Genomic DNA, 46,092 nt, shown 5'->3' with positions numbered 1-46,092 from the left:
AGCGCCTCCAGTTCCTTTTGTCGGGCGTCCAACTCCCACATGCGATCCTTGACCTGAACGGCAGGTACACCATTGCACAGGGCGTCCACCAACTTGGTGTTTTCCCTTTCGATGCGGACCAATTCCTTCTTGGTGGCCTCGATGGTCGCGTTCTTGTTGATGCGGATTTGGTTTATGTGGCGGGTGTATTCCTCGGCGAAGATTTCGCACAAGGCCGGGTCCATCAAATGGTGCTGAAGGCCGCTCAAAACGAGCTCTTCCAAGGCTTCGCGTTTGATCGATCGGCGATTGTCGCAAGTGCCTTTATTGCGTGCTGTCGAGCAGCCCATATGGGTTTGTGAGATTGTCGCAAAACCTCCGCCGCAATGGCCGCATTTGATGAGCCCGGAGAGCAGGTACTTAGGGCGGCGACGATCCCATATGCCGGTGTCATTCGTCTTCTTGATCTTGAGAGCGCCCTGGCGGGCTTTCGCCTTGTCCCAAAGGTCCTGATCGATAATGCGCAGGTCCGGAACGTCCTGAACGATCCAGTCGGCTTTATCATTCAGGCGTGAGACGCGCTTGCCAGTCTCAGGGTCCTTGATGTAGCGCAGCCGATTCCAGACCAGACGGCCAATGTAGAGTTCGTTATTGAGGATGCCGGTGCCGCGATCGCGATTGCCATTGATCGTGCTCTGCCCCCAGCCTTTGCCGGAGGGACCGGCGACGCCTTCTTCGTTCAGTTGCGCCGCGATAGCCTTGGGCGACTTGCCGGCGGCATAGTCGTTGAAGATGCGGCGGACGACACCGGCTTCGAATTCGTTGATCTTCCGATCACCGCGTTTGGCTTCGCCGTCCTCATTGAAGCTCTTCACCACGTCATAGCCATAGGCATTGCCGCCGCCAGACTTGCCGGCCTCCACACGGCCACGCAGGCCGCGCCGGGTCTTGGTCGGCCAGGTCCTTGAGGAAGAGGGCATTCATTGTGCCCTTGAGACCGATATGCAGATGATTCACGTCACCTTCGGAGAGGGTGACGATTTTGATGCCGGCAAAGCTCAGGCGCTTGTAGATGCCGGCAATGTCTTCCTGATCGCGGGAAAGACGGTCGAGGGCTTCGGAAAGGATGATATCGAACTTGCCGGCCATGGCGTCGGTTAAGAGCATTTGCACGCCGGGGCGCATCAGGGTCGCGCCCGAGGTTCCGTGGTCCGTATAGCAATTATGGACCAGCCAGCCTTCCTTGCCCGCGCGTTCCTGACAGAGGCGGATTTGGTCCTCAATCGAGGCGTCCCGCTGCATATCCGTAGAATAACGCGCGTAGATAGCGACTTTGGCAATGCCGGCGATCATAGATCGTCTCCCTGATCCGGCGGGTTTATCCCGTCTTTCTGAAGACGTTCATAATCCCTCTCAGCCGCCGCGCGCGCAAGTATTTTGACCAATTCGACCAGTCTGGGGTCGAGATCGGCCTTATTCTTCGGGGCCTTGCGCCGATTCAAATTGTCGTTTTGCCGTTCCATGGTGATGAGAATGACGGAATCGCAGGTCAGAAAACCTCGCGTGAACCTTGCGATCCTTTGCCAAATGGAAACCGGCCCCGTGAGATACGGGACCGGTTATATGGCTAACCGAGACTTAGAAGCCGGGTGGTTTCGGTCGTTGAATGTGACGGCTGTTCATTGCCCGGCGAATGTTTTCGATGCTGGCGAGTGCGTTCCTTCGCTCCGGCGAGTTTGGCTCGCTCTTGGTCAAGTCTTGTTGAGCCTTGTTGAACGCTACCTTCAGTTCTTCCAGGGGGCTGTTTTGCAGGTCCGATGTTGTGATGATCTTCTTCATTTTTTTCTCCGTTTAGTCCGAGACCCCGGTCATCAGGGCCTTTCTTGCTTTCCCCAGAGTCACGGCACGGAAAGGCCCGCCATGGACGGCGGTTGAAGAACGACGAAATGGTGAAAAAAGGGAGAGGTCAGCGCACAAAGGCGCAAAGCCGCAATCCTGAAGACGGTTGCGGATATTCAGGGAACAAAGATTGATCTGGAGAAACAAAGGGTGGGGGGAGATCGCATTAAGTAACAAAAATTCGATGCGAAGATGTTCGGAACTAAAAAGCGACAATAAGTCAGTGCAATAGAATAAAAACTTAATAATACAACTTTAAGTATTAATGTAGTATAATGGAGTTATACGAAAAAATTGATTTTATAAAAAAGTAATATTTATAGTTATTTGAAGACTGAGAGGCACTATGGGTAAGAAGCGCGACAATCAGCGCCAAGATGCCCTGTTTATCGACTACAGGGAGCTGGGTACGATTTCGATCGATGAGCTTGCTCAAGCAATTTATACCGATATCCAGGCGCTCAAGGATATCTATAACGTCAAGTACGTGACGGCTCCCCGGCTCAAACTGCCGATCACCAACGAATATGGTGATATCCGACTTACACGGCATCCCGAGGGCCATCTTATCAATCGGATGGACACGCACCATTACAGGCCCGCCTGTAAAGACTACGACTTGTAAGCGGGGTGCAGCATGAAACAGCCCTGTTACATCAATCTTGAACAAGCCCGCCAAGTCCTCGCCGATATGGGCGTCGAGTTGAATCAACGTCAGATGAAGCGTGCGGCGGATATGGATGCACAGGGGCGGCGCAAGCTGCCCTTTTTTGTCGATCCAATCGACAAGAAGCTGAAGACCGAAAAAGGCACTCTGGTTAATATTTACCGGCAATGTCAGATCGACGCCGAAAACAATGCACAGGTTTTTAGGCCCAAATAACAGGAATTATTTGATGGATGAACTTTAAAATGAACACTGATTCTATATGGCTGATATTAGGAAAAGAACCGGATTAAAAGGAACCACTTATCAAGTCCGATACCCCAGTTCGAAAACAAAATCGGGATACGCCTTTGCCACCTTCAAAACACTGAAGGCGGCGCGCGAGTTCACTCAAAATCTCGGTAGCCTTAATGAAGAGATATCAACCCACATCAAAACAGTCCCCCAATCCGTCAAGCTCTGGCTCGATATCTGCGAAAAGATCGGTCGTGATGGTCGGGAAACGGTAGAGCCAGCAACGCTTGAGGAGTATCGCCGGCGCGGGCGCGTGATTGATGAATACCCTTGGCCAAAAAATCTACAAGAACTCGAACCATCAGACATCGTACATTTTCGGAACTGGCTCTTGAAAAACAAGAGCAGGGACCTTGCCCGGCGTACATTGTCTTCGTTCCACTCGATATTGATCGAGATGAAACATCAGGGCCATGTCAGGAATGATCCAGCGGCAGGCATTAGCATCAAAAGCGGCGGACGTTACGAGGAAGAGGCATCCGAAGTTGCCATTCCGTCCGACCAAGAGATGCGGGATGTTCTTGGTGCCGCCGATATTTTAGGAAACAAGAATGCTTTTGCGGAGAAATCCTGGGCTCGTTATCGTCCCATGATCTATTTGGCCAGCTTCTCTGGAATGCGCCCCTCAGAGTATCGGGGTTTGCCGTGGGCTTGTGTTCATCCGGACAGGGTTGAAGTCACCCAGCGCGCTGATAAATGCGGCATTATTGGCCCGGTAAAATCAAGGGCGGGAAAACGGACGATCTATCTGCCGGATTTGATTACGGAGATGATTTTTGAATGGAAGGAAAGGTGTCCGGAATCGGATGCTGATCTTGTATTTCCAACGGCAACGGGGCGACCGCAATTGCTCGGTAAGTTTAGGAAGGGGGCATGGTTGCCGCTGATGCGGGAGGCTGATTTGATGGTCACGGAAACCATCAAGGGCAAGCAGGTGGAGCGCCCGAAATACACGCTTTATTCGCTGCGTCACTATTTTGCTTCAAAGCTAATCGAACAGAAGGTGGACCTTAAATTCATTCAAGATACGATGGGGCATTCACAGATCGAGATCACTTTGAATGTCTATGGCCATTTGTTGAAGGAACGCGAAAAAGCGAAAAAAGATACCGCCGAAGCTCTTGCAACGGCAATCCTCAAAAAACCATGTGGCAAATCTGTGGCGAGCAATGTGTAAACCGCAGAAAACAAGTAGTTTTTATCAGCTTCCCAAGCTGAGGGCCGAGGGTTCGATCCCCTTCACCCGCTCCATAATTAAATCAATCACTTAGCAGCGTATTGCGGCAAGCAATCAGACTTTTGGGGCCATTTTTGCCACAAATGCCCATCTCCTGTAAGCCGCAGAAATCCGGCATTGTCCGTTTCGGTCCGTTTCGGCTTGTGGCAAATTTGTGGCAAATTTTGTGGCGATATTTTTCTTTTTCCGAGATTTTCTTTTTCGTTGTGTGGCGCGACCGGGTTCTGACGAACTATTCCTTGCCGGGCACTTTTGGTGCCGGCTTGCCTTTCAGGTTCGAATCGACAAGGCGCGCAAGGAATTCCGCAAACGGAACGATGTTCTGCCGCACGCTGGCTTCTTCCAGAGCCGCCATATATGTGTCCCGCTCTTGCACCGGGACCACGGTCCACGGATAGCCGCCAGCCGCCAGCATAGCGTTCATCAGGAATCTGCCCATACGTCCGTTGCCATCCACATAGGGGTGGATGTAGACAAACATGAAATGCCCGAGAACAACCCTAACCGTGGCATCCGTTTCCTCTTGAAGTAATTCAAAGAAAGCTGGCACGAGATCGCGCACCGCCTCGCGGCTTGGCGGGACGTGCATGGATTGTCGAATAAAGACCGGTCCATTGCGATAGCCTGCCAGATCAGCCGCCTTGATGACGCCGGCAACTACACTGGGCGCGAACAACTCGCGATACCATGTCCCATGGTCTTCATCGACAACTGTTCCGGAGTTCTCGCCGCCCAAGATGCGACCAACACTCGCTTTGACCGCCTGAAAAGCCTGGTAGTAGCCTCGAGCGGCAAGAGCATCGCGGTGCGTTCGGTCCGCTTCGTCATTGTCTGGATTCCAGTTGCCACTTCGGACCCTCTCGATTAATTCAGGAGTGACGCGATAGCCCTCAATCGATAGGGAGTGGTAAGCGTCGGTGACGTAGACCTCATCGACACGCGCCATGTAGGCTTCAATGTCTTCCGGCAAGCCTGAGGCTTTGGGGAAACGTCCGATCACGCCTTCGCGCATATCTGCCCACATGAGGCGGATGCGATTGACGTAGGGGGATGTTTCACGGGAGCCCAAGAGGGCAAGCGGCTTGGTCTCGAAAGGATCAATTTCGCGCACGTCATAATCGGCGGCTCGCATTGTCTTCACAATGTCATTAGCGATTCGGTCACGGCCAATATTCCGGAATGCGCCGGCAAGGCGGCTGGCAATCGTGGTATGTCCGCCTTCAAGCAGTTGGGCCAAAATATCGGACGCGTCACGTACCATGGATAAAACGGCGCGAACGTCTGTCGGGTTCTGATTGAAGTATCCCGGCGGACAACCGACCAGCGCTGAAGTCGGAGAGTACAAGCGCAGCCCGTCCTTCTCTTCAACATTTTCCGATTCTGGCATGGCGGAGCGAACGTCCAGCAATGACGTATTGTGAGGAAACGCTGTTACCTTGTTACCGCCCTTCGGTGCACGCACAAGGAGTTGGCCTGGCACCGTCCAGTTTCCGGCATGCAGGGACAGTGACTGTTCGGGCGACAGGCACCAACCCTTGCCGAAGCGTTCGTTAAGATATGCGGCACAGAAACTCCAGTAGGACGCATACCAAGCGGTGCTTTCCCCGGCAGCTTCGTCCGGTCGAGACGGGATGTACCAACCCTTCATGACTTCGTGCAGGAAGCCATTCGCGAGTAGGCGCTCTCTATGAACGCGCAGCAGGTCCCCTGAACGGATGGCGATTACGTTCCGGTTCTGAAGCCCTTGAAGGACTTCCAGCGATTGCGCCAGTTTCTCGGCTGGGGTTGCCATTTGTTTCGTGCTTCCTTTAGGTTATCGTGACGTACAAATCATCGGTTATTATGTTGTATCATATTTAGGTTATTGTGTCGAACGATTTATAGGTTATTCTGCTAACATATTGTGGTGTATAGGTTTATAGCCTTGTGAGCCGGTGCGTAGACAGCTCTGTTGTTGTGGCTGCGGAATAGCCCACCAAGGGGGATTTGTGGTTCATTTCCACCGTCTCCTTCGCGGTTCTTCTCAACTTTCACGCTGCATCTAGCCGGACGCGTCGTCCGGTCAACGGCCTGCCCGCACCACCTCATTGCATGAGCCGTGTTGGCCGTGCTCCTTCGGTGACCATCCGTCTATTTCGTCCGTCTTCTGTTTTCGCGTGTTGAGAAAAACCGCAAATAAGGAGACGGAACATGACCAGCAAAGACAAACCCCGGCAGGACGTTTACCAGCCGCGTCACAAATAAAATCATCGCTGATCTTGAACAAGGCGTCAGAACATGGATGAAACCCTGGAACGCAGAACATGCCGCAGGACGCATTACAAAGCCACTACGCCACAACGGCGAGCCCTATAACGGCATCAACATTCTGATGCTTTGGTCCGCCGCCATGGAAAAAGGCCACGCTGCTCCGATCTGGATGACATTCCGCCAAGCCAAGGAACTTGATGCCACTGTCCGCAAAGGCGAGAAGGGCGAACTGGTCGTCTACGCCAATACCATCACCCGCACCGAGGAAAACGCCGACGGCGAGGAATCCGAACACGCCATCCCCTTCATGAAAGGCTATACCGTCTTTAACGTCGAGCAGATCGAAGGCTTGCCTTCTGATTATTACCAACTCGCCGAGCCGGTTCTTGATCCTGTCCAGCGCATAGATCACGCCGAAGAATACTTCGCCGCCACCGAGGCCAATATCAGCCATAGCGGTAATCAGGCCTACTACGCCATCGGATCAGACCGTATCCAGCTTCCGCCCTTCGAAAGCTTCCGCGACGCGGAAAGCTATTACGCCACACTGGCGCATGAGACCACGCATTGGACTCGTCATCCGAACCGGCTGGATCGTAGCTTCGGTCGAAAACGCTGGGGCGACGAAGGCTATGCACAGGAAGAACTGGTTGCCGAGCTAGGATCAGCATTCCTCTCCGCTGATCTTGGGATTACGCTGGAGGTCCGGGACGACCACGCTGCCTATATCGAAAGCTGGCTTGAAGTTCTCAAGAAAGACAAACGGGCCATCTTCACCGCAGCCGCTCACGCACAGCGCGCCGTTGATTACCTGAACAGCCTTCAGGCCGCCACCTCCGAACAGGTGACGTGAGACCCAAGTTTCCCCCACCTATGAGGAGAGCCCGATTTCAAAACATTGCCCTTTGCGGGCTCTTTGATCAAGCTGATATGGGGCATGCCCCATATCAGCTTGATCGGCAAATTCCACTGGCGTGGCTCCGCCGTGAGCGGAATGTGGGCGGATGTGATTGTAGTCATACTTCCAAGCCGTCAGCACGGCCCTCGCGTGCCTCACCGTGGAGAACAGCGTCTCGTTCAAGCACTCATCTCGCAGTCGTCCATTGAAGCTTTCCACGAAGGCGTTCTGCGTTGGCTTGCCCGGCTGAGTGTAATGCCACTCGATCCGCCGCTCCTGTGACCATTTGAGGATTGCGATACTGGTCAGCTCCGTGCCGTTGTCGCTGACCACCATACGCGGCTTGCCACGTTGTTTGATGATATCATCCAGTTCCCGAGCCACTCGCAGACCCGACAAGGACGTATCGGCGACAAGCCCAATACATTCGCGCGTGAAGTCATCAACGATACACAGAATGCGAAACCGCCTTCCGTCGTCCAAGGCGTCTGAGACAAAGTCCAGCGACCAACGCTGATTCGGCCCCTGAGGCAGCAGCATCGGTGCCCGTGTGCCCAAAGCACGTTTGCGCCCGCCGCGTTTACGCACCTGAAGGCCTTCTTCTCGATATAAGCGCCTCAGCTTCTTCTGGTTCATGTGTACGCCTTCCCTGGACAGCATAATGTGCAAACGACGATAGCCAAATCCCCGACGTTCCGCAGACAACGCACGAAGACGCCCCCGGATCGGTGCATCGTCCGGTTTGATGGACCGGTAACGAACCGAGCTACGGTCCGTTCCTGTGGTGCGGCACGCCCGCCGCTCGCTCACCTCATAGGTTTTTCGAAGATGAGCGACAGCCTCTCGCCTGGCGGCGGGCGTCACCACTTTTTTGAATTGATGTCTTTAAGCATGGCGTTGTCGAGCATGGTCTCGGCCAATAGCTTTTTGAGCCGGTTGTTCTCCGCCTCCAGCGCTTTTAAGCGCTTGGCGTCTGACACGTCCATGCCGCCAAATTTCGACTTCCATTTGTAAAACGTGCCTTCGCTGATGCCGTGGCGACGACAAACATCAGCCGTCTTCTGGCCAGACTCTTGCTCCCGCAAAATCCCGATGATCTGTTCTTCCGTGAAACGTGAACGCTTCATATCCATCTCCTTCTTCGGTGATGGACTCTACTTTAAAATGGAGGAAATTTCGGGTCTCACGTCAACCTTTAGGGTCTGGGTTTTTGTGGTGGGCGCGACAGGGATTGAACCTGTGACCCCTGCCGTGTGAAGGCGAAAATAATGCAATCCCTGCCGGGGTTTTACCTATCAACCCTTTGTTATAGAACAATTTAACTTATACGACCTTATTGGTTCTTATTTAATGTATTTGCATTTAGTGTCCCATTTGTGTCCCACGCTATGGGATGTTGATCGTGTCGAAAATTGATGCGTAAGTTAAAAAATATATCTTTATAACAATCTGAAATTACTTACTAAAATCAATGTATTCGTCACTCTACGGACGCTTGGCTTGTAGACAAGCTACTAAATATGCCCATAATCGGTAGTCATCAGAACATACAAGATTAGATGGCAAAAATATAAAGCCGAAAAAAGTTGCTTCGTAACGTATTGATTTTACGGGTAAAAAACTGACCTTCGGTATATCACGGACGCTTTGCTTGTAGACAGCACAGAAACCGTGCCCATACTGGGTAGCCATCGAACACAAGAGTAGATGGCAGATGGCACACACCAGTAAAAACGTACAAAGCATTCCTGCAAGTCGCGTTACTATTTCACGCAGTGAATTTAGCCGCATTAGCGGAATAGCGGTTCCAACATTACATGCGATGGCACGAGAACACCGTGGGCCTGTGTGCATTAGGCCCGAGGGCTTCAGCTATGATCTTTACCAGCTTCAAGATGTGAATGACTGGCTTTTAGGGAAGGAAATTCCAACTTGGAATGATGCTCCATGCCGTAAATCAAAGCGTGGTGAGAACCTGCGCAAAAAACGCTCTCCAGGACGACAAAGAAAACGCCCTAAATTGACAATCACCTCTAAAAAAGGAGGTGAGTAATGGGACGGCAGAGTTCTCAAAAAGAATACCCTTTTTTTAACGCCACGTGGTCGAGATTAATGAATGACTTCATTTTGTCTGGCGGCTTACGAGACATGAATGAAGGGGTAATAAAAACATGGCTGATCGTGAGAGCTCACACAAATTTATATTCGGGACTCAGCTTTCCATCCGCTGATGAAATCGCCAAAATAGCTGGTCATTGCGAAAAAACGAGTCGGCGTGCCTTAAAGGATTTGCGTGAACGTGAGTTACCTTTGTTAAAGGCAACACCACGTGGTCGCGGGTACGAATATACAATTGTTGATTATCTCCGAGTCGAAACCGAGCCGGGAAAATATGAATTAATTGAGTTCGACTATATCCCCTCTCTAATGGAAAAAATGATTAAGAAGCTTTCACAAGAGCTAGGTGCACATCGAAGCGGAAACATAATCAATATTGGCGATATCAACATCAATATTGACGTACACAAGGGTGACATAAACATACAAATGTCTCCGGACACCAATGTCTGGAGTGAGGGCCAAATAGCGGACACCAGTGGGGGGGATTCGTCATGATCCCGGACATTGGTGTCCTGCTAACAAGAACCTTAAGAATTCTCGGCCTGGTGTGGTGCTGTGGGAGGGAGCGCGCCTCACATAGCGCCGTAGCGACCGGAGCAGCACCACACCGGGCCTGGGCCTATCGAACAAGATGGAATTGCGTCGCCTGCGGGCGACAACCTGGCGTCTCGGCCTTTGGCCTCAACAGGTGCCATATGCGCCCAAGGGCGCGCACCTTACGCCTGTGGCGCTGTCTGCAGAGTGGGGTTTTGTGATGAACCCATTTCTGTTGCGAACGTTATGCACATCCTTGAGGTCCGCGCCAGCGTGCCCGAAAGCAAGCGTCAATTCAGGTCATTCGCTCTGGCGAATGTATGACATTGGCATCGCTTGCACCTCCCAAGCACCTCCCAAGCACCTCCCAAGCACCTCCCAAGTTCCACCTCCCAAGTTCTGAATTCGCGGAGGTCTTATGCCTGATATTGATGATCGTACCCAAAAAGAAAAACGCACACTTGTACTGTCGGTGCGCGTATCAAAATCCGAGCTTGAAAAACTTAAAGAGTTGGCTGCCCAGGCCGGAATTAAGAGTGTCTCAACGTATACCCGCAGACGTGGTTTGAGCCAGATTTTGGCTAGTTCTGACCGTGCGACGATTAGGCAGTTAACTTTGATCGGTAATAACCTGAATCAGATTGTCAGGCGAGCACACCAAGATGGCCTTACGCACCTTGAGGACGAAGTGTATCGGCTTGTATTTGATACCTTAGCCCCCGCGATCAGGAGGGTTGGTCATGATCACTAAGAAGATCATGCGCCGTGATGATGATCATAATCGTGTAGGGAGGGGCTGTTCAAAAGACGAGGAAGCAGCCCTACGTGAATTGACTCGTACTCGGCCAAACAGCCAGTTCAAAATTGGCGCTGGTTCGCGATCTGGATCACGCACTAAAACGAAAAGACGCCAAGTTAATCGTACACTTGAACCTCGAATGCGTGCTCAGCACAAGCGCGATTTCCGGCAACTCACAGCGTATCTAGTGGAGGGGAGAGAGAGCAAAAATGGAGAGCGCGCCGCACCTAGCGGAGAAGGACGTGTTGAGTTTGCGGCTGCATTTAACACAAACTTTTTTGATGGAGAGAGATTGACTGCAGAACAGATAAGCCAAGTCGCGGAGCAGATGGGTGAAACGGCGGCGCTGAATACCAGGATGCAACAATCTGCATCATTGCATTATGTCGTCTCTCTCCCCGCATCTGATCGTAAAAAGGCAACCTCTGAATTTTGGAATGAATATACGCGTGAGGCACTTAATGCGCTCGGGATGACTGAGCACCAGGCCTTGTTGGTCGTACATTGCGATACGGGCTCTCCTCACATGCACCTCGCAATCAACAAGGTTCACCCAACGTCTGCTCGGGTTAATGATCCGTCATTCGATTTGGTGAAGCTCCAGGCCCTGAATCGTAATTTTGAGAAGCGCTATGGCTTGAAGGTTACGCCGGGGCGCTGGATAGACCCTAAGACTGGGAATGCTTACGACTGGGAAAAAGTGAGGACGGGTGAAATCATTTTGCCGCGAAAGCGTAGAAATAAAAGTCCGGCCTCAATGAAAAAGTTTGCTCGTGAGGTAGCTGAAAATCTTGGCCAGACAAAACCATTCAGCACCGCCAAGAGTTGGGATGAGCTAGAAAACGCACTGCAAAAACATCGCTACTATTTGCGGGCCGAAGGGCGCGGCATGGTCATTGAAAACAGTGCTGGTGATGAATGCAAACTTACGCAGGTTTCCGGAAAAGGTCTTGGGCGTGAAAAACTGCAACAGCGGTTTCGTATGACATGGGAGCGCTATCGGTCAGAAAAATATGACCGTGTTCCCGCGATCACACCGGAGCAAAGAAAAATGGAATTTTTTGAGAAACGCCGTCATGAGCGCGTGAAAGCTAAAACAAAACTACGTGCGACGGAGCCAATTCAAAAGGAAGGCCTTGTTGATGGAAGGGAGACGCAAGTCACAACGCAACATTTTAAGCCTTCACCTTCACCCAGAATTTTAGGAGATAGAGACATGTCGAAGCCAGCAAAAGAAAAGCCAAACCCGTCTAAACCATACCCAATCTCGATAGGCACGCATTCAATCGACTTTGACAATACGCTTCGAATAAAGGGTCTTAGCGATCTCAAAATTGTTCACCTGAGTTTGTTGGATGGACGAAAGAAAATTGATGCCATGTCAGACCGCATGAACGCAGCTTGTTTAACAATGACGAGCAAGGCACACGGTGCTTTGCTCAAGGCACTTGAAAGTGACCCCTTTGATGTTGATGTACGCATTCTGATTGAAGGCTTGGAAAGGGCCAAAACCATTCTTCGGCCCTATGGAGAACAAGCTGAAATTATACTTGAGCTAGAGGCTTATGAAAAACCTGCTCCTTCTACTATAGAACCCATTCGTTTCGATGATGAAGGATTGGCAAACTACGAGATAAACTATGAGAGGAAACAAGCAGCGCAAAGGCGGCTTCAAGCCATGCACGACAAGTTTGCAAAAATGTGCGAGGCGGAGTTGGAGGCTACTCTTAAGGTCACCCGTCAGTGGGCATTTAATGCAAAAAAGATAGAGGGTCCTGCGGGGCCAAAGGAAAGACGATTGTTTGACGCTGGCGAAAGAATATTGAAAGCCTTCATGAGGGAGCATGGTCTGAAAATACCGGCTAATCATCTAAAGAAACAACGGACAAAAACTAGAGGGGTAGAGTTTTAAAAAAGGGTATGTGCTAGAGGGGTAGAGTTTTAAAAAAGGGTATGTGCAAGCGATGCCAATGTCATACATCCGCTAGGGCGGGGGCATGAATTGGCGCTTGCTTTCGAGCACCGCTTCGCGGGCCCTCAAGTTAGGAAACAACAATGATAATAAATTATTCTGAAAAGGCTGCGTTAACCGAGATCGCAACTGACTATTCAGTGGCGATAGGTTCCTCGTACAGAGGACCTAACCCAGACTGGGCATGCAAAGATGGCTTCGATATATTTTTTGCAAACGTGGACAGTTTAATAGGGGAGCTTTCAGTTGAGCTCGACCAGAGTGTTTTAATGGTGGCTCTGGACCACGAATGGCGGGCTACTTGCTTTAGAACTGGTACGGGTTGGCGCAAATTAACAGGTGAACCAATTATGGAACAGGAAGTTTTTAGAATGGTTCAGAGCGGAGTGTGGATGGCATTGTCAAATTGAATACGGACGATTTCTGACTCCAATGTCCATGATCAATCGTTTGGGCATGATCAGGAATCTTACGCCGGTACTAATGCATAAGGTTCTCCTCCAATGCGGATATTAAACCGCAGTTGGTTCATGTGTTCGCAAGTGCAGCTTCGGATGCAGGTGTAGTGCCTGGAAGTAAGTCGTTGATGATCGTGGCTTGTTCTGATTTTGCTTCTTCTAACATTGGGTCAAGCCCATGAATGTCGTTTTTTAAGCGGATTTCATGTGGCAAGCTTGTGAGGAGATACTTATCAATGAAGTCCATACCGTTCCCCCTCATGAGCTTCGCCTGAGCCTTGATTTCATTAATGAGAACGGATTTTTTGACGCGACCATTTTGATATTTTTCGATAAGGCTCTGACCATTTTCCAGAAGCTCTGAAATTCCATATTCATCTGCTACGTTTAGGACTTGCTCTAGCCCTTTTTTACGGAGTTTTTTTGCACCTCCAAAAAAGCTTGAACGTACGTGATCTAAGGATGAAACCAAGAAAATCATGTATGACAGCTGCTTAATGATCTCTCCAAGTTCTTCACTTCTGTCAATTTTAATGAGAGCAACTTGACCAAGTGTGCGCTCTAGGTTTGCATTGATAGAGTTCGCATATTTGCTGACCTTGTGGAGGTATTCTTTGTCGCTAATTTCAGGCAGCATTTCAGGGGAAATGTTTTGTAAAAGGTTATTCGTTGAGCGTGAAAATACATACGCTTGAATTGGGTCCGTTGTGGCGATGTTTTCAATCTCCTCCCACTGGACACGCGCATCAAATATCAGTTGTCTAACTTGCTCAACTTGTAACTGTCGTTGAGCTTGAGAGAAAGCCTGTTGAGCCTGATATGCCAGATCGTTTTGCATTCGCGAAAGTTTCGAATTCGCATTGGCAAGCTGAATAGTATTTACGATCCCTAATGCAGTCTGAACACGCACTCTATCTATCCCCCCTGGTAAATGGTGAACGAATATTACTTTCGAATTCATGTTCTTGCAATGGTAGCACAAGTCTAGCCTTGTCAGCTAGATGGATGCTGGCGGTGCAACACGGCTCATAGCGGGCAAATTGGGCGTTATGGCTTATCCAAGAATTCGTACTCCTTGCAGACAAGTTCTGAAGCCGTATTTTACAGTATCAAACGGAATGAGGGAGGCTAGGCTGATTGTTTTGCAATCCGTAGGTCCGTGGCAGTATTTGAGAGCGTATGCTTGACGGCTTTTAGGACTGATTCAGCTAATTTGCATGGTACAGCGTTTCCAATTTGGCTAAAAATTCTAGACTGAGGCCCCTCGAAACAATAGCTCTCAGGGAAGGACTGCAAGACTGCAGCTTCACGAATAGTTAGCCGCCTTAGTCTGCTAGGGGCTTCTTTGTACTCACTCTGTATTGCTCCAGATAGTATTTTTCTATGGTGCTCCTCAACCCAACTTTGAGCGCCACCATAGAGGTGTTCTTCATCAATTATAGGCGTTCTATTCCCCCCCATGCTTGCAGGCAAGGTGCTAGACCAAGCATCAGGGTTAAGTGGGCGGCCCTGACCATTAAACAGCATGCCAGCGTATGGAGATTTTCTAAGTACTGGTTTTTTAGCTAAGGTAATTTTAGCCTTTGTTATTGGTGAATTGTTTAGTGATCCTGCTCTTCCTAGGTGAGCAATGGCGTGGCGGAGGGAAATTGCCTCTTGTTTGAACTTTTCAAAATCGTTTGTTTCAAGGACGGTTGAGCAGGCTCTTGTTCCGATAAAAAAAACACGCTCACGAGATTGTGGGACTCCAAAATCTTTTGCGTTTAAAATATGAACTGTCGTTTGATAACCTGCGTTACGCATTCTACGAATTATTTCTCGACGGACGTCCTCGAATTTAGCCAACTTTCCAAGAGCCTTAACATTCTCCATAACGAATGCTCTTGGGAGTAATTTCTCTACAACTGAACAAAATGAGAAAACTAATTTTGACCTGGGGTCAGAAGGGTCCATTTTTCCAGCAACTGAGAAGCCCTGACAAGGAGGGCCACCAATGACTAAATCAACGCCCTTAAAACTCATTATCTCGGACATGCGTTTGTCAATATCGCCTTCAATCAGAACTGTTCCCGGGTGGTTTCGCCGGTAAGTGGAGCAAGCGTGAGCATCTATCTCTGAGGCTGCAACAACTTCAAACCCTGCTCTGATAGCCCCGACATCCATACCGCCAGCGCCCGAAAAAAGTGAAACAGCTTTCATTCTTAACAGTCCCCATTTTATTCTATTTTCGAATATTTTGACTTATAGAAGATATTTGCAGGCATGAAAAGAGCAAAATCAATTCATATTGAGCAGTACGCGAAGTTTATCGAGGAACTGTGCGCAGAACGCAAACGCTTGGGCCTCTCGCAAGATGAGGTAGCGCAAGCACTCGGGAGGACACAGTCAGAAGTTTCTAAAATAGAAACTTGTGAACAGCGTTTGGATGTATGGGAGTTCAAACAACTTTTGGATTTTTATCGCATTCGCGAAAATGCCAAATTGAACCAACTCGTTAAAGAATTCTTCGGGTTGAATGACAAATGAGTACAGATGTGCGAAACAAAAAAGCTCAAGAATTTATCGAACGAAAACTAGAGCATGTGGCTAGCCTATCAGAAGCTGATTTCAGTGCACTGACAGATTACGAACAACTGAAAACAACTTTACAAAATCTGATATTTACAAAAGCCATGGGCTTTAGGGGAGTCGTTGCTACGGCAATAACTGGTCAATTTATAGATGCGCAATATGACCCCCTGAACAGATTTTATGATTGCAACCCACGTGCGATATTCGAGCAAGGCATATTTTATGCCTATCAAGGCCGTATCCCTTGTGGGAAATCAGACCCGCTAAACGTAGCTAAAAATACTAATGTTTTAGATGAAAATTGGGCGCAGGGTAAACGTCCACAGGTAGCAGCTCAAGCAGCTGTAGATTATCTCCGGTATATCCAGTCAGCACCCGCCGAGGAACGAGAAAGCTTAGTTGACTTCTTCTTTTTTAAGCTAGTGGAGTATGCAGCTACAGTTGCAGCTATAGCTGTTTGCGCACCAGATGAGCGGGGCTTGTCTAATCAAAAATTTGCTCACAAGTGTTCAACATTTTTGCTTGAATATCCAGAAAGCGGAACTGTTCCTCAGTTCGTTGTCTCAAGGCTGCTACAGAAGCTATATGATGGTTCATGTAATAAAATTGAGGGTGGTGATGAAAGCGTCTTTGGCACGAATACAACATCAAAAAAGCCTGCAGATATTTGGCTCGAGCTAGATGGTAACCCGGTTAATTTATTTGAAATTACTGTAAAGAAGATTGATAAAAAGCGGTTGGATGACTGCATTGAGGCGCTGGATTCCTTAAGCTTGCTTGATCGGCCAGTGCAATTTATTTGCAGAATTCCTGAAGACATCCAGGAGCTGGATGGGGTTCAAAATAACGCACTAAACTTTAAAGGTAAGACTATAAATTTTGTCGACATTAGGCAGTTCATATACTCAATTTCTTCCTTGCTTACGGCATCTCAAATTGAAGAAATATTATTGGAATTGAGGGGATTCATAGAAGATATAGGTAGGCCAATCAAAACGAAGACCGGCTGGAATGAAATATTCAAAACTGAATAATCCCCGGTCAATTTTAGATATTAGTGTGATGTGCTAGAGCAATCACACATGGGTGTTGATGGCTGGCTTTCCAGAATCCGCCCATCTCCATAGTGCCAAGCATGCGATGCTTTTATATGGAGACCATTTGTCAGACATACGACAGATATCATCCGTGTTTGACTTCGACACACCATACAGTTCGCTAATTACTGAGTTTAACGTGGCATCCCCTTCGGGGAATATGTTGGGGCGCTTCAAGTGAAATAACAAAAATATATAGGCGCTCCAATCACCAAAGCCCTTGTTCTCACGAATGCGAGCAAAGGCCGCTTCGTCAGTCATGCTTATGAATGAAGTTAAATAGCTTTGATCATGCTGACATTTTTCTGCAAGCGCTTTGATATATTGAATCTTCGCACGGGATAATCCGCAATTTCTAAGTTTGTCCGTAGGCGTCTCGATAATTGATGAAGGGGTGAACTCTTCTACTACATTTAATATTCGGGAAAAAATTGTGTTAGCGGCTTTCCCTGAAAGCTGCTGATTAATTACAATTCTTGCCGTGTTTTCAAAGCAAAGGTCTTTCGAGGGCGGCGATATTGGTTCAATGGACCTTAATACCTCACGCATCACGGCGTCTTGGGCAGAGAGTACGATGACTGCGTCATCAATGAATTGCATATCCATGCCTTAACCCAACTCCTTCGCTAAATCCTCAGCCCTGAAATTGGCGTAACGCTTCAACGACTGCATGTTTCGGTGTCCGCTGATAGCAGCAACCTTGATGGCGTCCCAATCTCTCTCAAATAGCCGCGAGATGGCTTCGTGGCGTAGATCGTGGAAAGTGAAGTCCTCTTTCCCCGCGCGCTTGCGCCCGCGCTCCCAGGCGCATTTGAGGCTTTGGTCTGATATGGGGAATACCCGGAGGTCGCGCTTAATGCCGACGACTTTCTTTTTGTCGCGTGCATCCTGGAGATTTTGAAATACGCCAACGGCGCGTGTGGTCAAGGGCACGTCCCGCGCTTCTCCATTTTTGGTGTCGTGAAGCGTTGCTGTTCGCTTGGTCAGGTCTACATCGTCCCATTTTAGCGAAAGCAGTTCACCGCGTCGCATGGCCGTTTCCAGGGCCAAAATTACGGCGGGCTTGATAAATTCATTTCTGCAGTCATCCATGGCAGTCAGAAGTTTTTCTTCGTCACCGTCTTCAAGGCGTGAAAAGCGGGCGTCTCTAACCTTTGGTCGTTTGACATGAGAAATTGGGTTTTCAAGTAGGGATAGGCGGCGGCGGCAGTGCTGGATCACGCTATGGAGAAGATTGAGCTCACGTGCAACTGTGCCAGGTTTGACGTGTTCTAGCCGCCGGTCGCGGTAGTCTTCAAAATGTTCGGTGCGTAGGTTGGCCATCGCATAAGCGCACAGCTCATTTTCATCACGCATGAATTTATCCAAGCGCATTTTCTCCGATTCAGCACCCTTGTGCGTCGGCGTTATGTTCTTGAGGTGGGCTTTGATCACCTCTTCGAAGGTTTCGCGTTCAGAGAGGGAGCGATCAACAAAAGCGCTCCTGTCCATCTGCCCTTCGATGTCACGCGCCCAGGCCTCTGCTTCGGCTTTGTAATCACAGGTCTTGGTTTGGACTGGGTAGCCTTTGCGCCGCACCTTGGCACGCCACTGATAAGGGCCGCGCTGCTCAATTGTTGCCATGGTTGTTACCCTCCAGCCCTGAGACGTGAGTGTCCCATTTGTGTCCCAAAAATTATAAAACAGGGAGGTTGGGAAGGCCAGAAAAAACGAAAAGCCCCGGTTTCCCGAGGCTTTTCGATGGTGGGCGCGACAGGGATTGAACCTGTGACCCCTGCCGTGTGAAGGCAGTGCTCTCCCGCTGAGCTACGCGCCCGATATGTGCCGAAGCGCCGATATACGGTGAAGCGGTGTGCCTGTCAAGTGTAGCGGGGTGAACGGGTATGGGGGACCTATCCACCAAACCGGCGCAGGACTTGAGGAAGCTGGTCGAAGTGATCGATGACCGCCTCGCCGCCGAGTTCGTGGACCGGGATTTTCGTGTAGCCGTGACCGAGCAAGACGATCGGTAGGTTCGCGCCATGGGCGGCGATTACGTCGTTGGCGTTGTCGCCAATCATCACCGCGTTCTCGGCCGTTGTTTCCAGCCGCTCCAGCGCGGCGCCCAGGTGGCGCGGGTCGGGCTTTTTAATCCCGGGCAGGGTATCGCCGGCGATGACGCAATCGAAGTAGTGGTCGATGCCCAGTTTCGCCAGAATTTCCATCGTCGCCCCGCCGACTTTGTTGGTGCAGATGGCGAGGCCGACGCCGCGATCTTTGAGTGCGGCAAGGGCGTCCGTAGCCCCGGGGTATAGGGCGGTGAGCACCGTGCTGCGCGGCTCGTAATATTCGACATAGCGCCGGGTATGTTCGGCCAAGGCGTCGGCGTCGGGGGTGTCTCCTGTGGCGGCGAAACAGCGTTGCACCAGCATGGGCACGCCGTCGCCGATCATCATTTGAACTTCGCGCAGCGACACTTCGCGCCGACCGAGGGCCGTCAGCATGTGATTGGCGGCGCCGTGCAGGTCCGGCGCGCTGTCGATCAAGGTGCCGTCGAGGTCGAACAAAACCGCCTTGAGCGGGCCGCGGTGGGTCGTGTCGATCATTGTAAAGTTCCGTAATAATCTTTGACTTGGCGGCGCTTGCGCCCTATGGCAAGGTCCCCCATGGCGAGGTTTTTTATGGCAAGGGCCAAAGGGTGCGGATATTCCGACGAAAAATCAACACCCTTGACGAAATTATGGTTAGAGGACGTCCATGCGCCCTATCGTCGCGTATTCCCGCAATAGTCAGGCAGTTAAGTATACACAGGCACAATGACCAAGAATAAAACAGCCGCCATCGTTTTGGCCGCGGGTCTGGGCACCCGCATGAAATCGACCCTTCCCAAGGTTATGCATCCGATCGCCGGGCGACCCATGATCCGCCACCTTCTCGATACCCTGAGGCGGGTCGAGATGGACCGCATCGTCGTGGTGGTCGGTCCGGATCAGCAGGAGATCGCGGACGCGGTGGCTCCTATCCCGTGTGTCGTCCAACACGAGCGCCTGGGCACCGGCGATGCGGTGAAGGCCGCGATGAGCGCCTTGAAAGGGTTCCAGGGCGACGTTTTGGTGGTCTTCGGCGACACCCCGCTGATTGCCCGCGAGACGATTTTCGCGATGCTTGAGCGCCGCCGCGCCGCGCCGCGCCCGGCGGTGGTGGTGTTGGGTTTCGAGCCGGACGATCCGGGGGCCTATGGCCGCCTAGTGATCGACCCCGAGGACGGTCGGCTCGAAGCCATCGTCGAGGCCAAGGACGCCACCGCCGAACAGCGTGATATAGGCCTGTGCAATTCCGGCCTGATGGCGGTTGACGGCGCGGTACTGCCGCAACTGCTATCGCGACTGTCCAACAGCAACGCCAAGGGGGAGTATTACCTTACCGATCTGGTCGCCTTGGCCCGTGAAGACGGATTTTCCTGCGCTTGGGTCGAAGGCGAGGAACAGGAACTGATCGGGGTCAATACCCGGGTCGATCTGGCGATGGTGGAGACCTTGGCCCAAGACGCGCTGCGCACCCGGGCGATGGAGGGCGGGGCGACGTTGCTTGACCCGTCCACGGTCTGGCTGTGCCACGACACCAAGATCGGGCGCGACGTGACGATCGGCCCCAGTGTCTTTTTCGGGCCGGGGGCGCGTGTCGGCGACGGTGTCGTTATCAAGGGGTTTTGCCATATCGAGGGCGCGCATATCGCCGAGAATGCGACCGTCGGACCGTTCGCCCGGCTGCGCCCCGGGGCGGTTCTCGACGAGGACAGCCATGTCGGCAATTTCGTCGAGATCAAAAACGCCACCGTCGAAAGCGGGGCTAAGGTCAATCATTTAAGCTACATCGGCGATGCCCGCGTCGGCGCGGGGGCGAACGTCGGGGCGGGGACGATTACGTGTAATTACAACGGCTTTACCAAGGCCCGCACCGACATCGGCGCGGGTGCCTTTATCGGCTCCAACAGCGCCCTGGTGGCTCCGGTGCGGATCGGTGCGGGGGCGCTGGTCGGGGCGGGCAGCACGATCGGCGAGGATGTGCCGGACGACGCCATCGCGGTAACTCGCGCGGCGGTGAAAATCGTGCCCGGCGGCGCGGCGCGCTATCGCGAACGCCAGCGGGACCTGAAAGCGCGCGCGGGCGAGGAAACCACGTCGGGGACACCGGCCAAGGGCAACGGCGCTTAGGGCGCGGGGCGGGAAAACGACATGTGCGGCATCATCGGCATCATCGGCAAGGGCGAGGTCTCGCCCCTGATTGTGGAGGCGCTCAAGCGCCTGGAATACCGAGGCTACGATTCGGCGGGCGTGGCGACCCTGGACAACGGCGGCATCGAACGCCGCCGCGCCCAGGGCAAGCTGGATAATCTGGTCGGGACTATCAATGCCGCGCCGCTAAGCGGGACGATCGGGATCGGCCATACCCGCTGGGCCACCCACGGCGTGCCCAACGAGATCAACGCCCATCCTCACGCCACCGACAAGGTGGCGATCGTGCACAACGGCATTATCGAAAACTTTCAGTCCTTGCGCGCGGAAGTCACCGCCGCCGGCCGCCGCCTGTCGTCGCAAACCGATACCGAAGTGGTCGCCCATCTGATCACCCTGTACCTGGACCAAGGCCTATCCCCACAAAAGGCGTGCGCCAAGGCCTTTGCGCGCCTGGAAGGGGCCTTCGCCTTGGGCATTATTTTTGCCGGACGCCATGACCTGATGATCGCGGCGCGGCGCGGCAGTCCGCTCGCCATCGGGTTTGGCGACGGCGAAATGTTCCTCGGCTCCGACGCCCTGGCATTGGCCCCGCTGACCAAGAAAATCATGTACCTGGAAGACGGCGATTGGGCGGTGCTGCACCCGGACGGGGCCGAGGTGTTCGACGAGGATAACGCCCCTGTCACGCGCGAGGTGCGCCTGACGGCGCTTAGCGGCGCCACCGTCGGAAAAGGCGGCTACCGTCATTTCATGCTCAAGGAAATCTACGAGCAGCCCCAGGTGATCGGCGATACCCTGCAAGGGTATATCAACGCCGCCGAACGCACCTTGACGATCCCCGGCCTGCCGTTCGATCCGACCGCGATCTCCAAACTGACGATCATCGCCTGCGGCACGTCCTATTACGCGGGGCTGGTCGCCAAATATTGGTTCGAGAAGGTGGCCCGCGTTCCGGTCGAGGTCGATGTCGCCTCCGAATTTCGCTATCGCGGCGCCTTGATGCCCGAAGGCGGGGCGGCGATATTTATCTCGCAATCGGGGGAAACCGCCGACACCCTGGCGGCGCTGCGCTACGCCCGCGCCCAGGGCCAGCATATCCTGTCGGTGGTCAACGTCCCCGAAAGCACGATCGCGCGCGAATCCGACGCCACGCTGCTGACCCGCGCCGGACCCGAGGTCGGCGTCGCCTCGACCAAGGCGTTCACCACCCAACTGGTGGTGTTGGCGTGCCTCGCCATCGTTACCGCCAAGGCCCGCGGCGCGATCGACCACGACGACGAGGCGCGATTGATGAACGCCCTGGTCGAGGTGCCGGCCCGCGCCGCCGAAGTCCTCAATCACGACGAGCGCCTGCGCGCCCTGGCCGAAAGCGTCAGCGAGGCCCGCGACGTGCTCTACCTGGGGCGCGGGTCGAGCTATCCGATCGCCCTGGAAGGGGCGCTCAAGCTCAAGGAAATTTCCTACATCCATGCCGAAGGTTACGCCGCCGGCGAAATGAAGCACGGCCCGATCGCCCTGATCGACGAAAGCGTGCCAGTGATCGTAATCGCGCCGTCGGACGATCTGTTTGACAAGACCGCATCCAACATGCAGGAAGTCATCGCCCGGGGTGGGCGGGTGATTTTCCTGTCCGACGGGCCGGGGGCGCAAAAATTGGGCGATCTGGCCGCGGCCACCGTCGCCCTGCCCCACGTCGATCCCTTCGTCGCCCCGATCCTGTACGCCATTCCGGCGCAACTGCTGGCCTACCATGTCGCGGTGATCAAGGGCACAGATGTCGATCAACCGCGCAACCTGGCGAAATCGGTGACCGTGGAGTAGGCTTTGACGCGCGGCGCGGGAACGGAGGACATCATGAAGACGTACAACGTGCGCGGCTATCGACCCGCCGACCGCGGGGACGTGGTCCGCCTTTGGCGGACATGCGGACTGACGCGATCGTGGAACGACCCGCTTAAGGACATCGCGCGCACCGAGCGGCTGGGCCAGGGCCTGTTCTTCGTCGCCGAGGACGAGGAAGGGGGCGAGGGTGAAAACGGCGCGCTCATCGGCGCCGTCATGGGCGGCTACGACGGCCACCGGGGTGGGGCGTATTCTTTGGCGGTGCATCCCGACTTCCAAAACGCAGGGGTCGGCAAGACGCTGATGCACACGCTCGAACGGGCGTTGATCGCGATGGGTTGTGCGAAGATCAATCTGCTGGTGCGCGAAAGCAACGCGGAGGTTGCCGTTTTTTACCAAGCCCTCGGTTATGCACGGCAGGATTGCGCCGTTTACGGTAAAAGGCTTATCGTCGATGACGAAGAATCCTTCCTAACGTAACAGGAGACGAGCATGAATTTCCGGCGCGCGACAATGGCCGACGCCGATTTGTTGTTTGCTTGGCGCAACGACGCGCACACCCGGGCGATGTCCCATGACGGGCGCGAAATCGCCTTCAGCGATCATTTGGCGTGGCTGGACAAAAGTCTGACGGACGCCCGCCGGGATCTGTTTGTCTGCCAGGGCGACGCCGCCGCCCCGATCGGCGTGATCCGGCGCGATGACGAAGGCGCGCTCAGTGTGCTCAGCTGGACCCTGAACCCCGATTACCGGGGGCGGGGCCTGGGCAAGGCGATGCTTTGGTCTTTCGTCACCCGTTACCCTGGGCGCTATCGGGCCGAGGTCAAGGCGAGCAACGTCGCCTCGCAAAAAATGTGCGTCCACGCGGGGTTTCGCCTGGGCGAGGAAAAGGGCGGGATTTTCCATTTTTATCGCGAAGCGCCGCGCCCGCCGAAGTGAAAAGGGACATGAGATGAGCGAACAGACACGGTATTACTTGGACTTGATTGACGAAATCGAAAAAATACGCGGCCGTAACAACAAAAACTGGATGGATATTTTGCGTCTGGCGTTCACGCACGCACCCAAGGAGGCGGCGGGGATTTTGGCGGAGATTTATAAGCACGATCAAGAAATCTCCGAACTGGCGAAAAAGCTGACCGACGATTGATCGCGCGGCGCTGAGGTCGAAGAGGCGCGAACCGTGTGGTGTTACGTCTACGTGTTGGGGTGTCGAGACAAGGATGGGGTGCGCACCTATGTCGGTTGGACCACGGATATCGAAGCGCGCCTTCGTCGCCATAACGCGGGGCGGGGGGCTAAATCGACCCGTGGTCGGCGCTGGGTGCTGCTCTATGGCGAACGCTTCGCTACCCGGAACGCGGCGATGAGCCGGGAATGGCGTCTCAAACGCGCGCGTGCGTTGCGCCGCGAGGTTGCCGAGAATTTATTCGGCGCATCCGACGAGGACGTTCCAAGCTCTTAAAACGGGGCGATAAACCCGTACGCCCACGCCAGCAGAAACCCGCCCAAGGCGATGCGGTAAATCACGAAGGGGGTGAAGGTGGCGCGTTTCAGCCACGACATCAAAAGCACGATCACCACCAGCGCCGAGACAAACGACAAGCCAACCGCGATGGCGACGGTGGCGTCCAGCGCAGCGTTCCCGCTATGGTAGAGGTCGAGCCCCTTGAGCAGTCCGGCGCCGATGATCGTGGGCACCGATAAAATCATCGAAAAGCGCGCCGATTCCGTGCGCTCCATGCCCAACATGCGCGCCGCCGTCATGGTGATCCCCGAGCGCGACGTGCCGGGAATCAGGGCCAACACCTGGGCCAGTCCGATAGTGATGGCGTCGGCGAAACGCAGATGTTCCATCCGCCGCATGGTCAGACCAACCTTATCGGCGATGTAAAGAATGACGCCGTATACCAGGGTTGTCCACCCGATGACCGTCACGCTGCGCAGACCGTCTTTATAATAATGGTTCATGGCGAATCCGAAAATCACCACGGGAATGGTTGCGGCGATCACCAACATGGCGAGCCGCCCGCCGGGGGTCACGGTGCGGTTGGCGATCATTTCCAGAGCGCCTTTGATCATGAACCAGATGTCGCGCCACAAATACAACATCACGGCGCCCAGGGTGCCGACGTGCACGGCGACGTCCACGATCAATCCCTGATCCTTCCAGTGGGCCACGAACGGCACCAGGACGAGATGGCCCGATGAGGATATCGGCAGAAACTCGGTAATCCCCTGAACCAGCGATAAAATAGCAATATGTAATAGCGGCACGACACCCCCCGAATTCGTTGGCCTTTTTATAGCACTCTCATGTTACAGCCCAAAGAACAGAAATCGTCCTCTTTCGGGATTGTTCCGTCTTGATCTATTTTTTGAAGAAAAATGTCGTTTATAATGTCCCGATACGTTCATTGTTTTGCCTTTTGTGACGATATTGGGTACCCTGCGCGGCTCCTAATTCATATCACTTAGGCGGCGGAACCGGCTCCGCGCCGACCCCAAGGTCGGCGGAGAGAAGGTAAGGCCGCTCTAAATTCAACGAATTCAATAGTTTTGAGGCACAAAAATAAAGGGACATTATGTATCGAGGTTCTCTCCCGCATAAACAAGGTTTGTATGACCCCGCGAACGAGCATGACAATTGCGGCGTCGGCTTTATCGCGCATATCAAAAACGCGAAAAGCCATGAGATCGTTCGCCAAGGCCTGCAAATTTTGGTCAACCTCGATCACCGCGGGGCGGTCGGCGCCGACGCCATGGCGGGTGACGGCGCGGGCATTCTGATCCAGATCCCTCATGCCTTTTTCAAGGAAGAATGCGCGAACCTCGGTTTCGATCTGCCCGAACCCGGCGACTACGCCGTGGGGCAGATTTTCCTGCCGCGCAACGAACGCACCGCCCGGCGCTGCATCGAGGCGATCGAGCGGGTCACCCACGAGGAAGGCCAGGAAATCCTCGGTTGGCGCGACGTGCCGGTTGACAATTCCCACCTGGGTGAAAGCGTTAAAGCCGATGAGCCGGTGATCCGGCAGGTCTTTATCAAGCGGGGCGCCGGGTGCGCCGACGAGGCGGCGTTCGAACGTAAGCTGTTCGTCATCCGCAAGGTGTCCCATCATGCCGTATGGGACCACTGCGAAGCCGAGGCTCTCGTTGACGGCGATCAATTGTACACGACCTCACTTTCGACCCGCTTGATCGTTTACAAAGGAATGGTGCTGTCGGGCAACCTGGCGAAATATTTTCTCGATCTGCAGGACTCGCGGGTCGAATCCGCCCTCGCCCTGGTACACCAACGTTTTTCCACCAACACCTTCCCGTCATGGAAGTTGGCGCAGCCGTTCCGCTATCTGTGCCACAACGGCGAAATCAACACCGTGCGCGGTAACATCAACTGGATGCAGGCGCGCCGCAGCTCGATGACGTCCGATATTTTAGGCGATGATCTGGCCAAATTGTGGCCGTTGATCGGCGACGGGGCATCGGATTCGGCGACCTTCGACAACGCCCTCGAATTGTTGGTCGCGGGCGGTTATTCGTTGGCCCACGCGATGATGATGATGATCCCCGAGGCGTGGGACGGCAACCCGCTGATGGACCCCGACCGCAAGGCCTTTTACGAATACCACGCCGCCCTGATGGAGCCATGGGACGGCCCCGCCGCGGTTTGCTTCACCGATGGGCGGCAGATCGGCGCGACGCTGGACCGCAACGGCCTGCGCCCGGCGCGCTACGTCATTACCGACGACGATTTCGTGATCGCCGCCTCCGAGGTTGGCGTGTTGCCGATCGCGGAAGAAAAAATCATCAAGAAGTGGCGGCTTCAGCCCGGCAAGATGTTCTTGATCGATCTCGAACAGGGGCGGATCATCGACGACGCCGAAATCAAGTCCGATTTGGCGCGCGCCAAGCCCTATCAAAAATGGCTCGACGGCACGCAGATTCACCTTTCCGATCTGCCCGACGAAGTCGCTCCGATGGCGCCCGACGACGACATCCTGCTCGATCGCCAACAGGCCTTCGGTTATAGCCAGGAAGACATCAAGGTGTTCTTGCGGCCGATGTCGGCGACCGCGATGGACCCGATCGGCTCGATGGGACGCGATACCCCGATCGCGGTGCTCTCCGCGCGGCCCAAGATTCTCTATGATTATTTTTCCCAGACCTTCGCCCAGGTCACCAACCCGCCGATCGACCCGATCCGCGAGGAACTGGTGATGAGTCTGGTCAGTCTGATCGGACCGCGCCCCAATTTGCTCAACCCCGATCACGCCGGGACGCATAAACGCCTGGAGGTCCACCAACCGATCCTCTCCAACCTGGAGTTGGAAAAAATCCGGCGCATCGAAAGTCACGTCGATAACGCGTTTCGCACCTATACGTTGGACATCACCTATTCCGCCGACGCCGGCGCGGCGGGGATGGAACCGGCGCTGGAACGGTTGTTCCGGCGCGCCGAGGATGTCGTGCGCGAGGGCTATAACATCCTGATTCTGTCGGATCGCGACATGGACGCCTATCATATCGCCATTCCGGCCCTGCTCGCCACTGCGGGGGTGCATCATTACTTGATCCGCCAAGGCTTGCGCACCGAGGTCGGACTGGTGGTGGAAACCGGCGAGGCGCGTTGCGTGCACGATTTTTGCCTGCTCGCGGGATACGGCGCCGAGGCGATCAACCCCTACCTCGCCTTCGACACCATCTCTTCCCTGCGTCACACGTTGGAAGACGATATCGACGAGCGCGAGGCGCACAAGCGCTATATCAAGGCGGTTTCCAAGGGGATGCTCAAGGTGTTTTCGAAGATGGGGATTTCGACCTATCAGTCCTATTGCGGGGCGCAAATTTTCGACGCCGTCGGCTTGTCGGACGCCTTTATCAACACCTATTTCACCAATACCAAATCCGCCATCGGCGGCGTCGGCTTGGCCGAGATCGCCGAGGAAACCACGCGGCGCCATCGCGACGCCTTCGGCCAAGCGCCGATTTACGCCAAGCACTTGGATGTCGGCGGCGATCTGGCCTTCCGTCAGCGCGGCGAGGCCCATGTCTGGACGCCCGAGACGATATCCCTTTTGCAGCACGCCGTACGCAAGGGCGATCGGGACACCTATCGGCGTTTCGAGGCTGCCGTGAACGATCAGGACTCCGTCCTTAAGAACCTGCGCGGCCTGTTTCGCTTTAACTCTCCCAATGCCTCGATCGCTCTCGATCGGGTCGAGCCCATAGAGGCGATTCTCAAGCGCTTCGCCACCGGCGCGATGTCGTTCGGCTCGATCTCGTGGGAGGCCCACACCACCCTGGCGATCGCCATGAACAGCCTGGGCGGCAAGTCGAACACCGGGGAGGGCGGCGAGGAGGCCTCACGCTTCATCCCCCTTGAAAACGGCGATTCGATGCGCTCGGCGATCAAGCAGGTCGCCTCGGGCCGGTTCGGTGTGACCACCGAATATCTGGTCAACGCCGACGACATTCAAATCAAGATGGCCCAGGGCGCCAAGCCCGGTGAGGGCGGTCAGTTGCCCGGGCACAAAGTCGATGAGTGGATCGCCCGAGTGCGCCATTCGACGCCCGGCGTCGGCCTGATCTCGCCGCCGCCCCATCACGATATTTACTCGATCGAGGATCTCGCCCAACTGATCCACGATCTGAAGAACGTCAATCCGAAGGCGCGTATTTCGGTCAAATTGGTCTCCGAGGTCGGCGTCGGCACGGTCGCCGCCGGGGTCGCCAAGGCGCACGCCGATCACGTCACCATATCGGGCTTCGACGGCGGCACCGGGGCGAGCCCGATCACCTCGATCCTGCACGCCGGAAGTCCATGGGAAATCGGCCTCGCCGAGACCTATCAGACCCTGGTGCTCAACCGGCTGCGCGGGCGCATCGCGGTGCAGGTGGACGGCGGCCTGCGCACCGCGCGCGACGTTGTCATAGGGGCCTTGCTCGGGGCCGACGAATTCGGTTTCGCCACCGGGGCCCTGATCGCGGCGGGCTGTTTGATGATGCGCAAGTGCCATCTCAACACCTGTCCGGTCGGCATCGCCACGCAAAACCCGCAGCTACGTAAATTGTTTCCCGGCCAGCCTGCTCATGTCGTCAACTATATGACCTTCCTCGCCGAGGAGGTTCGCGTACTGATGGCCGAACTGGGCTTCGCCACCATCGACGAGATGATCGGGCGCAGCGACGTGCTGCAAATGCAGGACGCGATCGACCACTGGAAGGCGCGCGGCCTGGACTATTCGAAAATTCTGCATCGTCCCGACATGCCCGCAGAGGTCGCCCGCTACAACACCCAGACCCAAGATCACGGTCTGGACAAGGCGCTCGACAACGCCTTGATCGCCCAGGCCGCCCCGGCGTTGAACGACCGCAAGCCGGTTCGGATCGAGGCGATGTTCCTTAACGTCAACCGTACCATCGGGGCGATGTTGTCGGGCGAAATCGCCAAACGTTATGGTGCGGCGGGCTTGGACGACGACACCATCGTCATCGACGCCAAGGGCACCGCCGGGCAGAGCCTGGGCGCCTGGCTCGCCAAGGGGGTCACCATCGACCTGAAGGGCGACGCCAACGATTATGTCGGCAAGGGCCTGTCGGGCGGGCGTATCGTTGTTCGCCCCGCCGACGAAAGCCCGATCACGCCCGAAGAAAACATGATCGCCGGCAACACCGTTCTTTACGGCGCCACCACCGGGGAATGCTATCTGCGCGGCGTCGCGGGGGAACGCTTCGCGGTGCGTAATTCCGGGGCCATCGCCGTGGTCGAAGGGGTCGGCGATCACGGTTGCGAGTACATGACCGGCGGTATCGTCGTCGTGCTTGGACGCACCGGGCGCAACTTCGCCGCCGGGATGTCCGGGGGGATCGCCTACGTGCTCGATGAAGACGGCGATTTTGAACGCCATTGCAATCTCGCCCAGGTCGATCTCGAACCGATCGAGGACGAGGACCGCGCCCTTGAGGAAATCGCCCACCAGGGCGGCGACCTGGAAACCCACGGCCGTGTCGGCATCGAGCATGATATGACGCGCTTCGACGCCCAACGCTTGAAAACGTTGATCGAAAAACATCACCATTACACCGCCAGCACGCGGGCCAAGACCATCCTTAATAACTGGGATCGGTTCTTGCCCAAATTCGTCAAGGTCATGCCGGTGGAATACCGCCGCGCCTTGCGCGAAATGCAGGCGCAATCGCGTAACGCCGAGCACGACGGCGTTAGTACGTCGGTTGGAGATTGAGGATTTAAATGATGGGTAAACCAACCGGATTTCTAGAAACCGACCGCCAAGACCGCGCTTATGCGCCGGTCAAGGAACGCGTCGCGCACTATGGCGAATTTTATGTTCCCTTGAAGGACGAGGAACTGTCCCGGCAGGGTGGGCGCTGCATGGATTGCGGCGTTCCGTATTGCCATCAGGGCTGCCCGGTGATGAATATCATCCCCGATTGGAACGATCTGGTCTATCGCGACGATTGGCGCGCCGCGATCGAGGTTCTGCATTCGACCAATAATTTCCCCGAGTTTACCGGGCGCATTTGCCCCGCCCCGTGCGAGGCGGCGTGCACCTTGAACTTTACCGCCGAGGCGGTGACCATCAAGACCATCGAATGCGCCATCGTCGATAAGGCCTGGGCGAAAGGCTGGATCAAGCCTCAGGTCCCCTTGAAGCATACCGGCAAAAGGGTCGCGGTCGTCGGCAGCGGTCCATCCGGCCTCGCTTGCGCCCAACAATTGGCCCGCGCCGGCCATTCGGTGGTGGTGTTCGAAAAGAATCCCCGTATCGGCGGTTTGTTGCGCTACGGGATCCCCGATTTCAAGATGAGCAAGAAATTGATCGACCGGCGGATGTCGCAGATGCAGACCGAAGGGGTCGAGTTTCGCCCCAACATGCATATCGGCTACCATATTCCGGCGTCCCGCTTGCTCGAGGACTTTGACGCCATCGCCCTGACCGGCGGTTCGGAGGCGCCGCGCGATCTTTCCGTGACCGGGCGCGATCTGGGCGGCGTTCATTTCGCGATGGACTTTCTGACCCAGCAAAACTATCGCATTGCCGGGGAACCCATAGACGTCCCCAAAATTCTCGCCACGGGGAAAAACGTTCTGGTTATCGGCGGCGGCGACACCGGGGCCGATTGCGTCGGCACCTCGATCCGCCAGGGCGCCGCCGGCGTCACCCAGATCGAAATCATGCCGAAGCCTCCGGAAAACGAAGACAAGATGACGACGTGGCCCGACTGGCCCAACAAGATGCGCACCTCGACCAGTCACGAAGAAGGTTGCACCCGCGAGTGGGCGGTCACCACCAAGGCGTTTTCCGGCGTGGACGGTAAACTCACCGAGGCTCAATGCGTGCGCGTGTCATGGGCGATGGATGAAAACGGGCAGTGGAAAATGAACGAAGTCCCCGGTTCGGAGTTCGCCGTAAAATGCGATCTGGTTCTGCTTGCGATGGGCTTCGTCCATCCGACGCACGACGGCATGATCGCCCAACTCGGCGTCGCTAAGGATGCTCGGGGCAACGTCGCGGGCAATACGGACGACTATAAAACTTCGGTCGATAAGGTGTTTGCGGCGGGTGATATGCGCCGCGGCCAATCGTTGGTGGTGTGGGCGATCCGCGAAGGCCGCCAGTGTGCGCGGTCGATCGACGAATATCTAATGGGCGCCAGCGATTTGCCGCGTTGAAGCCTTCGCTCGAACCGGTTGAATTTTAAAGAAACGGAGAACCGTCATGATTACCTACACGCTGATTTGCGCCAAGGGCCATGAGCACAGCGACACCTTCGACAATTACGACGACTACCGGACCCAGGCCGACGCCAAGACCCTAAGCTGCCCGACCTGCGGGTCGCACGATATCGAAAAAGGCCTGAGCGCCCCTAACGTCGGTAAATCCGCCGCTCCCGACATCGCCCCTTGCGGCGCGCCGAACGGTTGCATGGGGGGAGCCTGCGGCCTGGGTTGACCGGCGCTCCGGATGAATTTTCGAACGCGTTAATTGCGTTAAAAAGACGATCCGGGTTGTTTCAGAAAAGCCCTTTCCTCCGGGGTGCTGGGCCGTCCCAGCGTTTCGTTGCGGTGGGGAAAACGCCCGAAGCGGTCGATAATCTCCAAATGGCGACGTGCGTAATCGACCTGCTCACCCGCGCCCAAGGCGTCGATCAGGGCGACGGCGCGCAGCTGGTCCTGGATGTCCTCGCTATGTTCGAAGGGCAGATACATGAACAGGCGCTGCATCGGCAACAAGGCGCGATCGAAACCGTCGTCCAGGGCGCGCGCGGCAAGCGCGCGGGCCTTGGCGTCGGTGGCGAAGGCCTGCGGCGTGCCGCGATGGATGTTGCGCGGAAACTGATCCAAAACCAAGATCAACGCCAACGCCCCTTCCGGACAGCAGTACATATCATCGAGCGCGCCCGTCCGGGCGCGTTCAATCACTTCGGAAAAGCGGTTTCGAATTTCATCGTCGAAGGTCGGATTGGCGACGAACCATCGCCTGCGCGGGGCGGCGAAATCGTCACTGCCGGGATCGCCAAACCAAAAGGTCACGATATTGCGGATCAGATCCGCCTGTTCGAGCGGGCTCATCGCACGCCTCCCTACCTGTTGCGCCAATTTCCTGTTTGACGACGTTTCTGCGAACGTCTGGTTGCTGATATAGGGGCGGCGGGGGGTAATGTGAAGAGAGCTTATACACACAGTCGATTGCGCCCGGTTTTTTTCGCCCGATAAAGCGCCGTATCCGCCCGCTTGAGCACGTCCTGAGGCGTTTGCGCGCCGCCGCCGCGGTGTGCAAGGCCGATCGAGATGCTAACCGTGACATTGCGATCCGCGCTCTTTTTCTTTTTTTGTTTTGTCGTCGCGCCCGGTTTCTTTTTTGGGCGGTTTTGTGCTCGGATACGAAATGGGGTTTCCGCGATCGCCGTGCGCACCGCCTCCAGATGTCGGCGGGCGTCGGCGGCGCGTGACGCGGGGAACAAGACAGTGAACTCTTCACCGCCGTAGCGATAAGCTCGGCCCCCGCCCCCGACGGCGGCCATTTTCGAGGCGACCATTTTCAGCACCTGATCCCCGGTGTCGTGGCCGTAGGTGTCGTTGAATTTTTTAAAGTGATCGACGTCCAGCATCGCCGCCGCGTAGCGCCCGCCCATGGCGTTCATGTCCATCGTCAGCGCCCGCCGCCCCGCCAGCCCCGTCAACTCGTCGATGAACGCCATGGCGTGACTGTCCTGGATAAGGCCGATGCCGAGGATGGCCAGAGCGCTTGACCATAGAATATCCTCCCGTGGTGGATGACCCACCTGGTGAAACGCGCCGACGGCGGCGATCAAGGCGATGCCCATCGCCGCCTCCGCGACATGGCGGTTCATCGCGGCGCGCACACACAGCCACGCCCCGGCAAGCGCGAAGGCGACGAGCGCCGGTTGGGGGAGGACGGTCCAGGCGTCGAAAAAGGGCGGTAAGAATTTGGCGTTCAAAAGTGCTTCGACGTTTTTAATGGGCAAGCCCGCGGTATCGCCGATTTCGATTTCGATTCCGATGGCGACGCCTAACGCCCCCGTGACGAGCGCGCCTCGCCATAGCGCCCCAACCGTGAATATGCGCCCGCGCGCTTGGGTCGAAAAAATAATCATCGCCGCGGGAAAGATGATCGTTAGGGCCGGATAAATGACGCCCGCCCCAAGATTTTCCGCACGCGCCGGAAGCGGCGTGAAGTGTGTCAAAATCATCTGCGTCAGCACCACCAACGCACACGCAAGAATGATGCGGGGGGCGCGGAACCATAACGCCACGACGCCGATTACGCCCCCGAGAATGAACGGTCCGGCCGTTATCAGCGTCGCGAATCGAGGGAAAACCCATCCCGAATGCGCACTAAGCACGAAGCCTCCCAGCAAAATCATCGCCGACGGGCTTAAAGCTGTTAAGATGGTTTTTACGCGCATGGCCTATAGATGCCGAGAAGTCTTCAAGATTACGTTAAAGGTCGAGTAGGGTCCGTTAGAATGGGCGACGAAAAAAAGACGAACGGAAAACCCTGGCTTTTCCTCGGAGGGCTGAACGGCGCCCTGGCGGTTGGATTGGGCGCATACGGCTGGCATGACTTGGCCGGCGACGAGGCGATGCGGAGTATATTCATGCTCGCCGTCAATTACCATATGTGGCATGCCTTGGCGCTGGTGGGCGTGGCGGTGTTGGCGGAGCGCGCGCCGGCCTCGCGCCTTCTCACCCTCGCCGGCAGCCTATTCACCCTCGGTATCGTTTTGTTTTCGGGCTCGTTATACCTTTTTTCGACCCTTGGCGCGATGCCCGTCAACGGCGCCGCACCCGTCGGTGGAGCCGTCTGGATATCGGCGTGGGCGATCCTTTCTTGGTTTGGCTATAAGCGCATGCGCACCCGACCCCAGCCATGAAAGAGGCCTGCGCACCATTGACAAAATAAGTTTAAGGACATAGCCTCGGTCCAGCATTAAGAGTTGGGCTGACACCCACGCCAACCTGCCTCCCGGGCAAGGTGGTGTCCTTTGTAAAAGGGAAATGCGGCTGTAACCGGCAAACAAACGGGATATTCAGCCTCTCCGTCAGTCCTCCTCGGCCATGGCCCAGGAGGTTTTTTTATGTGTGCCGCCGTTAATGATTTTTGTGAAGAATTCCGCCCCGCCGAAGTGGCGCCCCTGCACCACGACGGGGATATTGTGGTGCGCCTATGCGAAGGGATGCGCGCCCCGCGCCGCAGACATCTGCGCTACATGCGCCTTTATGTGATCTTACATCGCGCAGGCGGGGAACTGTGGACCCACGTCTACCGGGTCGAACATGCCCCGTTTGGCGGCAAGGCTCAGGTTCACTTGCTTAAAGTTGACCCCGGAAATCAGGTCGCCGCGTCGAGCCAGTGGGCCCTGGAGCGTTGGATGAACGGTGCTTTCGGCGCTGAAAGCACAACGCCCGCGCGCCCGTCGCCATTATCGAGTCGGATCGCCGGCGCGTGGCCGTCCGACCAAGCTCTATAGGCGTAAGGACACGAAGGACATCGTGTTCATCCGCTGGCGGCTTGGGTGCCGATCAGCATCTGCTACACTGTTAGACACCCAGTCCAACGCCTTTTTCGCGTTACGGCTGCCTTACCGATCAGCATCTGCTACACTGGGGCAGGATCGCGCCTATCACGAGGACCTGTTACGGCTGCCTTACCGATCAGCATCTGCTACACTAGGGGACTTTTATGGCCCAAGTTTTTGCGCGTTACGGCTGCCTTACCGATCAGCATCTGCTACACTAGCGTGTCCGGTGGCGTGCCCCAGTTCGTGGTTACGGCTGCCTTACCGATCAGCATCTGCTACACTGCCCTTGCCATCGGCGGCTTGGCGGATCGCGTTACGGCTGCCTTACCGATCAGCATCTGCTACACTCGCCCCAAGCCACGTTTCGCCGTCCATCATGTTACGGCTGCCTTACCGATCAGCATCTGCTACACTCCATATTGTGAAAACTCACCTTAAAACAATGCGTTAGGGTGAGTTTTCTTTTAAAAAAATACAATTTTTCAACCTAGAAAAGCGTGAATTGGTCCGGTTTTTTCTCCGGTTCCAGCTCGGCGCGACCGGCATAGTTGCGGGTCAATCCGTATTGCTTGTCCGTAAAAAACATGACGGACACGTCGCCCTCGGGCGGTGAGCATTTACCGATTCGATCCGCAAGAGATTCGGCGGCGGCCCGGTTTTGACATGGGCGCAAGTATACAGAAAACTGCTTCATCATGAAGCCTTCGTCAATCAGCATGTTGCGAAAACCGGACGCACGGCGCCGTTCGGTTTTCGTGCCGACCGGGAGATCAAACACAACGACAAGCCACATGATTTTAAACGCCGATAACATGGTGGATCGTGCTATCCATATCCGTCCAGTCCCGGCAACGACGGGTTTGAGATAAATTCCAGTTTTTCCGGAAGCTCCAGTTTTGTGTCCTGCCCTTCGAACTGGTGGACCAGACTGTTGACAAGTAGGGCCATGATGCGAAACAAGTCGGTTTCTCCATCCTGGGCGCGCACGGTTCGTTCCATCATCCCGGCGAGCAGCGTTTTGGCCTCTGGGGATACGTCCCCTTCCCAAGTGTGGCGGTGTGCGTACACAAGACGATCCACCAGGGGGCGGAAGGGTTCGATCAAATCGTCAACCAATGCGAAATTGTTGCGCATGTTGATATGTCCAACCCCCAAAGAAGGCACGAGCCCCGACGCGGCGACGGCCCGGGCCAAGGCCGAACGCAATATGGTGTAGCCGTAATTCAAATGACCGTTCAGGCCGGGGCGTGTGCGGTCGCGCTGGAAGTCCTTGCCAAATAGCCGCCGCCAATAGTAGCGGGCGGCGCGCGCCTCGGTGTTGTCCGGGTCGCCGGAGCGGACCTGGCGGATCATTTTTTTCAAGCCCTCTTCGCCGGTGGAATCGAACGGCGCCAGGGTCCGGGCCTGCTCGGCGATTTTCGCGCGGATCAATTCACGCCACATGCGTTTGCGCACGGGCAGGGGGCTTTCCGCCTGCGCACGGGCGCGGCCCGCATGCAAATGATGTGACGACAGGGGGGCTAAGATGGACACCGGTTCGTGGCGGTGGTTGCAAATGACCAACGGAATATCATGGGCCGAGAGTTTCAACAGCAAGCCGTGCGAATAGGTGGCGTGGCCCGCGTGAACCAGAACGCTTTGGATGTCCGGCAATGGGACGCGCCCGATTTCCGTTTGCTCCTCACGGATGACCAGCCATTCGCGTTCGGCATGGAGGTAGCGCCCGTCTTGAGTGATGTCGATGATGCGCCAACTCATGATCAGGCCCCCTTTACGGATTGGGCAAGGTGGGAAAGCGCCACGTAATGTCGCCCAGCGCATCCGTGACTATTCGTTGGGCGCGGTGCCGCGCATAAAAGGACAAGCCTTTTTCCCCCCACGTCTTGCGTGTTTTGGCGTCCCGAGCATCGGTGATGGGGCAGACGACAAGCTTTCCCTCGCTGAACCAGGCCACCGTCACGCGGATGCGTTCAGCGAGGTTGTCGGGATTGTCCATCACAAGCACGTCTTCCTTGTGCGCGGACCACAACAGATCGTGGTCGGGCTGGGTTGCTTCGGGAACGAAGCCCTTGTCGTTGGCTTGCAGCATGGAAATCAACTGCCATTTCACCTTGCCCTTGGCGTCCAGGTAGACATCCACCCGGTGGTTGCGCCCGCTTTTGTATCCGCCGTAAGGTCGGTTGTTGTCGGGGGTGCGGCGGATATTGACCAATTTTTGGCGCTCGAAAAGGGTGAACGTTGCTTTACCGCCTTTGGCCTCGTGCAGCCTGACCGCCCGCGCATATATGGCGGTGGCCGTGATTTTTTTGCCTTTTTTCCCGACCTCTATGGCGGCTTGACGTTCGTCTTCTAGCTCTTGAACAGCCTGGGCGGATAGATTTTTGAGCGATTCCTTGAGCGCTTTGAGGTCTTTCTTGGCCACGGTGATTGCTTCGAGGTTGGGCAAGGTCTTTTCAATTTTCGCCTTGTTCAGGGCGTCTAGAGAAGCATAGTCGGTCAATTTTTTGCGTTTGCGGCAGATATAGCGGCCTTTGTCATCCGGACCATCCCCGACAATGCCCAGCAAAGTATCCTCGTGCAGTTGCCCGCCGGCGCCGTGATCGGCCTTGCGCGACACGGTGACCCGGTTCAACGCCGCGTCCCGCGCGGCGTTGAAAAATGCCTTGGAATCGCCGAAAGGCGGCGTTATTTTTTCGACGAACGCGCCGAGTTTCTCGCGTTCGCAGCGCTTGGCTTCGGTCTGGATGCGTTGCACCATGCTCCGGGTCGCGCAGGCCGCGACCAGGGCGTCGATGAAGTGGTGGCGATGGTCGTCGCGGGCTTTTTTGCCGTCATCCTTGCCGCCAAGAATTTTTTGCAACCCCCACTTCGCGCGCAGCAGGCCGACGATGTGGCTGCTGACCGCGACGACCTTGGACGGCTCGCCGTACAGGCAGCTTAAATATTGGGCGGCGACACGGGCGATGTAGGAATTGTCCGTGCCGTAGCGGGCGCGGAAGCCTTCTTCGTCCTTGAACCTGTCCATGGCATCGGCCTTAAAACGCCATTCCTTGCCCTTTGGGATGCGGCGCAAGATGGCGTTCCAATTGTAATTGGGATTGTCGGCGAATGCCTCGTAGGGCGAGCGGTTATCTTTATCTGCGTTGGCGGCGCGGCAACAGACGACCTTGTTGTTCAAGGCGTCGGAAAAGGTCTTGGAGCGCGGCAGGATGTGGTCCACGTCGGCGTCACCACCGTAAAGATCGCTCAGCTCGATGGTTCTTCCGGTGTAGACGCATAGGCTTTTTTGTTCGTCCCAAAGTTTGTACTTCTGGATGTTCAGTCGGTCCGTGGGGACCTTTAGTGCGGTCAATTCTTTTCGTATTGCGTCGTTTTTCTTGCGGTTGTCTTCATTGCGCTTGGTGATGGCATCCCGTTCCTCGGCGCTTTTGTTAAGGTCCCTGGCCAATTCGATGTGGATGGTTTCCGGCTGGCCGTAGCGTTTGATAACGGCGTTGACGACCTTGCGGATTTGATTAAGCGCCGTATGCACGACGGGGTTGGGGATACGTCCGAAACGTTGCTCATTGGCGTCGGTATTCGGCGGCGTGTCGGTCTCACGTCTATAGCGCGATTCCCACATGGGTTTTACGGTGTGGCCGACCAGGATTTCACCGTAATACGGCAAACGTTCGTAAACGACGCCGTCCGGGGACGTGGCATGCACAAGCCCGGCCCGGTCCTGAGCCACGCGGGCAGGCACTACGTCTTTTTTGAGTTCTTGAAGAATCATTTCCGTTGCCCGCGCACCCATGTTGCCGTAGCCAGACGGCAGGGGCGCTTGGACGATCTTGAACGCAGTCCCCGCGTCACCGCCAAGTGCGTGCCGTATATCTTCGATGGCGAGACTGTCATCATGCTCCGTCGCCAAGATGTTTAGGATTTCATCCTGTTTGTCCGAAGACAACTGCGTCCAACGCTTTCCGAGAATGACCTCGTCACACAATACTCGGTCAAATGGGTAACCTTTGATTGGTTTCGGCCCGGCAGCGCTTTCTTCCACACGGGCTTTATCGGTTCTCGACAGGCCAATTTCCTTTTTGATTTCGGCTATACTTAGGTCCTCGCCCGCCATCAAACGCGCGACGATACGATCCCGCTGCTCAAGTGTGTACGGTAGGAGGCGGCCTTGCTTGTCGTAAAACCGAAGATGATTGACCGCTTCGTAGATGCGGCGGGTCTGAAACAGGCGGGACGTTTTGGGCAGCCGTTTTTCATTGGGAAAAAAAGGACAGTCACCGGGTGGGGGCGGGGTGATGGAGCGCTGGAAAAAAAGTTCTTTTTCGACCCCCGCCCTGAGTGCATCGGTCAAGGTTTGTGGGTGAAACTCAGCCTGTTTGCCCCAGATGATTGAAAATTCCTCGCGTAACATTTCGCGGCTGGGATAAAAAGCGTAGCCATCCCCGCTGGCGGCCATTTTCGTTTGGTCGATGCGGATGGGTTTATTCTGCTTTTCCCGCCAGCGCAGATACTGGCCGTAAGTCGTAAAGTCCAGATTCTCCATTTCCCGGCGTAGGCATTTGATGCCTTCCGCGGTCTGCCGGGCTTCTTTGTCGTCTTGTTCGATATCCGCTTCACGGATGGCGCTGCTGCCGCGATGGCGCGCCATGTGCAACAGCGCGCGTGCGAGATGGGGCAGTTCAACCTTTTCCCGCGACGCCTTGGCTCGGAGCTTTATTGGTGAGAGGTCGAGTAAGTCCTTGGTCGCTTGCTTGCGTGGGTAGCCGACGCCGTGACCGCTCAGCAGTTCGGACAAGCGATCGAGGCGTCGCGTCAGGCGCTCCGTGTTGCGCCGCGCGCCGCGTTGGCCCCGGCGTTCTTCCGCACCGATGGGCAGTGGATACGTGCGCACGGCGCCGCCCAAAATGTCATAGCCGGGTTCCCCGGTCGATGGGTTGGCGTCGTCTTCAAGAGCAAGAATCGCGATGCCGAGAGACGCAACGCCAACGTCAATCCCCAACCGATATCGGAACCCTTTGCCGTTGTTCTTCATATTCTCCCCTATCGTACGCTTATATAATAAATATTCCTCATGGTTGTTGACAATTGCTTGGCGGTCAATTAACAATTGAGATTATCGGGAACGTAGCAGATCCTGATCGGTAAGGGACAACAGTCGTAATAAAGTTTTTATGACGAAAAATGAGGGGTCGGGTCAATCCGGCCTCTTTCCTTTTGGTATTTTGGTACGTTATGGTGTGGTATACCTGATTCACAAGTTTTTCTAATATTTCAGTGTGTTCATGCCCCTTGAATCTTTGCGGTGTGGCGAATCGGGGCCACGATTTATCCCGTTTAAATCACCTCCTTTCGTAACGTAACGGGAGGTGGTGTGGTTGCTCCTCTCCAATCATTCTTGATGGGACTGACTCGCTCCCCAAGACGGCTCATTCACGAAAATAGTTTTGCCGCACTGTAAATGCCCTTTGTTGGTGCTTGTCGCGTCACCAGGGGCATATCCCTGGTGACGCGACGCGAACTCGTGGCGGCGGGTGATCTCCTTCACGGAAAAACCCGCTTCCTGTTCCTTCAGGATGTTGATGTTCCGCTCTTCTGTGAAACGCTTCTTCATATCGTCCTCCGTAGGTGAAGTTTAACGGAGAACTCTCTTCCACGCTCACGGTGACACAGTTTTTTGGGGGCAGGTCATCGACTATCAGAATAGGGTGATTGAGACGCTTAACGACTTCGGGCGCGGTTTTGGCGCAGCGGGTCATTGAAGTGTGCGTGATGAAGAGAAGGGCCTAAACGGACGAAACCCCCTGGTTTCCCAGAGGGTTTCGATGGTGGAGCCGAGGGGAATCGAACCCCTGACCTCTACAATGCCATTGTAGCGCTCTCCCAACTGAGCTACGGCCCCACAGGGACGCCTTTGACGACGGGCGTCTGCGGTGGCGGAAGGTACCGGCGGTCCCGATGGATGGCAAGGGGAAAAACGCCAATTTTATTTTTTTATTTTCTCCGCGCGGTGGGAACGGCGCATGATCTTCCGCGCTTTGGGCGACTGTCGCGCCGCGTCCCCAAAAACGGAGGGGCGCCATGGCGGAAGTGGGGTCCTCTTATTTTTCGTTGTCGTCGTCGATGTGTTCGATGATTCCGGACATATCGTCATCCTCGTCTCCCCCCAAATCGGAGGCGTCCTCCATCAAATCGTCGTCGTCGTCGTCGTCGTCGTCCAGATCGATATCGTCGTCGATATCGACATCGACATCGTCATCGTCGCCGATATCGACATTATCGTCGTCATCCAAATCCGTATTGGGAAGAGTGCTTTTCACGGTTTTTTTCGGGGATGGTTGCGGTGCGGGCGTTTCCTTCGCCGCGCGGCGCACCCGAGGTTTTTTTTCGGTTTCAACCGTGGTTTCGCATTTTGGGCAAACCGCGGGTGTTTTGTTTAAATCAAAAAAACGCGCATCACACTTGGAACAGGTGTGTTTTACGCCTAATGCTGATGTGTCCACTTGAGTGGCCTCCATAAAGATCGGTTGGGCACGCGTACCGGTCATAAAAGAGTTTTCTAATTTCCATGATCGGGGCGCTCTGTCAAAAGCAAAATGCGCTGTCGGCGAAAAAACGTCTTCGCGCGGCGATGATCGAAGGCCTCGATATGCGATATACAAGACGCCCCTACCACAAGCGCGCCGATCGTGGTACAGAGCGCCGGTGCACATAATGCATCCCCGTTGCGCGTTCAAGAGCCGCCTTTATTTAAAGGCGAACGCGCCCCGCAAAAACGGCGGCTCTCTTGACGTTGACCATAAGGAGCTTGACGTGTCTGCGCTGATGTCGCGATCGATAACCGAATGTGGAACCCACCGATTACACGGTGAAGTCGTCGTTCCGGGGGATAAATCCATCTCCCATCGCGCCTTGATGTTGGGGGCCATGGCGCTCGGCGAAACCCGGATTGAGGGATTGCTTGAAGGCGAAGACGTTTTGCGCACGGCCGCCGCGTTGAGCGCTCTCGGCGCGCGAATCACCCGGCGCGACGATGGCGTCTGGCGTGTTTACGGCGTTGGAGTCGGAGGTTTCACGGAGCCGGGCGATGTTCTCGACATGGGCAATTCGGGTACGGCCTGTCGATTGTTGATGGGCGCTCTGGCGAGCTGCGACCTGCACGCCGTCTTCACCGGCGACGCCTCTTTGCGCGGTCGTCCGATGGGTCGGGTGACAACCCCCCTGACAATGATCGGGGCGCGTTTCATGTCGCGCGACGGCACGCGCCTGCCGCTGGCGCAGCACGGCGCGCGGGACCCGCTGGCCATTACCTACCGTTTGCCGATGGCCTCGGCTCAGGTCAAGTCGGCGATTTTGCTGGCGGGGTTGAATACGCCGGGGGTCACCCAGGTCGTCGAGCCGCGCCCGACGCGCGACCACAGCGAATTGATGCTGCGCCATTTCGGCGCCGAGGTCACGGTTCGCGACGACGCCTTGGGCCTGCGCGAAATCGCCCTAACCGGCCAGCCCGAACTGGAAGGCTGCGTGATCGGGGTCGCCGGGGATATTTCGTCGGCGGCCTTTGTGATTGTGGCGGCGTTGATCGTGCCGGGTTCTCACGTTATCGTCCGTGGCGTCGGCTTGAATCCTTTGCGCACCGGTATCGTCGAGACCCTGTTCGAGATGGGCGCGGACATCGAGGTGACCAACCGACGCGACGTGGCGGGGGAGCCGGTCGGCGATATTTCGGTGCGCTCAAGCATGTTGAAGGGGGTGACGGTGCCCGCCGAACGCGCCCCGGCGATGATCGACGAGTATCCGATCCTGGCGGTCGCCGCGGCCTTCGCCGCGGGCGACACGCTGATGGAAGGCCTGGGCGAGTTGCGGGTCAAGGAAAGCGACCGCCTGAGCGCCATGGCGGAAGGTTTGAAGGCTTGCGGCGTGGCCTGTGACGAGGGCGCCGAAACCCTGTGCGTGCATGGCGCCGCCGTGCTCTCCGGCGGCGGACGGGTGGCCGGCGGCGGCAATATCGAGGCGCGCCTGGATCATCGGATCGCGATGGCGTTCCTGGTGTTGGGCATGGCCTGCGACGATCCGGTGCGGATCGACGACGGGACGCCGATCGAAACCAGTTTCCCCGGATTTTGTGCGCTTATGAACAGCTTGGGCGCGGATATCGTGGGGGCATAATCCATGAAAGGGGTCGGGCGGAAGGGAGGACGATTATGATTATCGCGATTGACGGCCCGGCGGCGGCGGGCAAGGGAACGCTGGCGCGCCGCCTCGCCGAGGCTTACGGCTTCGCCCTTTTGGACACCGGTCTTTTGTATCGGGCGGTGGGGATGAAAGTCGTTGCGGCGGACGGCGATCTCGACGATGAAGAAGGCGCGGCGCGCGCGGCGCGGGCGTTGCGCCCCGATGAACTGTCGAACCCGGCATTGCGTTCCGACGCGGCGGCGCAGGCGGCGTCGAAAGTCGCCGCGATTGCGCCGGTTCGCGCCGCGTTGTTGGATTTTCAACGCACCTTCGCCCACCAACCCCCATCCCCGGCCAAGGGGGCGATTTTGGATGGCCGTGACATCGCGACCACGGTCTGTCCCGATGCCGAAATCAAACTTTTCGTCACGGCATCGGCGGAAATTCGCGCAAAACGGCGCTATAAAGAGTTGCTTGATCGCGGTCTTAGCGCTATATATGCGCGCGTTCTTGAGGATTTGGAAGAACGCGACGCGCGCGATAAGGCCCGTGCCGTCTCGCCCCTGGTTGCGGCGCCCGATGCTTTGGTGATCGACACCAGCGCGATGGACGCCGATCGCGTTTTCGCCACGGCGGTCGATTTTATCAAATCCCGAAATGTCGGTGAGCGGCCCTGATCAGGCCTCGCACCGTCTTTCTCCCCCCGCGGACGCCACCGTACGGCGCACCGGGGATTTGTGATCAAAGCTGCGAGACCGCCGGACACAACCGGCTGGCAAGGACAGTGAAAAACCTTAAGGAAATGCTTTAACATGACCAATTTTGCCGCGTCCACGATAGACGCCCCGATGACCGACGAAAATTTTGAAGAGCTTCTCGCCGAATCCCTCGGCGAAGACGATCGTTTTGAAGGCAAGGTGCTCAGTGGCACCATCATTCGCGTCGATGGCGACGTCGCCGTGATTGACGTCGGCCTCAAATCCGAAGGCCGCGTCCCCCTGAAGGAATTCGGTCAGGGCAAGGAAGGCGATCTGTCCGCCGGCGATGTCGTCGATGTCTTCATCGAGCGCTTCGAAGATCGCGACGGCATGATCCGCCTGTCGCGCGAAAAAGCGCGCCGCGAGGAAGCCTGGACGCTGTTGGAGAAGTCCTTCGAGGCGACCGAACGGGTCAACGGTGTGATTTTCGGACGCGTCAAGGGCGGCTTTATCGTCGATTTGCAGGGCGCCGTGGCGTTCCTGCCCGGCTCGCAGGTCGATATCCGCCCGGTGCGCGATATCGCCCCGCTGATGGGCACGCCGCAACCGTTTCAGATTTTGAAAATGGATCGCGCGCGCAACAACATCGTGGTTTCGCGCCGCGCCGTTCTCGAAGAAACCCGCGCCGAAGCCCGCGCCGAATTGATTTCCGGCTTGAAGGAAGGCGATATCCTCGAAGGCGTAGTTAAGAACATTACCGATTACGGCGCATTCGTCGATCTGGGCGGCGTCGATGGTCTGTTGCACGTCACCGACATCGCCTGGCGGCGTATCAACCATCCGAGCGAGGCGTTGCAGGTCGGCCAGACCGTCAAGGTCCAGGTGATCCGCTTCAACTCCGAAACCCAACGCATCTCCTTGGGTATGAAGCAGCTCGAATCCGATCCATGGGACGGCATCGCGGCGAAATATCCGGTTGGCGCCAAATTCACCGGTCGTGTCACAAACATCACCGACTACGGCGCATTCGTCGAGTTGGAGCCGGGCGTCGAGGGCCTGGTGCACGTTTCCGAAATGAGCTGGACCAAGAAAAACATCCATCCCGGCAAAATCGTCTCCACCAGCCAGGAAGTCGAAGTCATGGTGCTCGACACCGATTCCGAGAAGCGGCGGATCTCGCTGGGTCTCAAGCAGTGCGGCAACAATCCGTGGGATGCCTTCTTGGCCGAAACCCCGATCGGTTCCGTGGTCGAGGGCGAAATCAAGAACATCACCGAGTTCGGCCTGTTTATCGGTCTGCAAGGCGATATCGACGGTATGGCGCATCTGTCCGACTTGTCCTGGGACAAACCGGGTGAAGAGGCGATCGCCGAATACAACAAGGGCGATGTCGTCAAAGCCAAAGTGCTTGACGTCGATGTGGAAAAAGAACGCATCTCCCTCGGCATTAAACAGCTGACCGAAGATCCCTTCGAGGGCACGTTGTCGTCCTTGAAGCGAGGCGCCATCGTGACCTGCACGGTAACCAAGATTGTCGATAACGGTATCGAGGTCAATGTTGACGGTATGCCGGGCTTCATCCGCAAGGCCGAATTGTCGCGCGACCGCTCAGAGCAACGCCCGGATCGTTTCGCTACGGGTGAGAAGGTGGACGCCAAGATCACCCAGATCGATAGCGCTTCGCGGCGTTTGACGCTGTCGGTCAAGGCGCTTGAAGTGGCCGATGAAAAGCAGGCCCTCGCCGACTTCGGATCGTCCGATTCGGGGGCGTCGTTGGGCGATATCCTGGGCGCGGCGCTGCAAGAGAGGAAGGCCGCCGCGGAAGAAGCCGCGGCCAAGGACGACGGCGAGGGAGACAAATCCTAAGGGTTGTCCTTTCTTTCCCCCCCTGGGGGATGGTGCGATGATGAACCGGTTAAAGACCGCCCCGGGCTCTCGGTGGCGGTCTTTTTCACGTTCAAATTCATCCTCAAGATTGCGTCGCGGCGGCCATGCTTGTGATACCGTCCGGTTCGCCGTGCGTGGCGGGCGATGGTGTCAAATTCTTGACGATGACAAGGAGGCGGTCCATGGTGGCGGTGCAGAAAAATGTGACCGGGCCCCCAGAGGAGTGTGACCGGACATGGCGTTCGAGGCTGATAAAATTATCCATCATCGTCGCCTAAAGCGCTACTTGACCCTATGGCGCGCGGTGGCGATCGCGGCCTTGGCCGTTATCGCGGTCATGGTTTTTGGCGTCCATGCGCGGGATGCTCTGCGAGGCCGGGCGCATATCGCACGCCTCCATATCGACGGCGTCATCCACGAAGATACCA

General features: G+C 55.8%; 43 protein-coding genes, 2 tRNA genes, 1 CRISPR repeat array and 1 riboswitch (2 of these 47 running past the window's edge). Of the genes, 25 read left to right on the top strand and 20 right to left on the bottom strand.

The genetic code is table 11. The features are described from left to right. The 3 genes from P3M64_RS07660 to P3M64_RS07655 all read right to left on the bottom strand — a co-directional run. Positions 1–959, bottom strand: partial view of a recombinase family protein gene (locus P3M64_RS07660; RefSeq protein WP_322111250.1) — the 5' portion only. It extends 328 nt beyond the left edge of the window; only the first 959 of its 1,287 coding nucleotides appear in the window; it begins with the start codon at positions 957–959; the stop codon falls past the left edge of the window. Next, positions 859–1,332, bottom strand: a complete 474-nt coding sequence (locus P3M64_RS14470; RefSeq protein ID WP_322111153.1) for a recombinase family protein — start codon at positions 1,330–1,332, stop codon at positions 859–861. Before P3M64_RS14470 ends, P3M64_RS07660 begins: the two co-directional genes overlap by 101 nt. A gap of 285 nt (positions 1,333–1,617) precedes the next feature. Beyond that, positions 1,618–1,818, bottom strand: coding sequence for a hypothetical protein (locus tag P3M64_RS07655; RefSeq protein ID WP_132940185.1), 201 nt, complete (start codon positions 1,816–1,818; stop codon positions 1,618–1,620). A 406-nt stretch (positions 1,819–2,224) separates the two neighbouring features. On the opposite strand from P3M64_RS07655, the gene P3M64_RS07650 reads away from it, so the two are divergent. Genes P3M64_RS07650 through P3M64_RS07640 form a run of 3 tightly spaced genes read left to right on the top strand, consistent with a single transcriptional unit; the run spans position 2,225 to position 4,016 of the window. Beyond that, positions 2,225–2,503, top strand: coding sequence for a hypothetical protein (locus P3M64_RS07650; RefSeq protein ID WP_132940184.1), 279 nt, complete (start codon positions 2,225–2,227; stop codon positions 2,501–2,503). Between the two features lie 12 nt (positions 2,504–2,515). Beyond that, positions 2,516–2,761, top strand: coding sequence for a hypothetical protein (locus tag P3M64_RS07645; protein ID WP_132940183.1), 246 nt, complete (start codon positions 2,516–2,518; stop codon positions 2,759–2,761). A 46-nt stretch (positions 2,762–2,807) separates the two neighbouring features. Continuing rightward, positions 2,808–4,016 carry a tyrosine-type recombinase/integrase gene (locus P3M64_RS07640; RefSeq protein ID WP_132940182.1) on the top strand — a complete coding sequence of 403 codons (1,209 nt, stop codon included), beginning with the start codon at positions 2,808–2,810 and terminating at the stop codon, positions 4,014–4,016. Between the two features lie 292 nt (positions 4,017–4,308). On the opposite strand, the gene P3M64_RS07635 is transcribed toward P3M64_RS07640, so the two are convergent. Then, complete coding sequence (locus P3M64_RS07635) at positions 4,309–5,868, bottom strand: Fic family protein (RefSeq protein ID WP_132940181.1); 1,560 nt, start codon at positions 5,866–5,868, stop codon at positions 4,309–4,311. 489 nt (positions 5,869–6,357) lie between these two features. On the opposite strand from P3M64_RS07635, the gene P3M64_RS07630 reads away from it, so the two are divergent. Then, entirely contained in the window at positions 6,358–7,179 is an 822-nt protein-coding gene (locus tag P3M64_RS07630) for an ArdC family protein (RefSeq protein WP_243644902.1), read from the top strand. A gap of 18 nt (positions 7,180–7,197) precedes the next feature. Here the strand turns inward: P3M64_RS07630 and P3M64_RS07625 are convergent. Continuing rightward, a protein-coding gene (locus P3M64_RS07625) for an IS3 family transposase (protein ID WP_407702146.1) occupies positions 7,198–8,351 on the bottom strand; the annotation gives its coding sequence in 2 pieces (ribosomal slippage) (positions 7,198–8,090 and positions 8,090–8,351; 1,155 coding nt in all). 587 nt (positions 8,352–8,938) lie between these two features. Between P3M64_RS07625 and P3M64_RS07620 the strand changes: the two genes are divergently transcribed. The 4 genes from P3M64_RS07620 to P3M64_RS07605 all read left to right on the top strand — a co-directional run bounded on the left by P3M64_RS07620 (position 8,939) and on the right by P3M64_RS07605 (position 12,590). Then, entirely contained in the window at positions 8,939–9,277 is a 339-nt protein-coding gene (locus tag P3M64_RS07620; protein WP_132939314.1) for a hypothetical protein, read from the top strand. Beyond that, positions 9,277–9,840: a hypothetical protein gene (locus P3M64_RS07615; RefSeq protein ID WP_132939315.1), complete on the top strand. Its 564-nt coding sequence runs from the start codon at positions 9,277–9,279 to the stop codon at positions 9,838–9,840. Before P3M64_RS07620 ends, P3M64_RS07615 begins: the two co-directional genes overlap by 1 nt. A 457-nt stretch (positions 9,841–10,297) precedes the next feature. Further along, complete coding sequence (locus tag P3M64_RS07610; protein WP_132939316.1) at positions 10,298–10,630, top strand: plasmid mobilization protein; 333 nt, start codon at positions 10,298–10,300, stop codon at positions 10,628–10,630. Next, on the top strand, positions 10,620–12,590 hold the full coding sequence (locus tag P3M64_RS07605; protein ID WP_132939317.1) for a relaxase/mobilization nuclease domain-containing protein: 1,971 nt from the start codon (positions 10,620–10,622) through the stop codon (positions 12,588–12,590). The genes P3M64_RS07610 and P3M64_RS07605 overlap by 11 nt, the downstream gene beginning before the upstream one ends. A gap of 588 nt (positions 12,591–13,178) precedes the next feature. Here P3M64_RS07605 and P3M64_RS07600 read toward each other — a convergent pair. Together P3M64_RS07600 and P3M64_RS07595 are read right to left on the bottom strand one after the other, a co-directional pair. Next, complete coding sequence (locus P3M64_RS07600) at positions 13,179–14,018, bottom strand: hypothetical protein (RefSeq protein WP_132939318.1); 840 nt, start codon at positions 14,016–14,018, stop codon at positions 13,179–13,181. Positions 14,019–14,236: 218 nt separating this feature from the next. Further along, positions 14,237–15,307, bottom strand: coding sequence for a DNA cytosine methyltransferase (locus P3M64_RS07595; RefSeq protein WP_132939319.1), 1,071 nt, complete (start codon positions 15,305–15,307; stop codon positions 14,237–14,239). Between the two features lie 63 nt (positions 15,308–15,370). Between P3M64_RS07595 and P3M64_RS07590 the strand changes: the two genes are divergently transcribed. Then, positions 15,371–15,634, top strand: coding sequence for a helix-turn-helix domain-containing protein (locus tag P3M64_RS07590; protein WP_132939320.1), 264 nt, complete (start codon positions 15,371–15,373; stop codon positions 15,632–15,634). Further along, positions 15,631–16,713: a hypothetical protein gene (locus P3M64_RS07585; RefSeq protein WP_132939321.1), complete on the top strand. Its 1,083-nt coding sequence runs from the start codon at positions 15,631–15,633 to the stop codon at positions 16,711–16,713. Before P3M64_RS07590 ends, P3M64_RS07585 begins: the two co-directional genes overlap by 4 nt. A 42-nt stretch (positions 16,714–16,755) precedes the next feature. On the opposite strand, the gene P3M64_RS07580 is transcribed toward P3M64_RS07585, so the two are convergent. From P3M64_RS07580 to gph, 4 genes are all read right to left on the bottom strand, one after another. Then, positions 16,756–17,382 carry a DNA-3-methyladenine glycosylase family protein gene (locus tag P3M64_RS07580; RefSeq protein WP_132939322.1) on the bottom strand — a complete coding sequence of 209 codons (627 nt, stop codon included), beginning with the start codon at positions 17,380–17,382 and terminating at the stop codon, positions 16,756–16,758. Positions 17,383–17,385: 3 nt separating this feature from the next. After that, positions 17,386–18,399 carry an integrase gene (locus P3M64_RS07575; protein WP_132939323.1) on the bottom strand — a complete coding sequence of 338 codons (1,014 nt, stop codon included), beginning with the start codon at positions 18,397–18,399 and terminating at the stop codon, positions 17,386–17,388. Between the two features lie 118 nt (positions 18,400–18,517). Next, positions 18,518–18,592, bottom strand: a tRNA-Val gene (locus P3M64_RS07570). Positions 18,593–18,668: 76 nt separating this feature from the next. Next, positions 18,669–19,361 (bottom strand): phosphoglycolate phosphatase, encoded by a 693-nt coding sequence (gph, locus tag P3M64_RS07565; RefSeq protein WP_132939324.1) that lies wholly within the window; start codon positions 19,359–19,361, stop codon positions 18,669–18,671. 210 nt (positions 19,362–19,571) lie between these two features. Between gph and glmU the strand changes: the two genes are divergently transcribed. Genes glmU through P3M64_RS07535 form a run of 6 tightly spaced genes read left to right on the top strand, consistent with a single transcriptional unit; the run spans position 19,572 to position 24,300 of the window. Then, the gene (gene glmU, locus P3M64_RS07560) at positions 19,572–20,969 is read left to right on the top strand and encodes a bifunctional UDP-N-acetylglucosamine diphosphorylase/glucosamine-1-phosphate N-acetyltransferase GlmU (protein ID WP_132939325.1); all 1,398 of its coding nucleotides are present in this window, start codon (positions 19,572–19,574) and stop codon (positions 20,967–20,969) included. Positions 20,970–20,990: 21 nt separating this feature from the next. After that, entirely contained in the window at positions 20,991–22,814 is a 1,824-nt protein-coding gene (gene glmS / locus P3M64_RS07555) for a glutamine--fructose-6-phosphate transaminase (isomerizing) (protein WP_132939326.1), read from the top strand. A 33-nt stretch (positions 22,815–22,847) separates the two neighbouring features. Further along, positions 22,848–23,315 carry a GNAT family acetyltransferase gene (locus P3M64_RS07550; protein ID WP_132939327.1) on the top strand — a complete coding sequence of 156 codons (468 nt, stop codon included), beginning with the start codon at positions 22,848–22,850 and terminating at the stop codon, positions 23,313–23,315. Between the two features lie 12 nt (positions 23,316–23,327). Then, a complete protein-coding gene (locus P3M64_RS07545) occupies positions 23,328–23,774 on the top strand; it encodes a GNAT family N-acetyltransferase (protein WP_132939328.1) in 447 nt (148 codons plus the stop codon). A 13-nt stretch (positions 23,775–23,787) separates the two neighbouring features. Further along, a complete protein-coding gene (locus tag P3M64_RS07540; protein WP_132939329.1) occupies positions 23,788–23,985 on the top strand; it encodes a hypothetical protein in 198 nt (65 codons plus the stop codon). 33 nt (positions 23,986–24,018) lie between these two features. Beyond that, a complete protein-coding gene (locus P3M64_RS07535; protein WP_132939330.1) occupies positions 24,019–24,300 on the top strand; it encodes a GIY-YIG nuclease family protein in 282 nt (93 codons plus the stop codon). Here P3M64_RS07535 and P3M64_RS07530 read toward each other — a convergent pair. Further along, positions 24,297–25,112, bottom strand: a complete 816-nt coding sequence (locus tag P3M64_RS07530; protein ID WP_132939331.1) for an undecaprenyl-diphosphate phosphatase — start codon at positions 25,110–25,112, stop codon at positions 24,297–24,299. The genes P3M64_RS07535 and P3M64_RS07530 overlap by 4 nt on opposite strands. 308 nt (positions 25,113–25,420) lie before the next feature. Between P3M64_RS07530 and gltB the strand changes: the two genes are divergently transcribed. Genes gltB through P3M64_RS07515 form a run of 3 tightly spaced genes read left to right on the top strand, consistent with a single transcriptional unit; the run spans position 25,421 to position 31,813 of the window. Next, positions 25,421–30,082 carry a glutamate synthase large subunit gene (gltB, locus tag P3M64_RS07525; RefSeq protein ID WP_132939332.1) on the top strand — a complete coding sequence of 1,554 codons (4,662 nt, stop codon included), beginning with the start codon at positions 25,421–25,423 and terminating at the stop codon, positions 30,080–30,082. Between the two features lie 8 nt (positions 30,083–30,090). After that, positions 30,091–31,533: a glutamate synthase subunit beta gene (locus P3M64_RS07520; protein ID WP_243644785.1), complete on the top strand. Its 1,443-nt coding sequence runs from the start codon at positions 30,091–30,093 to the stop codon at positions 31,531–31,533. Between the two features lie 46 nt (positions 31,534–31,579). Further along, positions 31,580–31,813 (top strand): DUF1178 family protein, encoded by a 234-nt coding sequence (locus P3M64_RS07515; protein ID WP_132939333.1) that lies wholly within the window; start codon positions 31,580–31,582, stop codon positions 31,811–31,813. 38 nt (positions 31,814–31,851) lie between these two features. On the opposite strand, the gene P3M64_RS07510 is transcribed toward P3M64_RS07515, so the two are convergent. Continuing rightward, entirely contained in the window at positions 31,852–32,433 is a 582-nt protein-coding gene (locus P3M64_RS07510; RefSeq protein ID WP_132939334.1) for a DUF924 family protein, read from the bottom strand. A 101-nt stretch (positions 32,434–32,534) separates the two neighbouring features. Further along, positions 32,535–33,791 carry a GGDEF domain-containing protein gene (locus P3M64_RS07505; protein ID WP_132939335.1) on the bottom strand — a complete coding sequence of 419 codons (1,257 nt, stop codon included), beginning with the start codon at positions 33,789–33,791 and terminating at the stop codon, positions 32,535–32,537. A 60-nt stretch (positions 33,792–33,851) separates the two neighbouring features. Here P3M64_RS07505 and P3M64_RS07500 point away from each other — a divergent pair, with 60 nt between their 5' ends. Beyond that, positions 33,852–34,259, top strand: a complete 408-nt coding sequence (locus tag P3M64_RS07500) for a DUF423 domain-containing protein (protein WP_132939336.1) — start codon at positions 33,852–33,854, stop codon at positions 34,257–34,259. Between the two features lie 48 nt (positions 34,260–34,307). Beyond that, positions 34,308–34,416: riboswitch (SAM-I-IV-variant riboswitch) on the top strand. Between the two features lie 47 nt (positions 34,417–34,463). Further along, a complete protein-coding gene (locus P3M64_RS07495) occupies positions 34,464–34,856 on the top strand; it encodes a hypothetical protein (protein WP_132939337.1) in 393 nt (130 codons plus the stop codon). A gap of 99 nt (positions 34,857–34,955) precedes the next feature. Next, positions 34,956–35,321: direct repeats of the CRISPR family, unit length 36 nt; unit sequence GTTACGGCTGCCTTACCGATCAGCATCTGCTACACT. A gap of 73 nt (positions 35,322–35,394) precedes the next feature. On the opposite strand, the gene cas2 is transcribed toward P3M64_RS07495, so the two are convergent. The 6 genes from cas2 to P3M64_RS07465 form a co-directional block, all read right to left on the bottom strand. Continuing rightward, positions 35,395–35,700: a CRISPR-associated endonuclease Cas2 gene (gene cas2 / locus P3M64_RS07490; RefSeq protein WP_132939338.1), complete on the bottom strand. Its 306-nt coding sequence runs from the start codon at positions 35,698–35,700 to the stop codon at positions 35,395–35,397. 32 nt (positions 35,701–35,732) lie between these two features. Further along, a complete protein-coding gene (gene cas1, locus P3M64_RS07485) occupies positions 35,733–36,665 on the bottom strand; it encodes a type II CRISPR-associated endonuclease Cas1 (RefSeq protein WP_165886337.1) in 933 nt (310 codons plus the stop codon). Positions 36,666–36,678: 13 nt separating this feature from the next. Next, on the bottom strand, positions 36,679–39,939 hold the full coding sequence (gene cas9 / locus P3M64_RS07480) for a type II CRISPR RNA-guided endonuclease Cas9 (protein ID WP_132939340.1): 3,261 nt from the start codon (positions 39,937–39,939) through the stop codon (positions 36,679–36,681). A gap of 357 nt (positions 39,940–40,296) precedes the next feature. Continuing rightward, entirely contained in the window at positions 40,297–40,518 is a 222-nt protein-coding gene (locus tag P3M64_RS07475; RefSeq protein ID WP_132939341.1) for a transposase, read from the bottom strand. A 212-nt stretch (positions 40,519–40,730) separates the two neighbouring features. After that, positions 40,731–40,806 (bottom strand) — tRNA-Ala (locus P3M64_RS07470). A 199-nt stretch (positions 40,807–41,005) separates the two neighbouring features. Continuing rightward, the gene (locus P3M64_RS07465) at positions 41,006–41,422 is read right to left on the bottom strand and encodes an FYDLN acid domain-containing protein (protein ID WP_132939491.1); all 417 of its coding nucleotides are present in this window, start codon (positions 41,420–41,422) and stop codon (positions 41,006–41,008) included. Positions 41,423–41,729: 307 nt separating this feature from the next. Between P3M64_RS07465 and aroA the strand changes: the two genes are divergently transcribed. The 4 genes from aroA to sppA all read left to right on the top strand — a co-directional run. Continuing rightward, entirely contained in the window at positions 41,730–43,073 is a 1,344-nt protein-coding gene (aroA, locus tag P3M64_RS07460) for a 3-phosphoshikimate 1-carboxyvinyltransferase (protein WP_132939492.1), read from the top strand. A gap of 35 nt (positions 43,074–43,108) precedes the next feature. Then, positions 43,109–43,756 (top strand): (d)CMP kinase, encoded by a 648-nt coding sequence (gene cmk / locus P3M64_RS07455; RefSeq protein WP_132939342.1) that lies wholly within the window; start codon positions 43,109–43,111, stop codon positions 43,754–43,756. Positions 43,757–43,891: 135 nt separating this feature from the next. Further along, positions 43,892–45,643, top strand: a complete 1,752-nt coding sequence (gene rpsA, locus P3M64_RS07450) for a 30S ribosomal protein S1 (protein WP_132939343.1) — start codon at positions 43,892–43,894, stop codon at positions 45,641–45,643. A 256-nt stretch (positions 45,644–45,899) separates the two neighbouring features. Continuing rightward, positions 45,900–46,092, top strand: the start of a protein-coding gene (gene sppA, locus P3M64_RS07445) for a signal peptide peptidase SppA (RefSeq protein WP_132939344.1). Its footprint extends 725 nt past the window's final position; the window shows 193 of its 918 coding nt (coding positions 1–193); its start codon is at positions 45,900–45,902; its stop codon lies beyond the right edge, outside the window.

The sequence above is a fragment of the Varunaivibrio sulfuroxidans genome, assembly GCF_029318635.1.
Classification (GTDB): domain Bacteria; phylum Pseudomonadota; class Alphaproteobacteria; order Rhodospirillales; family Magnetovibrionaceae; genus Varunaivibrio; species Varunaivibrio sulfuroxidans.
This window is presented reverse-complemented; position numbering and strand designations above follow the sequence as displayed.

Coding starts and splice junctions, on each gene's coding strand:
- P3M64_RS14470 (WP_322111153.1), bottom strand. CDS start 1,332: ATGATCGCCGGCATTGCCAAAGTCGCTATCTACGCGCGTTATTCTACG.
- P3M64_RS07655 (WP_132940185.1), bottom strand. CDS start 1,818: ATGAAGAAGATCATCACAACATCGGACCTGCAAAACAGCCCCCTGGAA.
- P3M64_RS07650 (WP_132940184.1), top strand. CDS start 2,225: ATGGGTAAGAAGCGCGACAATCAGCGCCAAGATGCCCTGTTTATCGAC.
- P3M64_RS07645 (WP_132940183.1), top strand. CDS start 2,516: ATGAAACAGCCCTGTTACATCAATCTTGAACAAGCCCGCCAAGTCCTC.
- P3M64_RS07640 (WP_132940182.1), top strand. CDS start 2,808: ATGGCTGATATTAGGAAAAGAACCGGATTAAAAGGAACCACTTATCAA.
- P3M64_RS07635 (WP_132940181.1), bottom strand. CDS start 5,868: ATGGCAACCCCAGCCGAGAAACTGGCGCAATCGCTGGAAGTCCTTCAA.
- P3M64_RS07630 (WP_243644902.1), top strand. CDS start 6,358: ATGAAACCCTGGAACGCAGAACATGCCGCAGGACGCATTACAAAGCCA.
- P3M64_RS07620 (WP_132939314.1), top strand. CDS start 8,939: ATGGCACACACCAGTAAAAACGTACAAAGCATTCCTGCAAGTCGCGTT.
- P3M64_RS07615 (WP_132939315.1), top strand. CDS start 9,277: ATGGGACGGCAGAGTTCTCAAAAAGAATACCCTTTTTTTAACGCCACG.
- P3M64_RS07610 (WP_132939316.1), top strand. CDS start 10,298: ATGCCTGATATTGATGATCGTACCCAAAAAGAAAAACGCACACTTGTA.
- P3M64_RS07605 (WP_132939317.1), top strand. CDS start 10,620: ATGATCACTAAGAAGATCATGCGCCGTGATGATGATCATAATCGTGTA.
- P3M64_RS07595 (WP_132939319.1), bottom strand. CDS start 15,307: ATGAAAGCTGTTTCACTTTTTTCGGGCGCTGGCGGTATGGATGTCGGG.
- P3M64_RS07590 (WP_132939320.1), top strand. CDS start 15,371: ATGAAAAGAGCAAAATCAATTCATATTGAGCAGTACGCGAAGTTTATC.
- P3M64_RS07585 (WP_132939321.1), top strand. CDS start 15,631: ATGAGTACAGATGTGCGAAACAAAAAAGCTCAAGAATTTATCGAACGA.
- P3M64_RS07580 (WP_132939322.1), bottom strand. CDS start 17,382: ATGGATATGCAATTCATTGATGACGCAGTCATCGTACTCTCTGCCCAA.
- P3M64_RS07575 (WP_132939323.1), bottom strand. CDS start 18,399: ATGGCAACAATTGAGCAGCGCGGCCCTTATCAGTGGCGTGCCAAGGTG.
- gph (WP_132939324.1), bottom strand. CDS start 19,361: ATGATCGACACGACCCACCGCGGCCCGCTCAAGGCGGTTTTGTTCGAC.
- glmU (WP_132939325.1), top strand. CDS start 19,572: ATGACCAAGAATAAAACAGCCGCCATCGTTTTGGCCGCGGGTCTGGGC.
- glmS (WP_132939326.1), top strand. CDS start 20,991: ATGTGCGGCATCATCGGCATCATCGGCAAGGGCGAGGTCTCGCCCCTG.
- P3M64_RS07550 (WP_132939327.1), top strand. CDS start 22,848: ATGAAGACGTACAACGTGCGCGGCTATCGACCCGCCGACCGCGGGGAC.
- P3M64_RS07545 (WP_132939328.1), top strand. CDS start 23,328: ATGAATTTCCGGCGCGCGACAATGGCCGACGCCGATTTGTTGTTTGCT.
- P3M64_RS07540 (WP_132939329.1), top strand. CDS start 23,788: ATGAGCGAACAGACACGGTATTACTTGGACTTGATTGACGAAATCGAA.
- gltB (WP_132939332.1), top strand. CDS start 25,421: ATGTATCGAGGTTCTCTCCCGCATAAACAAGGTTTGTATGACCCCGCG.
- P3M64_RS07520 (WP_243644785.1), top strand. CDS start 30,091: ATGATGGGTAAACCAACCGGATTTCTAGAAACCGACCGCCAAGACCGC.
- P3M64_RS07515 (WP_132939333.1), top strand. CDS start 31,580: ATGATTACCTACACGCTGATTTGCGCCAAGGGCCATGAGCACAGCGAC.
- P3M64_RS07510 (WP_132939334.1), bottom strand. CDS start 32,433: ATGAGCCCGCTCGAACAGGCGGATCTGATCCGCAATATCGTGACCTTT.
- P3M64_RS07505 (WP_132939335.1), bottom strand. CDS start 33,791: ATGCGCGTAAAAACCATCTTAACAGCTTTAAGCCCGTCGGCGATGATT.
- P3M64_RS07500 (WP_132939336.1), top strand. CDS start 33,852: ATGGGCGACGAAAAAAAGACGAACGGAAAACCCTGGCTTTTCCTCGGA.
- P3M64_RS07495 (WP_132939337.1), top strand. CDS start 34,464: ATGTGTGCCGCCGTTAATGATTTTTGTGAAGAATTCCGCCCCGCCGAA.
- cas2 (WP_132939338.1), bottom strand. CDS start 35,700: ATGTGGCTTGTCGTTGTGTTTGATCTCCCGGTCGGCACGAAAACCGAA.
- cas1 (WP_165886337.1), bottom strand. CDS start 36,665: ATGAGTTGGCGCATCATCGACATCACTCAAGACGGGCGCTACCTCCAT.
- cas9 (WP_132939340.1), bottom strand. CDS start 39,939: ATGAAGAACAACGGCAAAGGGTTCCGATATCGGTTGGGGATTGACGTT.
- P3M64_RS07475 (WP_132939341.1), bottom strand. CDS start 40,518: ATGAAGAAGCGTTTCACAGAAGAGCGGAACATCAACATCCTGAAGGAA.
- P3M64_RS07465 (WP_132939491.1), bottom strand. CDS start 41,422: ATGGAGGCCACTCAAGTGGACACATCAGCATTAGGCGTAAAACACACC.
- aroA (WP_132939492.1), top strand. CDS start 41,730: ATGTCGCGATCGATAACCGAATGTGGAACCCACCGATTACACGGTGAA.
- cmk (WP_132939342.1), top strand. CDS start 43,109: ATGATTATCGCGATTGACGGCCCGGCGGCGGCGGGCAAGGGAACGCTG.
- rpsA (WP_132939343.1), top strand. CDS start 43,892: ATGACCAATTTTGCCGCGTCCACGATAGACGCCCCGATGACCGACGAA.